A 57,671-nucleotide genomic window follows, 5' to 3' on the forward strand; every position below is an offset into this window, starting at 1 on the left:
GCGCGCCCGGGGGTTGTCGGGGCTTTTGGGTGGCAGAACTCGCGGCATCCCTTCGTGGGACGCCGCGTGTCGTGCCACCCGAGCGGCGGTGTCGGCGCTGAACGGGGATCAGCGCAGGGAGGTGACGGCGGTGATCGCGGCGCGCAGCTGCTGGATCCGGCGCTCGTAGCGCGCGGCGATGAAGATGAGCACGGCGCCGCCGATGCCCAGCCACAGCCACCACGGCACGGCCACGTACGAGGTCGAGATCCACGGCCACAGCTGCGCGACGCCGTGCACGAGCACCACCGCCGACCCGATGATGAGCGGCGCCTGCAGCCGGCGCACGGCGCCGACGACCACGAGTGCGACGGCGACGACCCCGAGCGCGACGACGCGCCACAGCTCGGTGCCGCCGACGAAGTCGTACAGCAGCGAGGGGAGCAGCAGGAGCACGAGCCACAGCCCGATCGTCGGCCAGGTGCGGGACTCGGGGCGGAGTCGCAGCGTGCGCACGCCGTAGGCGAGGCCGCCGAGGGCCGCAGGCACCGTCACGAGCTCGGCGGGATCGACGCCGAACCCGAAGAAGGCGAGCACGCCGAACACTGCGGCGGTCACGGCGGCGACGATCGCGAGTGCCGGACCCAGCCGGTCGCGTCGCACGGCACCCACGTACGCGGCGGCGCTCAGCAGCGCCATGGCGACCGCGGCCCGCAGGCCGTCGGCGTCCGACGCCGCGGAGAGCAGGTACGACTCGGCCGCGGCGAACAGCACGCACGCCACCGCGAGTCCCGCGCCCACCGCGAGCGAGACCACGCGCGCCGGCGTGGCGCGCAGCGCGGCGAGTGCGACGGCCGCGGTGATCGCGGCGCCGGCGATGACCCAGAGGTCGGCCTCGAAGCCCGGCTCGTGCGCGACGGCGACGAAGCGCAGGCCGCACGCGATCGCCACCAATGCGACGCCGCCCACCGAGAGCACCGCTCCGAGCCGTGCCCAGCGGCGAAGCCCGAGCACGGCGGCGCCCGACACGCCGCCGGCGCCGGCGAGCGCCACGGTCACCGCCGCGGAGGCGGTGTCGGCGGCGGCATCCTGCACGAGGGCGAGGGCGACCAACGCGATCCCCGCGGCGCTGACGGCGGCCGCGGCGCGAGCCTCCGGCAGCCTCACCGCGGTCGCGGTCAGGATCACCGCGACCACGACGGCTCCGGATGCCGCGACGATCGCCGCCGCGTCGGCGCCGGCGAACCCGGGACCGAGGAGGGCGCGCAGACCCATCGCGAGAGCCGCGGCCGACAGGATGATCGCCGAGGGCACGCGCACGCGCCACGCGTCGGGGATCGGGGTCGCGGCGATCGCCGCGGCGACGACCAGCGCGATGCCGATGAGCAGCCAGACGCGTGCGGGCTCAGGCGCCGCGAGCAGGCTCGGCAGGGTCGCGAGCACGAGGGCTCCCGCCCACACCCACTGCTCGCCCGCCGGCCAGGCCGCCCCGGTGCGGCGCCGGCGCAGCACGGCGAGCACGGCCCCCGCGCCCAGGGCGGCGGCGACCGGCAGCGTCGCGTACTCGATCTCTCGCGCGCCGCCCACGAGCACCGATACCGCGGCGACCAGCAGCGCGGCGCCGAACGCCGTCCAGCGGGTGGCGCGGCCGAAGGGCGCCCGGTCGAACGCGGCGGACGCCACGTGCGCGGCCAGCAGCAGCGCGAGAGCGACGGTGACGACGAGGCCGTCGTGGACGGATCCGAGCACGGCGACGGCGGCGAGACCGAGGGCGATCGGCGGGACGACCACCGCGTACCCGCGCGACGATGCGCGCGCGGGACGGGCGAGCGAGAGCCCCACGCCCGAGGCGTAGGCGACGGCCGCGAACAGGGCGAGCCACGTGACGCGCCAGGGGGAGGCATCCGGTTCCCATGTCGTGACGCGATCGACGGCGACGATTCCGACGGCGGCGACGGCGACGGCCGCCCCGACCACCGACGGCGGGCGGACGCCGCGCACCGGCGTGAGCGCGAGCACCAGGCACACGGCGGCCGCGACGGCGGCGGTGACCGCTTCGCGGAGCACCGTGTCGCCGTCCGCTGCCTCGCCGAACGTGAGGGGCAGGAGGCCGTCGTTCAGCACGGGCGCCACAAGACCGACCAGCAGACCCGCGCCGATCGCGATGCTCGCCTCGATGCGCCGGCGCAGCCGCACGAGCACCGCGGCGAACGCCACCAGGGCGACCGACACAGGGACGGTGTACGACTCTGGGGTGAAGGCCACAGCCGGCGTGCCGGCGTCGAGCCAGGTCCACCACGCCGCGCATGCCGCCACCGCAGCGGGCCACACGAGCAGGCGCCGCGGCGCGGCCATGGACGTGACCCCGGCGCGGCGGGTCGCGAACGCGTCGTCGGCCGGGTCCGCGGCGGCCGGCGCGATCCAGCCGCGGGTGAGGGATGCCGCACCCCACGCCACCGCCGCCAGCACGAGGAGCGCCCACACCAGGTCGGCGCCGATCCCCCACAGGACACAGATGCCCGTGAGGAGCGCGCCCACGTCGGCGGCCGTGCGCGATCGCAGCGGCCGGATCGGGGTCGGGGCCACGGACGAAGCCGTCTGGGCCAGAGCGGCCACGGACGCCGCTCCCCCGAGCGGAGCCGTCTCGACCGGCGCGGCCACGGACGCCGCGCCCACCGACGGCGCGGTGGAGGCCTCAGTCGCCTCGGCGTCCGCCGCGACCGGTGGCCTCAGCAGCGCGGTGAGCCCGCCGGCCACGACGACGAGCACCGGCCCCGCGACGAGGACGAGCGTCGCCCAGCCCTCGTCGCTCGCGCCCGCCATGTCGAGCGCGGCGTGGGCTATGGCGGCCAGTGCCGGCGCCGCGAAGAGCGCCGCCGCCGACACCGCGTGCCCGCGCAGGCGCGTGCGGCCGACCACGATGAGGGCGAGGAGCGCCATCAGCGCGACGCCGCGCACCAGCGCCAGCACGGGTTCGCCGATGGTCGCGACGAGGGCGGTGGTGGCGGCGTCCGTCGCGATGTCGTCGGCACCGGCGACGAGGATCCAGATCAGGGTCAGGGCGATCAGCGCGTAGCCGGCGACGGCGAGGCCCACACGGCTCGCACTGTCGAGCCGTGCGAAGGCGGCGACCGCGAGCGTCGCGAGCGCGAGCCACTGCAGCAGTGACAGGGCCACGGCCGGGCCCGAGCCCGAGAGGCCTGTCGCCGCACCCAGGGCGGCCGGCGCGATGACGGCGGCCACGACGCCGACGCCCACCGGGGCCAGGGCGAGCACGACCGCGAGAGGCCCGTCGGCGTGCCGGGCCACGCGCAGCGCGACCGGGTACGCGAGTGCGACCGCGACGCCGACGACCCAGAGCCATGGGACCGCCGTCCCGGCGGCGAACGCCGTGACGGCCGCGAGTGCGCCGGCGACGCTCCAGCCTTCGACGGCGCCCCGGCCGGAACCCGATCGGACGCCGCGCCCGGCCGCCACGACGGCCGCGGCGGCTGCGACGGCGGCGGTCCCGACGAGCGGCGCGGGCACGCTCGTGTACGCGGCCGCGACCAGCAGCAGCACGATGACCGCGATGGCGCGGACGTCGCGCAGCACCGGTCGCGCGAGCGTGGGTGCGGCGAACAGCAGACCGCCGAGGACCACGGCCGACGCCACCGGGAGGAAGGGCGCCTCGGTCGCCGGAGCGGCGAGGGCGAACGCATCCGTGCTCCACAGGATCCACGACGTCGACATCGCGGTGACAGCGGGCATGAGCCACAGGAGGAGGGCGGCGACGAGTGAGCCGCCCGCGGCGACATCGGCGACGACCGCCGCCGGGAGCAGAGCCCGTGACGTGCGCCGCGCGCGCACCAGATCGAGCGCCACGGCGACGACGACGGCGAGGACCGGCGCGATGAGCAGCGACAGGACCGGCTCCTCCACCCGCCAGGCGAGCTGCCACCCGGCCAGGGCGATCGCCGACGCCGCGACGCCCGACGAGACGCCCGAGACGATGCGCGCCCCCGGCAGCGGATCGACCCCGCGACGCGGGCGGGCGAACCAGGCGTGGGCGGCGCCCACCGCGCCCACCAGTGCGCTCGACCACACCACGACGGGTGCGGCGTCGCCGGTCGCCACGATGGTCGTCACGAAGGCGCCGATCAGGGATGCCACCCCTGCGAGCGCGAGCACCAGCCGCTCGGGGTCGCCCGCGGCGCCTCGGCGGGCCGACGAGAACGGCGCCGGGAGCGCGTGGGCGAGGCCCCCGATCGCGGCGCCGATCAGGCCCGCGGTGAGCGCCTCGCCGGCAGGTGCGTCCAAGAGGCCGCCGACGAGGAAGCCGACGCCCGCCGGCAGGGCGAGCGAGGCCGCCAGGTCCGGCCCCCGCAGTCCCGACACCCGCGCCCATGCGCGGCACACCACGGCCACCGCGAGCGCGGCGATCCCGGTGTACACGGCCGCGTCGGTCGCGGCCGTGCCGAACAGGTCGTTCGCACGCACCGCCCAGGCGTCCAGCGCGATCAGCCCGACCCCGAGCGCGCCGATCCCCTCGGCCGTCGCGCCGAGGTCGCGGCGACGCAGCCACGACGCGAGCACGATCGTCGCGAGGGTGATGCCACCGATGATGAGGGCCCGCACGGCGATGCCCGCGACGAACCACGCCAGCAGCAGGAAGAAGACCGCCGCGATCCCGACGAGCGAGACGCCGACGATCAGCAGGAGCACCGGCACGGTCAGCCGGCGTCGGCGGGGGGTGGCGACCATCGGCGCGGGCGCCGGAGGCAGGTCCGGCGCGAGCGGGGCGGACGCGGCCGGTGCGAGGGGCACCCCGGGCACGGGTGCAGCCGGAACCGCAGAGCCGGCCGGTTCCGTCGTGGTCGACGCAGTCACGAGGGCCGGTTCGGCAACGGCTGCCGCGACCGGGACCTCAGCCGGTGCGACGGCGACGGTCACCGCGGGGGCCGCAGCCGCGGCTGCGACGGCGACGGGGCCCGGCGCGGAGGTCGCGGCGAAACCCCGGGCCGCGGCATCCGTCTTCCCCGCAGGATCGGCCGACAGGCGGATCTCGTCGATCAGCCGCTGGCGCGAGAGCTCCGTGTCGAGCAGGCGGCGACCGAGCTCGAGCAGACGAGGCGCCCGCGAGTCCGTGAGGAAGAAGCCGCACGTGGGGCAGGTCGGGGCCGAGACGAGGGCGAAGCACGACGGGCAGCGGTGCGCGTCGGCGAGGTCGTACGGCGAAGACGGCCAGATCCGTGGCGTGGCCTGCGGTTCGCTCATGTCGTCGTCCCCTCTCGTGGGTTGACGAACATGTTCCCGCGTCGGGCGCCGCCGTGTGCGGACTTTGTATGTTGCCGCCACGATCGTGTCACGGCGGCGGGGTCGGATTGGATCTCTCGTCAGGATGAATTCCGCCCGCGGAATACGTCGCCGGATGGCGCGGCGATCGGGCGGCCGGGCGCCTCAGCCGCGCCCCCGGCGTCGACGGAAGACGTCGAACAGCACCCGCAGCGTGAGGACGCCGGATGTCACGACGAGCAGGTACCCGAACAGCTGGTAGAGGCTCAGGGTGTCGGTGATCTCAGGCCCGCCGGTGCTGGTCAGCAGCATCGCCGCCATGACCCCGAAGACGCCCGCGAGGAAGGTGATGGCGGCGAGATTGAAGAACTCGCGCAACAGCGCACGGTCGCGATGATCGGCGAGCATCCGCACGTTCACGCTCAGCCGACCGGACGCGAGCGCTCCGGAGATGCGGTCGACGCGCTGCGGGAGCCTGCGCAGCAGCGGCAGCAGACCCGCCAGCTCGTCGGCGGCCGTGCGGGCGAGGGACGCCGGCCGCTGCGCCTCGCTGATGCGCTCCTGCGCGTAGGCCGACGCCTCCGCGACGAGGTCGAAGTCCGGGCTGAGGACGCGCAGCGTCCCCTCGGCGGTCGCGATCGCACGGAAGGCGACCGTCAGCTGCGGCGGAGCCGTCAGCCCGTTGCTGCTGAGCACCTCCATCACCTCGGCGAACGCAGACGCGTCCAGGGTCGCCCCCGGCCCGAGCCGGCGTGACACGAAGTCGCCGATCTGCCGCCGCAGCGCGTACTCGTCGACGTCGTCGGGCAGCTCCACGAACGCGATCAGCGCATCGGCGAAGGCCACCGAGTCGCCGCGCGAGAAGGCGAGCAGCAGATCGGTGATCTGGCCGCGCACCTGCGAATCGATGCGTCCCACCGAGCCGAAGTCGAGCAGAGCGAGGGAGGCATCCGGCAGGACCAGGATGTTGCCGGGGTGCAGATCCGAGTGGAACACGCCGTCGTCCATGATCTGCGTCAGGATCGAGCGCAGCAGTCGCCCGGCGAGCATGGAGCGCTCTTCGGCCGACAGCGTGTCGAGAGAACCCGGATCGCTGAGCGTGCGGCCGTCGAGGAACTCCATCACGAGCACGCGCTTCGTGCTCAGGCCGGCGTGCAACTCGGGGACTCGGAGCCGACTGTCCGCCGGGTGCCGGGCGAGCGTCGACGCGAGCGCGGCCAGGTTGGACGCCTCGATGCGGTAGTCCAGTTCGTCCAGCAGGTTGTCGGTCAGGCTGCGGGCGAGGTCCTCCACCCCCACGCGACGCGCCCACGACGTGGACTCGGCGAGGCGCGTCGCGATGCGGCGGGTGATGTCGACGTCCCGCTCCACGAGCGGCACGATGCCGGGCCGCTGCACCTTCACCGCGACGCGTTCCCCCGTGTCCAGCGTCGCCACGTGGACCTGCCCGATCGATGCGGCCGCCACGGGAGTGTGGTCGATGTGCGAGAACACCTCGCCCGAGGGGCGCCCCAGCTCGGCGTCGAGCACCTCCGAGACCTCGTCCCACGGAGCGGCCGGCACCGTCTGCTGAAGACCCCGAAGCGTCTCGGTGAACTCGGGAGGCAGCATGTCGGTGCGCGTCGAGAGCAGCTGCCCCAGCTTCACGAACGCCCCGCCGGCGTCCTCCAGCGCGGCACGAAGGGCGAGCGCCTGCCGGGTGCGCTCCTCGACGCCGGCGCTCGTCTGCGCGGTGTTGAGCTTGAACGGCACGAGCTTGTTCCGCGTCGCGATCCGCACGAGCTCGGAGTACCGGCGTGCGCGTGCCATCGTGCTGCGCGTCTCTCGCACGACATGGCTCGGGCGTGGCACGGTTCCCTGCGGCACGAGCAGCTCCGCCGCCACGAGGAACGCGGTGGCGACGAGGAGGATGATGCCCACCTGCACCAGCAGCAGCGCGGGGTTGTACTCGCTCTCCGGCCAGACCGCCCGCGACTCGAAGCCGACCTCGGCGCCGAGCGCCAGCACGCCGGCGATGAGGATGCGCACGGTGCCGATGCGCACGCCGAGGACGCCGCGGGCGAACGCTCCGATCACGAGCATCGCCAGCACGGTGGCGACGGCCATGATCAGGATGTTGCCGATGATCTGCGCAAGGCCCACGGCCACAGCACACCAGATCCGCCGCCCTGCCGCATCCCCCGATCGATGGATGCCGGGCTCGGCGAAGCGGCTCCGTCAGGGCCGACACGCCGTGCGTGCTAGACTGACTCTTTGTCTGCGCGCACTCCAGCACGCAGTTCGCATCCCACCACAGATCCTGGCTTTCACCGGCCGGGTCGAACGCGGGGTGCAGACAAGGGATCTTGGGTGGGGCCGTCCGGCTCCACGGTACTAAGGAGACATCACTATGGCAGCAGTGTGCCAGGTGACTGGAGCAGTTCCCGGCTTCGGTCACAACATCTCGCACTCGCACCGCCGGACGAAGCGCCGCTTCGACCCGAACGTGCAGAAGAAGACCTACTTCGTTCCGTCGCTGGGTCGCAACATCAAGCTCAACGTCTCGGCCAAGGGCATCAAGGTCATCGACGCTCGCGGCATCGAGGCGGTCGTGCGTGACCTCCAGGCGAAGGGTGTGAAGCTCTAATGGCCAAGAAGGCACAGGACGTCCGTCCGATCATCAAGCTGCGTTCGACCGCCGGCACGGGTTACACCTACGTGACGCGCAAGAACCGCCGCAACAACCCCGACCGCATCGTGCTGAAGAAGTACGACCCGGTCATCCGCAAGCACGTCGATTTCCGAGAGGAGCGTTGATCCATGGCTAAGAAGAGCAAGATCGCGCGCAACAAGCAGCGCCAGGAGGTCGTCGACCGCTACGCCGCCAAGCGCCTTGAGCTGAAGAAGGCGCTCGTTTCGCCAACGTCGACCGACGAGGAGCGCGAAGCCGCTCGCGTGGGCCTGCAGAAGCTGCCCCGCAACGCGTCGCCGGTCCGCCTGCGTTCGCGCGACGTCATCGACGGCCGCCCCCGCGGTGTCCTCACGAAGTTCGGCATCTCGCGTGTCCGCTTCCGTGACATGGCGCACCGTGGCGAGCTGCCCGGCGTGACCAAGTCGAGCTGGTAAGCACCCTCGGTCGCTGAGCCTGTCGAAGCGTCACGGAAGGCCCGGAGTTCCTCGGAACTCCGGGCCTTCCGCATTTCCGGGGCGCAGGCGCGAGGATGGAGGCATGCCCTTGGACCCGTTCTTCGCCGAACGTCTGCGCCTGCACCGCAGGTACCTGTTCGACCAGGCTCTCGGGTCGATGCGCAAGCGGCTCTGGGCGCTCTGGCCCTTCGGGCGCACGAGTGTCCCTGAACCGCAGAAGCCGGCGAAGGGCCCGAAGCTCAGTCCGCGGGCGCGGCACCGGCGCGCGGCTCTGGCCTGGGATCGCACGGAGCTGCGAACGGTCGGCACGCCTGGGCCCGATGTCCGCACCACCGAGCACGACGTCCCCGTCCCCGGCGCTCCATCGGTGCGGGTGCGGCTCTACCACCCCCGTGGCGACGGTCCGGCGCCGGCCGTGCTCGCGTTCTACGGCGGGGCCTTCCGCATCGGGGGCATCGACTATCCGACGACGGATGCCGGCTTCCGTCGCCGCTGCACGGACGCCGGCGTCGTGATCGCCGCGGTCGACTACGCTCTCGCGCCCGAGCACCGCTATCCGGTTCAGGTGGAGCAGGCGTATGCGGCGCTGTCGTGGCTGTTCGCCGAGGCGGACGGACTCGGTGTGAACCCGTCACGGATCGGCGTCGCGGGGATCTCGGCCGGCGCGAACCTCGCCGCCGCGGTGACGCTCGTGAACCGTGATCGCGACGGGTACCCGCTGCGGCTGCAGGTGCTGGAAGTGCCGGTGACCGACCTCACGGGCGCGCACCTCGACCTGAGGGCGACGCGGGCGCTCGGCATCCCTCGGTTCATCGTCGCCCGTGAGCTGCGGTCGGTCGCCCGCACCTACCTGCCCGCGAAGCGCCTGGCCAGTGAGCCCTACGCCTCGCCGCTGCGGGCGGCGTCGCACGAGGACCTCCCGCCCGCGGTGATCCTCACCGCCGAGTTCGACCCGCTGCGCGGCGACGGCGAGGCATACGGCGCGGCGCTGCGGCTCGCCGGCGTCGACGCGAGCGTCGTGCGGTACCTGGGTGTGACGCACGACACCCCGATCTTCACCGGCGCCCTCCCCGCTGCCCGGCGCTGGCACGACGACGTCGTCAGCGCGCTGCGCCGCCTCCACGCCTGACGGTCGTCGAGTCTCGCTCGTCCCCCGCTCGCCCGACGGGTGGCAGCGGGAAGGCCCGGGCTCTCGCGAGACCCGGGCCCTGCGCCCCACCGCGGACACCGGCCGGGACACCACCCGACCGCCGAGCCACCAGACGGGCTGGGGGCTCGAGGGCCGGGTGCTGTCCCACCGGGCCGGGGTGAGGCGTCCGTTTACTGTGCTGCCTTCGTCTCCGGCGCTGCAGCCGTCTCGCGGACCTGGTGGGTCGTCGCCCAGTCGAGGGCGTAGTCGGCGATCTCCTCCCAGCCGTCCTGGCTGACCAGGCGGTGGGTGCGGCCCGCGTACTCCTTGTACTCTACGATCGCGGGGCTGCCCGTCGACGTGTACTTCTTCACGATGGCCTTGCCGATCGCCGGCGGCACGACGTGGTCGATCTCGCCGGTGATCACGAGGAACGGTGCGCGCTCGGGACGGCTGTAGTCGACGTGGGTGACGCCGTTCTTCTCGTTGAGCACCGACGTGACGCCTTCGAAGAAGACCCGGTTGTACGAGTTGACCGCGTACTCCTCCCACAGTTCGTCGGATGTGGCGCGGGGCAGGTCGTTGCCGAACGTGAAGTGGAAGTGGCGCTTGCTGAGCGGCTTGGCGCCGTTGCGGCCGAAGGGGTTCGAGAGGATGGGCGTGCCCGTCCACAGGGTCGACAGCGGCAGTGCGGTGACGCCGGCGGTCTGCCCCGGGGCGACGCCGACGTACGCGACGCCGAGCCCGCGGTCGGCGAGCATCTGCGTGATCACTCCGCCGAACGAGTGGCCGATGATGATCGGCTTCTGGGGAAGCGCACGGATGATGCGCTCGTAGTTGTCGGCGATCTGCTTGAGTCCCACTCCCTTGAGCGCCTCGGGGTTGCTCCGGATGTCTTCGACGGAGCGGTCGTCGATGCCGGGCCAGCCCGGGACGATGACGTCGTGGCCGGCGGCGCGGAAGCGCTCTGCCCAGGTGTCCCAGCTCTTGGGCGTCATCCACAGTCCGTGGATCAGGACGATCGGGGTCTTGGTCGAGGTGTTCATTTCGTTCTCCTTGAGTAGGTGGTGCTCGTGGGTGTCAGGGGCTCCGGATCCGGTGGGGTTCGGCTGATGTATCCTGATGGTAGACCGAACGTTCTATCTACGCAAGAGTATTCCGCAGAACCGGGAAATTCCTCGAGATGGCACGATGGAGAAGGAAGGAACGCTCATGACGAAGACGACGGATGCCCCGACCACCCGCCCCGGCACGGCCCGGGAGCGCCTGCTCGAGGCGGCGACCGCGCTCTTCTACAACGAGGGCATCCACTCGATCGGCGTCGACCGCATCATCGAGGAGGCGGGCGTCACGCGCGCCACGATGTACAAGCAGTTCGCCGGCAAGGAGGGGCTCGTCCTCGCCTACCTCGAAGGCGAGGACCAGGGGCTACGCGGCCTGTTCGCGCAGGCGGCCCAGGCCTCGGACGACCCCGCAGTGCTGCTCGACCTCGTCGTCGACGGCATCGAGCGCGACATCCGCGAGCGGCACACGCGCGGGTGCCCCTTCATCAACGCCGCCGCCGAGTACCCCGACGCGGGGCCGGTGCGCGAACTCATCGCCGACCACCGCGAGTGGTTCCGCGAGACGCTGCGGCAGCTGGCCGCGGGGGCAGGGCTGCGCGATCCGGACGGGGTGGCGGCATCCCTGGTCCTCCTCCGCGACGCCGCGCTCGTCGGCGGCTACCTCGACGGCCAGGACCGGGTCGGGCCCGCCTTCGCACGGACGGCCCGCGATCTCATCGCCGCATACCGCTGAGGCTCGAAGGCGTCCGAGCACGCCGAAGGGGCCGGAGCCTCGGGCTCCAGCCCCCTTCGTGGACCCCCGGTGGAGGGTGGATGCCGCGTGCCCGGCATCCACCCTCCACACGCTCAGCGGCGGGCGCCGGCCGTCCAGGCGGGGGCGCCGAACTGGAAGGCCCCCAGGCTCGGCACCGCGTCGGTGGAGCCGTCGTTGTAGCCGGGCAGCGGGGTCGCGACGCCGCGCGCGGGCGAGTTCGCCTGCAGGCGGTAGTCGTGGTTCGCCGCGTCGACGTACAGCGGGTCGCCGTCCATGAGGTTGTTCGACAGGGTGAGACCCCCATCGGTCGCCCCGGTGAGACCCCGGATCGGGCCGATGTTGTTCATCACGACGCTGCCCGTCGACTGCCCAGGACCCTTGACGTAGAACAGCGTCATGCCGCCGGTGTTGTTGTAGACGAGGTTGTCGCGGCTGCCCGAGCCGAGCCCGTTGAGCTCCACGGTGCCCTCGGGGTTGCCCCAGCCGACGTTGTTGTGGATGCGCAGGTCGCTCTGGCCGTTGTCGGCGTAGATGCCCGACATGCCGAACGGGTACACGCCGCCCAGGCGCGCGTTCGGGTCATGCAGCACGTTGTGGTCGATCTGGGTGCCCGCCATGCGCGACGAGCAGCAGGTGTAGATCGCCGCGGTGTCGACGCTGAGGCTCGCGTAGCCCGAGATGTCGTTGTACGCGATGCGGTCGGGGCCGGGGACGGTGCCCTCGACGCCGTTCCACTGCAGGTTGACGCCGCTGCGGCCGACACGGGCCATCGTGTTGTACATGACGGTCTGGCTGTGCCCCTGCACGGCCACGGGCGCCGCGTACGTGCCCGCGTAGTCGACGTCGGTGATCACGTTGTCGATCGCCGTGTTGCCGTAGCCGCGCAGCGCGATGCCGTTGCCGGCGCTGTACTGGATGTTGCTGTTCTTCACCGTGTTGCCGGTGCCGTTGAGCACGATGCCGGTGTCGCCGACGCCGCGCGTGACGTTCTCGCCGCAGTTGGTGGCGCCGCGCGTGACGTCCCAGTAGTGGCTGAGGTACTTCGCGTCGACGCCGTCGAGCACGACTCCCGTGCTGGACGTGCCGGTCTGCACGGATGATGCGAACAGTCCGAGACCTTCGAGGTGGATGCCGGAGGCCGCGCTCAGATCGAAGGCGAGCTGGCGCTTCTTCGCCGCGATGAAGTGACGGTTGGGGTTGTCGTCGCTGTACAGGTACAGCCGCTTGGCGGTGGCGTCGTAGTAGTGCGCGCCGCTGTAGCCGAGTTCGCCGATCTTGCCGGAGAGGCGGTACCACGTGTCGGTGGGGACGACCTTGTGCACGCACAGCGGTGCGGTCTGCAGCGTGATCGAGCCGACGTCCGAGCTCGCGACAGCGCCCGTGGTGGTGATGTACCAGTACGCGGTGAGGGCCCGGGCGCCGTCCCAGTATCCGGCGGGACGGGTCATCTGGGGGTCGACGATGGTGGCGTCGGCCGAGCCTGCGGCGGCGCGACGGATGTCGGGGTCGAGCAGATCGGTGCCGGGGTACGGGTACGACGCCTCGATCGACATCGTGCCGTCGATGAACACCTGCTCCTCGCCGCCCTTGTCGCCGAGGTCGACGGGCACGCTGTAGATCTTGCGCTGCGCGACGGCCGCGCTGAACAGCGAGTCCGCGGCATAGGGGTCGGCGGCCGCGATGGCGGCGAGGTCCTTCTGCAGCACCGGGGTGAACCCGGTGAGCCGCTCGGTGCCGTTCACCACGACGTCCGCGCCGGCCGCGGCGCGGTAGGTGATGGGCTGCTCGGCGGTGCCCGACGCCTGCGGCGTGACCGTCTCGCGGTAGGTGCCCGAGCCGATCTCGCAGGTGTCGCCGGCCACGAGGACGTCGGCGCACTGCTGGATGGTGCGGAAGGCCGAGGCCGGCGACGTGCCGTCCCCTCCTCCGCGGGCGTCGGCCGATACGTAGAACGTGCGCGGCCCCTCGGTCGGTGCGGCCGCCGCAGCTCCGGCGACGGTGAGTGCGGCCGCGATCCCGACGGCCGTTCCTGCCATGATCTTCCGCCGTGGGGACGGTTGCGTACGAAGCATCCTTGCTCCAATCGATGGTGAGTAATCGATAATCTATCGACGTGACTCGAGCGATGTCCACCGCCCCGGACGGGCTCATTCGCCACTTTCGTCACTCTGATCACGGGACACGCGGTCGTAATCGGCAGAAATCCGCAGAAATACGCGGAACTGTCGGCCGTGTCGGGTACATTCGGGACCGGTCGATCCGACCAGCCGGGGGGCGCCAGCCGTCCGGACCGAGCAATGACAGGACGGCAGTCGTCGTCTTTGGAGGACAACCACATGGCCGACAAGACCATCACCAAGACCGAGCTCGTCGCGAGCATCGCGAGCGCGACCGGCCAGAGCCAGTCCGCCGTCTCGGGCGTGCTCGACTCCCTCTTCGGCGCCGTGTCCGAGGCCGTCGCGGCCGGCAGCAAGGTCTCGATCCCGGGCTGGATCGCGTTCGAGCAGGTCGCCACGTCGGCTCGCACGGGCCGCAACCCCCAGACCGGCGAAGAGATCAAGATCCCCGCGGGCAAGCGCGTCAAGGTCACCGCGGGCTCGAAGCTCAAGGCTGCCGTCAAGTAATCCCGACGCAGACCTCCGGAGAGGGGATGCCGCCACCCGCGGCATCCCCTCTCTCGCTGTCTGGGGGCGCCGGGGCGCGACGTAGGCTGGTGGGGTGAATCCCCGCGCGCTGCGGGCCGTCGGGCCTGCGCTCCTCGTCGTGACCGCACTCGCGGCGATGGTGTGGGCACTGGCGTTCGGCGGCGGGGCGGCACCGCTCGCGCTCGCCGACCCCGGACCGTTCGTCCGCTGGGCGCTGCCCACCGTGACGCTCCTGGTCAACCTGTCGGCGGCCGGCATGGTCGGCGTCCTCGTGACCGCCCTGTTCGCGCTGCGCGCGGGCGAGCGCGAGTTCGACGTCGCGCTCGACGTCGCCTCGATCTCTGCGGCCGTGTTCACGCTCGCGGCCGCGGCCACCGGCATCCTCACGTTCATCGACGCCTTCAACCCGGTCGTCAACCTCGGTCCCGAGTTCGGCGCGCAGCTCGGCCGCTACATCGTCGAGACGGAGCCGGGCCGCACGTGGCTCATCACGACGATCGTCGGCGCGGCGCTCACCGTGCTGACCTTCGCCGTCCGGTCGTGGACGGCCACGTTCTTCGTGGCGCTGCTGGCGGCGGCATCCCTCGTCCCGATGGGCACGCAAGGGCACTCCGGCGAAGAGGCGTTCCACCACGAGGCCATGACGGCCCTGATCCTGCACATGATCGGCGCCGCCGCATGGCTCGGCGGACTCATGCTCATCGTGATCGTGCGACCGCTGCAGTCGCGCGAAGACAGCGCCGCCACCGTGGGCCGCTACTCGAGCATCGCGATCGCCGCGTTCGCCGTGGTCGCGGTGTCGGGCGTCGTCCGCGCGGCCATCGGCCTGCAGACGTGGTCGGCCCTCATCTCGCCGTACGGTGCGATCCTCGCCGTCAAGGTGGTCGCGCTCATCGCACTCGGCCTCTTCGGCGCCTGGTACCGCACGCGGCTCATCGGCAGGATGCGGACCAGGGATGCCGCCACCCGGTCGTTCTGGACCCTCATCGTCTTCGAGATCGTGCTCATGGGCATCGCGAGCGGCGCGGCGACCGCGCTCGCCCGCACGCCCCCGCCGGTGGCTCCGCTCATCCCGGCGACGCCGACGCCCGCCGAGCGTCTCACGGACGCGCCGCTGCCGCCGGCGCTGACGATCGACAAGTGGTTCACCGCGTGGAACGTCGACCTGCTGTGGGCGGTCGTCGCGGGCTTCGCGATCTTCTTCTACCTCGTGGGCGTGTGGCGCCTGCGCCGGCGCGGCGACGCCTGGCCGGTCTACCGCACGGTCATGTGGGTGCTCGGCTGGCTGCTGCTGGTGTGGGTCACCGGCGGCGTCATCAACGTGTACCAGGACTACCTGTTCAGCATGCACATGGTCGGGCACATGCTGCTGACCATGGCGATCCCGCTGCTGCTGGTGCCCGGTGCGCCGATCACGCTCGCCGCGCGCGCGATCCACAAGCGCGACGACGGCACGCGCGGCGGCCGCGAATGGATCCTGTGGGCCGTGCATTCGCCGGTCGCCCGCGTGCTCACGAACCCCTTCGTCGCTGCGGGGATCTTCATCGGGTCGCTGTGGGTGTTCTACTTCACCGACCTGTTCCGGTGGTCGCTGTACGACCACCTGGGCCACGAGTGGATGGTCGCGCACTTCCTCATCACGGGCTACCTGTTCGTCATGACCCTGATCGGCATCGACCCCGTGCCCTACCGGCTGCCGTACCCCGGCCGCCTGCTGCTGCTCATCGGCGTCATGGCGATGCACGCCTTCTTCGGCATCGCGATCATGATGCAGGAGGGCCTCATGGTGGCCGAGTGGTTCGGCTCCATGGGCCGCACGTGGGGCGGCACCCCCATGGAGGACCAGTACACCGGCGGCGGTGTCGCCTGGTCGATCGGCGAGATCCCGACGCTCATCGTCGCGATCACGGTGGCCATCCAGTGGAGCCGCAGCGACGACCGCGAGACCAAGCGCCGCGACCGTCACGCGGATCGCACCGGCGACGCCGAGCTCGAGGCGTACAACGCCCACCTCGCCGCCCTGGCCCAGCGCGACGCCCGCACCGGCGGCTGACGCTACTGCGTGTCGGGCCCGGTGACGACGATCGAGGCCGATCCGTCGGGCTGCACGGTGATCGTGCCCTTCACGATGAACGGCACATCCTCGTCGAGGGGGCGCACGCGGCCGTCGAAGATCGAGCGGATGTCGACCTGGAGGTGCGCGACGGCCTCGGCCGGCAGGATGCGCCACCCGGCGCCGTCGGGCTCGACCGCGACCTTCGGCTGCGTCACGATCGACCACGTGGGCAGGTCGTCGATGCGGTCCTGCACGAAGTAGCCGAACGGGCACGACGTCGGCTGCAGCACCTGCTGCGTGGCGCACTGCGTGAGGAACTCCTCGACCTTGTGCTGCACGACGTCCACGAACTCGTCGGTGGCGCGCGCCTCGACCGCGACGGGGATCGCGTGGAACGGGCTGTCCGACAGCACGGCGACGCCGGGTGTCGACGAGATCGCCGTGTCGACCGACACCGAGTACAGCCCGGGCGAGAAGACCAGCAGCGCGACGGGGGCCAGGGGGTCGGCATCCATGCCGTCCGGCGAGACCTGACGCTTGTCGATCTGGAACCCGTTGACGTCGAAGCCCATCGACCCGGTCACGGTGAGGTTCATGACCGCCAGCGGACTCTTGGCGAACCGCCACGTCGGAGCGAGCCCGATCGCGCCGTCGCGCTCGACGGAGAACGTCGTCGTGCCGTCATAGCCGCGGGCCGTGTAGGCGACGGTGACGCGCGTGATGTCGCCCTCGGTCACCGCGGACGTGACGTGCACGTCGTCGAGGGAGGCCAGCGCGTCGTTGCGCAGCAGCGCGTCGGAAGCCGTCGGGGGCAGGCCGGCGTCCTCGAGCTCCGCAGAGTTCACGGCCACGCCCGGCATCGCGAGGGCGTCGGCGGCGCGGCCGTCGGCGAGCAGGCCGACGTAGCGCTCCACGAACGCCGAGGGGCTGTAGAACTCGCGTTCGATCGCACCCCACGCGGCGAACACGGCCGCGACGAGCACGGCACCCACGGCGCCCAGGATCGTCAGGTCGAGGGCGAGGCGCCGGCGTCGGCGCGGCTTCGTCGGCGGCTGCACGAGCCGCGGTGCCGCGGTGGCGGCGGTGGCGCCGCGCTCAACGGCCGCGGGGGTCGCGTCGGAGGCCGGGGCGCTCGCACCGCCGGATGCCGCGTCCACTGCCGCCCGATCCACCCGACCAGTCTAGAAACCCCAGGCCGGGAGGCCACTGTATGAAAGGTGGGCACCTGTGGAGAGTCGGGATGCCGTCCACACGTTGCGGCCGGGCACGGCCGGGTGGCGGCATCCGGTCGTTAACATGAATCGGTGAGCACAACCCCTTCGTCGGCCGGCATCGCGCTGTCGACCGAGCAGGAGGCGCTGTTCCGGCTCATCGAAGACACCCGCGAGCACGTGTTCGTCACCGGCCGCGCCGGCACCGGGAAGTCGACGCTGCTGCAGCACCTCGCGTGGCACACGAACAAGCAGATCGCGGTGTGCGCGCCGACCGGCGTGGCGGCCCTCAACGTCGAGGGGCAGACGATCCACTCGCTGTTCAAGCTGCCGCTCGGCATCATCGGCGGGCACGACGAACCGCAGTCCGACGCGACGCGCAAGCTGCTGAACGCGATCGACACCCTCGTGATCGACGAGATCTCGATGGTCAACGCCGACCTCATGGACGCCATCGACCGCGCACTGCGGCAGGCGCGCGGACGCCGGTCCGAGCCGTTCGGCGGCACGCAGATCGTCATGTTCGGGGACCCGTACCAGCTGGCGCCGGTGCCGCCCCGCGGCGATGAGCTGCGTTACGTGCAGGACCACTACCGCTCGTTCTGGTTCTTCGACGCCAAGGTGTGGGTCGGCGAGACCGCCACCGACGGCATCCTCGACGTCGGCACGTACGGCACCGAGCTCAACATCCGCGAGCTCATCGACATCCACCGGCAGAACGATCCGGCCTTCAAGGCCATGCTCAACGCGGTGCGGTACGGGCGCGTCACCGCGGACATCGCGCAGGTGCTCAACGACACCGGCGCGCGGCGCCCGCCGGATCCGTCCGACGGCGAGCACCCGATCATCACGCTGGCGACCCGCAACGACATCGTCAACAACATCAACCGCCGGCACCTGAACGAGCTGATCGGCCGCGAGCAGACCGCGGTCGCCGAGGTGAACGGCGACTTCGGGCGAGGGGAAGCCGCCTACCCCGCCGACCTCGAGCTCAAGCTGAAGGTCGGTGCCCAGGTGATGTTCCTGCGCAACGACACCGCGTCGTTCGGTGAGCCGCCGCGCTGGGTGAACGGCACGATCGGCACGGTCACGCGCATCGCCGGCGAGTCGGTGCGCGTGGACGTCGAGGGCGAGGAGTTCGACGTCGAGCCGTCGGTGTGGGAGAAGTACCGCTATTCGTACAATCCCGGGTCCAAGACCCTCACGCGCGACATCGTCGCCGAGTTCACGCAGTTCCCGCTGCGCCTCGCGTGGGCCGTCACGATCCACAAGTCGCAGGGCAAGACGTACGACCGAGCGATCATCGACCTGGGCTCCGGCGCTTTCGCGCCGGGCCAGACGTACGTCGCGCTGTCGCGGCTGACCTCGCTCGACGGGCTGTACCTGTCGCGTCCGCTGCGCCCGCGGGACATCCAGGTGGATGCCGACGTCCAGCGCTTCATGCGCGACGCCGTGCGCGGCCCCGCGGTCTGAGCCCGAGGCCGTCCGTGCGGTCGAGGCGTTTCGTCGCGCTCGTTCCTCGCTCGCTCAACGACCGGGCGTTGAGCGGAGCGCGCTCTGGCGCGCGCAGACGAAACGCGCAGCCATTCAGGCGACCTGGGCGGCCTTGGCGGCGGCGAGGTCCTCGAAGAGCTCGGTGTTGAAGCGATAGGCGAGCAGCACCTCGTCGATGACGCGCTCCTGCTCGGCGGCATCCCACGGGGCGGCGTCGAGCTGCTCGCGGTAGACGTCCTTGAAGGCCTTGGGGTCGGCGATGTCCTCGAAGAGGTAGAAGCCGATGCCGTTGGTCTCGAACCCGAAGCGGCGGGCCATCAGGCGCCCGATGAACTGGCCGCCCGACAGGTCGCCGAGGTAGCGCGTGTAGTGGTGGGCGACGAAGCCGCCGGCCCATGTCGCACCGACCTCGTTGATGCGGTCGACGTAGCGCCGCGTGGTCGGCAGCGGCTCGATGCGCTCGCGCCAGTCGGGGCCGACGAGGAACTCGAGGTCGGCCTCGAGCGCGGGCAGTCGCGTCAGCTTGTCGGAGATGAAGACCGCCGCGACGGGGTCGTTGCGCATCTGGCCGGCCGTGCGCTCCAGCGCCTCGTAGATGAACCAGTGCTGCGCGACGAGGGCGACGTAGTCCTCGCGCGTGCCCTCCCCCTTCATGAGGTCGGCCATGAAGCCGGCGTGCTCGCTCGACGAGTGCGAACGGCTGGACCGCTCGCGGAGCGCGGTGGAGAACGGGATCGGGTCGCTCATACCTTCATGCTAACTGAAGATAAGGGCAACCTAACTACGAATTTCCTCAGAAGTCCTCAGGAGTCACGCGTGGGGGCGCGGCTCGATCCCCAGCCGGCGACACGCCTCGTCGTACAGTGCGACGATCTCTCGGCGCACCTCGGGGCGCTCCGAGATCATGCCCGACGGCCACGGGACGGGGACCTCCACCGTGGAGCCGTCGTCGAGCGTCGCGAGCCAGACCCCGCCTGCGCCGTCGAACCCGGTCATCGTCGAGGCCGTGACGACGGCATCCCCGTGTCCGCTGTCGGGGAGGAAAGCGCGGGCGATCAGCAGGTTGTCGTCGCCGTGGTCGCCGTTCATGTGGCCGAGCACGCCGGCGAGGGCGGCGTCGTCGAATCGGTGGATCATGCTCACACCCTACGGACCGCCGTACCGCACACACGACTCAGGTGTGTTTGAATGCATTGCACGATCATCGGGGGGTGAGAATGCGGACCCGCTCCAGAAATCGCCGCGCCATCGCGGTGATCGCGGGTGCCGTCATGTCGGCTCTGGTCTTCGCCGGGTGCTCGTTCGGCAGCACCGGCGCCGAACCGGACCTCCCCCCGCAGGTGGACGTCGCCTTCCCCGACGACACCGTCACGGAGCTGCAGGATGCCGTGACCAGCGCGATGGGAACCTCCGGCTCCTCGGGGGCGATCGTCGGCGTCTGGGCGCCTTGGAGCGGCAGCTGGATCGCCGGCCTGGGCACGCAGCGGCCCGACGGCGGCGGCGATGTGAAGGCCGATCAGACCTTCCGTGCCGGCAAGGTCACCCGCCCCATGACGTGCGACGCGCTCTACGGTGCGGCCTCGGCCGGCAAGGTGAAGCTCGACGATCCCGTGACCGAGTACGTGTCGGGGGTGCCCGACCTCTCGGAGATCACGCTGCTCGAGCTGTGCGACGGCACATCGGGCATCGGCTCGTACGCCGACCAGCTGTACGGCTCGTGGCTCAGCAACCCCGAGCGCGACTGGGACCCGAGGTACCTCGCGAGCTTCGGGCTCGGCGAGCCCCGCACGACCACGCCGGGCGACGCCTACAAGGACTCGGACGCCGGCTACGTGCTGCTGGGGCTCGCGCTGGAGCGCGCCACCGGGCTGTCGGCCGCCGATCTGCTGCGCACGTACGTGACGGGCCCCCTCGGGCTCGCGGCCACGTCGCTGAGCGACCTGCCCTCGTCGGGATCGCTGCACGGCGGTCAGTCGATGACGAACGCGGACGGCGTGCTCGACTGTGCGGCACCCCGCGACCTCACCGACGTGTCGTCCAGCAGCGGCTACACGGACGCCGGCGTCGTCACCGACATCCGTGACCTCGGCCGGTACGTCCAGGCGCTGGCGAGCGGATCGCTGGTCGACGACAAGAAGCGTTTCGCGCACGCGCTGCCGGTGTCGGCGGACGCGCCGTCCTGGTACACGGCCGACGGCGGCGCCCTGATCGCCGGCTCGCTCATCGGCCAGTTCGGCCGGGTGCCCGGCTACCTGACCGCCGCGTTCGCCGACCCCGAGACGGGCCTGACCGTCGCGGTCGTGCTCAACAACTCCGCGGGCGACGGCCATGTCGCCGAGTACCTCGCGTGGCAGCTGGCCGCGATCGCGTCGAAGGCCCCCGCGGCCAAGGGTGAGACCGCCCCCGAGGCGGGCCTCCCGTGGACGGCCGAGCAGTTCGGCGAGGCCATCGCGTCTCTGGCGGTGTGCACGCCGCCGGCCTCCGAGTGACGCGGGGCACGGGCGCCGCGTCGGTCTCGCACGGCGGTACGACACCCGCGATCCTGCTCGTGATCGCCGGGCTCGCGTGCCAGGAGGTGGGCGCATCCCTCGCGGTGCTGCTGTTCCCGCAGGTCGGGCCGCTCGGCATGGTGACGCTGCGGCTCGTGTTCTCGGCGCTCGTGCTGCTGCTCATCGCGCGCCCGCGCGTGCGCGGCCACTCGCGGCGGGATTGGACCTCGGTGGCGCTGTTCGGGCTCGTCCTCGCGCTCATGAACAGCCTGTTCTACCTCGCACTGGAGCGACTGCCCCTCGGCGTGACGGTCACGATCGAGGTGCTCGGCCCGCTCGTGCTGTCGATCGTGGCGGCCCGCCGGGCGTCGGCCTGGCTGTGGGCGCTGCTGGCGCTCGCCGGTGTCGTCGCGCTGGGTGGTGGCGGGTGGGACCGTCTCGACCCGCTGGGCGTGCTGTTCGCGCTCGGCGCCGCCGGCAGCTGGGCGTTCTACATCCTGGCGTCGGCGCGGGTGGGTCGGGCGTTCCCGAAACTCGACGGCCTCGCCCTGGCGATGACCGTCGGCGCGGTGCTGTCGCTGCCGTTCGGGATCGTGGATGCCGGCACCGCCCTGCTCCGCATCGAGATCGTGGCGCTCGGCGCGGCAGTGGCGGTGCTCTCGTCGACGATCCCGTACGCGTTCGAGCTGATCGCGCTGCGACGGCTCCCCGCCGCCGCGTTCGCGATCCTGATGAGCCTCGCACCGGCCACGGCGTCTCTCGCAGGCTTCATATTCCTCGGACAACATATGACGTGGCTCGAGATCGCCGGCATCGCCCTCGTCATCGCGGCGAGCATCGGCGCGGTGCGCTCGTCGGCGCGCGCCGCCCGTGAGGCCGCCGAGCCGATCGCGTGACGCCGGCGCCGGCGGGCGGCATCCCTCGGCCCGCCGGATCGGATGCCGGCGCGCGGCGGCTCGGTAGCATCGGCCCATGCCGCCGACGAGATGGGCCGTGCTGGGGCCGGGAGCGATCAGTGGGGACTTCGCCGTGGGCCTGCGGGCGTCGCAGCACGGCGTGCTGCACGCCGTGGGGAGCTCGTCGGCCGAACGCGCCGCCGCGTTCGCCCACGCGCACGGTGCCGACGCAGCGGGGACGTACGACGAGATCCTGGCCCGCGACGACGTCGACGCGGTGTACGTCGGCACCGTGCACACGACGCACGCCGACCTCGCGATCCGTGCGCTCGAGGCCGGCAAGGCGGTGCTGTGCGAGAAGCCGGCGAGCCCGACGATCGCCGACGTGGAGCGGATGCTCGAGGCCGCCGCCCGCATGCGGCGCCCCTTCCTCGAAGCGTTCAAGACGCGGTTCGGTCCGTTCGCCCAGACGCTGCGCGACCTTGCGGCGCGCGGCGAGCTCGGTGCCCTCGCGCGCTTCGAGGGCGCGCGGGGCTCGGCCGCCACGACGCGCACCGGACGCCTCTTCGATCCGGAACTGGCGGGCGGGGCGATCCTCGACATCGGCTGCTATCCGCTCGCGCTCGCGATCGATCTCGCCGCGGCAGCGGGCGAACCGATCGACGCGCCGGAGTATCGACGGTTCGAGGCCGAACCGGTGGGCGGTGTGGACGGGACCGCATCCGCCGAGCTCGCGTTCGGCCGCGTCACCGCGATGATCGCGACGTCGGTCGTCCAGGACCTTCCGCGGGTCGTCACCGTGAGGTTCGCCGAGGCGGAGGTCGTGCTCCCGAACGCCTGGGGAAACCGCACCGAGAGCGCCTCGCGGCTGATCGTGCGCCGTGACGGCCGGGAGCGGGTCATCGAGGTGCCCACGGTGCAGCCCATGGCGGCCGAGGCCGATGCCGTCTCACTCGCCCTCGCGGAGGGCAGGCTCGAGGTCCCGCAGATGCCGTGGTCGCACACGCGCGCGGCCGCCCGCGTGCTGACGGACTGGCGCGCGGCCGCGCTCGCCCGCTGAGCGCGTCAGGCGCCGCGGGGCGGGGCGGTCGAGCCGCGGACGTTGAGCGTGGGGTTCAGCACCACCCGGTGCACCGGGCGCGTCGGGTCCTCCAGGCGGCGGATGACGAGATCGATGGCGGCACGGCCGACCTCGGCGCGGGGCGGGGCGACGGCCGTGAGCGGGGGCGTGAAGATCTCGGCGACCTCGTCGTCGTAGGCGACCACCGACAGGTCGCCGGGCACCGAGATGCCGCGGTTGAGGGCGAGGTCGACGAACGCCATCGCCTCCGGGTCGGAGTGCACGAGGATCGCCGTCACGCCGTTGGAGAGAGCGGCGTCGAGCGTAGAGTCCACGACCGCCGAGAAGTCCGGGCTGGTGCGCGGCGGCAGGCTGGTCTCGAACTGGTCGGCCGGTGTCAGCCCGAGCTCGGCGCACGCGGCATGCCAGCCCGCGGCGATCTTGCGCGACGTGGGCGAGTCCCTGGCGATGATGAGCCCGACACGACGGTGACCGAGCGAGGCGAGGTGGCGCGCGGCCAGCACCGCGCCTAGCGCGTGATCGGTGGTGACGTTTTCGACCGGGCTGCCCTCGGGCAGCAGGACGGCATCCCGCTCGACGAGGACGTTCGGCACGCCGCAGTCGGCGAGCCACTGCACGACATCCTGCGCGTGCGGGGTGTCGGTGTTGGGGGCGAGCACGAGGCCGCGCACACCCTCCGTGTGCACGAGGCGCTCCAGGACGGGCCGCTCGTCCTGCAGCTCGTATGACGCGCCGCGCACGACGACCCGCAGGCCGTGGCGGGCGGCCTCGGCCTCGGCGCCGCGCACGACGGTGGGGTAGTAGAACGTCAGCGACGGCACGAGCATGGCGATCGAGCCCGCCCGCGTCGGGGATGCCACGGCCGGGGCGTCGAGGTCGTCGAGCGAGCCCGCGGCGGGCACGGCGCCGCCGTGCACGCGCACCAGCAGACCCTCGCGCTCCATCTGGGCGAGGTCGCGCCGGAGGGTCACCGGGGCGACGCCGAGCTCGTCCATCAGCTGAGCGACCCGCACGGCGCCGTCGCGCTCGAGCGAGGCCAGCACGTGGGCGCGCCGTTCGGCGGCCAGCAGTGCCGGTGTCTGGTCGGTCATCGGGCGTCCTCCGCGTTCGTCTGGTCCAGTTCTACCGTGACCGCGATCTCGTCGCGGGACGTGACGTCGAGATCCAGGCGCGTGAGCTTCGCGCCCCACACGCTCGACAGCACGGGATCGTCCAGCTCCCGCACGACGACGGACGCCTCGACGCCCGCGGGCCACGAGATGCGGACAGGCGTCGCACCCTCCAGGGGGGTGACCACGACGGAGGCGGAATCGAGTCGCACGTCGCCGGCGAGCAGCAGCCGCACCTCGGTGCGGCGCTCCGACGAGACGGGCGTCCAGGCGTCCGACACGACGACGCGCCCGGCGATGCGGTCCAGCTGCACGGAGCGCCGCCACGGAGCCGCGTCCGGGTACGCGCCCGACAGCTCGGCCGTGAACCCGGTGTCGTCGCCGATCGAGACCTCTACCCCGGATGCCGCGAACCCGGCGCCGGGCGGCTGCTCCTGGCCGCCGATCACGGGCACGTTGTGCCAGCCGCTCTGCATGGTCCAGATGTCGTAGCGGTCGGGACCGAACGTCTGCAGCGTGTAGGTCGGGCGCCCGGCATCCACCACCACCGGCACGCCGTCCGAGGCGACGATGAAGGATCCGACGTCGTTGTGGTTGTGGTGCTCGCCGTTGTGGCCGCCCTTGGCAGCGACGGTCAGGCCGCGGGCCGTGCCGCCGTGCGACCGGGCCACGAGCACCTCGGTCGAGGGCAGCCACACGTCGCGCGGGAACGGCGACGACTCCTGGGCGGCCGCGATCCACGCCGGGTCGGTGATTCCGCGCAGCAGGCGCCCGAAGCCCGGGTGCTCGATGGCCGCCGGCGAGCCGCCGAACTCCGATTCGGCCCAGCGGTGCGACGCGGCGTGGGCGGCGGCATCCCGATCCCCCGCGACGAGTGCCGCACGATGGAGGGCGTGCCACGGCTGGGCGGCGGAGACGCGCGCCTGGCCGTCGGCGAGGTTCAGGTACCAGTCGCCGCCGAGGTGCATCCGGTGGGGGAACGCGACGGTCTCCCGCAGCGGCGTGATGCCCGAGGCGTCGAGCACTCCCCCGGTGGCATGGCGGACGACGTCGAGCGCCTCCAGGGCGCGGCAGGCGCCGTTCCACCAGTACGCGTAGCCCTCGTCGATCGCGCCGTCCTCCGGCAGCACCGAGACGTAGCGGTCGATGCCCTCCAGCGCGAGCGCGACGATCGCGGCGCGCTCCTCGGCCTCGGCGGGGTCGTCGAGCAGGCGGAGCGCGGCCACGAGGACGTTGCCGTGGATCCACGGGTTCCAGTTGTGCACGTCGCCGTCCAGGCCCAGCCAGTGCCAGTCCCGTCGCTGCGTGAACGGCTCGAAGATGCGCACGCGCGTCTCGTGACGGACGCGGGAGCGGATGCCGGGGTACCGGGCTTCCAGACGGTCGCCGATCAGCTGGTCGACCCACGCGAGCAGGCTCACGACCTCCCCGGCGCCGAGGTCGAGGTAGGGGGCCGTCACGACGGGGAGGACCGATCCGCGCTCGCGGAACGCGTCGTCGTGCGCGGGCCAGCACCACGAGCTCTGCTCGCAGAACAGCCACACGCCGTCGAGCACCTCGGCGAGGAAGCGCCGCCCGCGCTCGGGGTCGTCGGCGTGCACGGCGGCGGCCACGGCGGCGCGGGACAGGCGGCGCTGGCGCTCGTAGAGCACGCTCTCCCAGCCGTCGCGGTTGCCGTCGTCGTGCAGCCGCGCGGCCGCGGACGCGAGGGGCACGGGCCAGGGCTGGTCGAGGTCGGCCTCGGCGCGCTCGAGGATCCCGCGGATCGAGACGGCGTCGGCCGAGCCGTCAGGACCCCAGACCGTCCGGTCGTCGGCTGAGGCCACCGGGAGGGCCTGCGCCGGCGGCGCGAGCAGCGCGGCCAGGGCGGTCGTGAAACCGGTCGCGTCGACACCGGCCTGGCGCTGGTAGACCTCGGCCAGGCGGCCCTGAAAAGTCCCCGTCGCGGCATCCGTTGCGGTCAAAAGGGGATCCTCCTCGTCGATTCACCGTACTCGCAAAGCGATCATAAACGATCATAACGAATCCAAAACAGTCTTGCAATGAACGAAATGGATTGCTACAGTCCAAAACGTTCGCCTTCCACGGAGGGCGGACAGCGACGAAATCTGATCAAGGGAGATCCCAGTGACGGTCCAGCAGCACGGCACATCCGCTCGCACCGCGGTGGACGTCGACTGGACCCGGGACGAATGGGTCGCCTTCGCGGACCGCCTGCTCGATACCGCCCGCTCGTACGCGTCGCCCGGCCACGGCCGCATCTTCTTCCCCGGCGCAGAGGGCGGCTACGGCCACGACGTCGACGGCCTCGAGGGCTTCGCCCGCACCTTCCTGCTCGCCGGCTTCCGCATCGCGGGCGCCCGCGGCGAAGGCACCGAGGAACTCGCGGACTTCTACCGGCAGGGCATCGTCACGGGCGTGGACCCGGATGCTGCCGACCGCTGGGTGCGGCTCGACGAGCACGCGCAGGCCAAGGTCGAGGCCGCGTCGCTCGCCCTCGTGCTCGACATGACCCGCCCGTGGATCTGGGACCGTCTGGATGCCCTCACGCAGCAGCGCGTCATCGACTACCTCGCGCCCGTCGTCGGCGACACCACCTACCCGAAGACGAACTGGCTGTGGTTCCGCGTCGTCGTGCAGACGTTCCTGCGGTCGGTCGGAGGCCCGTGGTCGGCGGCCGACATCGCCGACGACCTGGCGCTGCACGACTCCCTCGTGCGCGAGGACGGCTGGATCTCGGACGGCTTCGAGCGCTCGTACGACCACTACGTCGGCTGGGCGCTGCACACCTATCCCGTGCTGTGGTCGCGCATGCAGGGCGCCGACGAGCTGACCGGCGGCCGCACCGCCGGCGACATCGTGCGCCTGGACCGCTTCCTGCAGGACGCCGTCGCCCTCGTCGGCGCCGACGGCTCGCCCCTCATCCAGGGCCGCAGCCTCATCTACCGCTTCGCCGCCGCGGCCCCGTTCTGGGTCGGCGCGATCGCCGAGGTCCCCTCGGTGCCGCTCGGGCAGCTGCGTCGCGCCGCGAACGCCGTGGTCGCGCACTTCGTCGGCCACGACGCGCCCGGCGAGGACGGCGTGCTCACGATGGGCTGGCACCACGAGTGGCGCGAGCTCGCGCAGTCGTACTCGGGCCCCGGCTCGCCGTACTGGGCCGTCAAGGGCCTGCTCGGCATCTCGCTGCCGGCCGACCACCCGGTGTGGGCGGCCGCGACTGCACCGCTCCCCGTCGAGGCCGTCGACGACATCCGTGTCGTCCGCTCCGCCGGCTGGGCCGTGTCGGGCACCCCTGCCGACGGCATCGTGCGCATCGCGAACCACGGCAGCGACCACGCCGCCGACGGCGCCCTGGTCGGCGACTCGCCGCTGTACGCCCGCATCGGCTACTCCACAGCCACGAGCCCGCTCGCGAACCAGCACGCGTGGCACGAGCCGCTGGAGCAGTCCGTCGCGCTCGTCGACGGGACCGGTCGCGCCACCCACCGCGCCGCGATGGAGCTCATCGACACGCGGGTCGACGGCGAAGACAGCGCCCGCGTCGCGATCGCCGCCTCCGTCTCGCGCGCCCACTGGCTGGCTCCGCGCCCCGCGGCGCACCGTCACGGCTCCGGACTCGACGGCGACGTCGAGCTCGCGGGCGTCGTGACCGTCCACTCCCTGCTGCGCGGACCGTGGGAGGTGCGCCTCACGCGCGTCGACTCCCTCGAGCCCGGTGTCGACGCCGGTGCGCTGCGCCTGCGCGTCGGCGGCTGGGCACTCGCTGCCGACACGGTGTCGGGAGAGGCTCGGGATGCCTCGGCCTCGGCGATCGCCGACGGCCTGGCCTCCGGCATCCACTCGGTCCTCGGCGAGGGGGTCGCGACGCTCGAGGAGCGCGACGACGCCAGCCCGCTCGGACCCGTCGCGATCGTGCCGGTCGTGACGTACCCGGTCGAGCCGGGAGCGTGGATCGCCACGCTCGTCGAGCTCACCACCGCAGACCTCGCATCGTCCCGCGATGCGACCGTCGACGTCCGCACGGACGCCGGCGACACCACCGTCATGGTCTCGTGGCCGGACGGGACGGCGACCACCAGTCGCCTCGCGAACCCCGGAGACGCGTCCGACGCAGACCGGTGAACCCGATGGGCCCGAGGAAGGGTCCGCAATCACAAAGGAGTACCCCCAGTATGAAGCGCTCATACGCTGCCGCGGCCGGCATCGCCGTGGTCGCCACGCTCGCCCTCGCCGGCTGCAGCAGCAGCGGCGACGACGCCGCCGCGCCCGAGGAGTCGTCGGGTCCGGTCACGCTCACGATGTCGGGTTGGAGCCTCGACACCACGCCTGAGTTCCAGAAGCTCGCGGACGCGTACCACGAGGAGAACCCCGACGTCACGATCGAGCTCAAGGGCTACGACGCGGCCGAGTACAACACGCTCGTCACGGCCGACCTCGCCGCCGGCTCGGCTCCCGACATCATCACGCAGAAGGAGGTCAAGTACGTCCCGACCTTCGTGAACGGCGGCCAGCTGCTCGACGTGTCCGATGTGAAGCTGCCCGACGGCATCAGCGGCGCCAAGTCGTACGAGGTCGACGGCACCGCCTACGCGGTGCCCTACCGCAACGACTCGTGGGTGCTCTACTACAACAAGGCGCTCTTCGACCAGGCCGGCGTCGACTACCCCGACGGCACCTGGACGTGGGACGACTACGCCGACGCCGCCGACGCGCTGACCACGGGCCTGACCGCCGCCGGCAGCGCCGCCAAGGGCGCCTACCTGCACAACTGGCAGTCGACGGTCCAGGGCTTCGCCAACGCGCAGACCGACAGCGACATCCTCAAGGGCAAGTACGACTACATGGAGCCCTTCTACGAGCGTCAGCTCGCCATGCAGGCCGCCGGCGACCAGGTGGACTTCAACACGGGCAAGGCCAACCAGCTCACCTACCAGGGCGAGTTCGGCAAGCAGAACGCCGCCATGCTGCCCATGGGCACGTGGTTCGTCGCGACGCTGATCGCGCAGCAGGCGTCGGGCGACGCCGACACGTTCGACTGGGGCATCGCGCCCATCCCGCAGGAGTCGTCCAAGACCACCGGTCTCGACAACACCCCGGTGACCTTCGGCGACCCGACCGGTCTCGGCATCAACGCCGCGATCGACAAGTCCAAGGTCGCCGCCGCGAAGGACTTCCTGGCCTTCGCCGCCGGTGAAGAGGGCGCCCAGGTGCTCGCGGGCATCGGCATCACCCCGGCGCTGCTGACCGACGCCGTCGTCGACACGTACTTCTCCGTCGACGGCGCCCCCACCGACGACCTGTCGAAGTTCGCGTACTCGACGCACGAGGTCCACCCCGAGAACCCGACCTCTGACAAGGCCGCGGCGATCCAGGGCATCCTCGGCGACATGCACACCGCGATCATGTCGGGCTCGCAGTCGCCCGCCGACGCCATCAAGGAGGCGCAGGACCGCGTCGCCAACGAGGTCGGCACCGACTGATCCCGTCACCCTTCGGCAGGCTCAGGGCCTCTGAACCTCAGGCCCCCGGTTCCTGAGCCTGCCGAAGGACCCTGATACCCGGTGCCCGGCCCGCTCCCCGCGGGCGGGCCGGGCACCGCACCAGCAACCCACTCCCGACAGGCCCCTTCTGGAGGTCCGCCATGGCGACCATCACCGCCACCGAGGCCGGCACCGCACCGCCGCCCGCGCGCCGCCGGCGCTCGAAGCTGCGCCTGCGCAACACCCTCATCGGGTGGAGCTTCATCCTCCCCAACTTCATCGGCTTCGGCGTCCTCACGCTCGTGCCGATCGTCATCCTCTTCTACATGGCGTTCACGAACTGGAACGTCTTCGGCAAGGCCGACTTCGTCGGTCTCGCGAACTTCACCCGCCTCATGGGCGACGGCAGCTTCCGCACCTCGGTCGTCAACACCCTCTACTACTCGGTGATGCACATCCCGCTGACGATCGTCGTCTCGCTGGGTCTCGCGCTGCTGCTCAACAACAAGCTCCGCGGTGTCGCGTTCTTCCGAACCGCCGCGTTCTTCCCCTACATCACGTCGATCGTCGCGATCGCCGTCGTCTGGAACCTGCTCTTCAGCCCCGAGTACGGCCCGATCAACGAGTTCCTCAAGTTCATCGGCATCCAGAACCCGCCCGGATGGCTCACGTCGCCCGACTGGGCGATGCCGGCCGTCGTGATCGTCTCCACGTGGCGCGACATGGGCTACTACATGATCCTGTTCCTCGCGGGCCTGCAGACGGTGCCGCGCGAGCTGCACGAAGCGGCCCGCATGGACGGTGCGAACACGTGGCAGCGGTTCACGAACGTGACCCTTCCGTCGCTCCGGCCCACGATGTTCTTCGTCACCGTGATGCTCACGATCAACTCGTTCAAGATCTTCGACCTGATCCTCGTCATGACCGACGGCGGTCCCGGCCAGGCGACGCTCGTGATGTCGCAGTTCATCTACCGCAAGGGCTTCGAGGAGAGCCAGTTCGGCTACGCGTCGGCGGCCGCGGTGGTGCTGTTCTTCATGTGCATCATCGTCACCATCATCCAGTTCCTGTGGAACAAGAGGGGGAACAAGTGATGGCCGAGCAGCTCGAGAAGGATGCCGCCGACCGCCTGGTCTCGGACTTCACGCCTCCCACCGCCGCCGTGCGGAGCCTGCGGAAGCTCGCCGACGGCAAGGAGCCCAAGCGCGGCGCGGACGGCGAGAAGCTGACCCCCGGGCGCCGCATCGGACGCATCCTGATGTACGTCGCCCTGATCATCTTCGCGATCGGCCTGCTGACGCCGTTCGTGTGGATGGTGCTCAGCTCGTTCAAGTCCTCGAACGAGGTGTTCTCGGTGCCGATCAAGTGGCTGCCCGAGACGTGGGTGTGGCAGAACTACATCGACATCTGGACGCAGTCGAACATGCTGGTCTGGATCCGCAACACGCTGTTCCTCGCGGTGGTCGTGACCTTCCTGCAGGTGCTCACCGGCTCGTTCGCCGCGTACGGCTTCGCCCGCATGAAGTTCCGCGGCCGCGACATCCTGTTCCTGCTGTACGTCGGCACGATCGCCGTGCCGTGGCAGTCGTACATGATCCCGCAGTTCATCATGCTGTCGAACTTCAAGGTCTCGAACACCCTGTGGTCGATCATCCTGCTGCAGGCGTTCGGCGCGTTCGGCGTGTTCCTGATGAAGCAGTTCTACGAGACGATCCCCGAGGAGCTGTCGGAGGCCGCGCGCATCGACGGCCTGAGCGAGTACGCGATCTGGCGCAAGATCATGCTGCCGCTGTCGGTGCCCGCGCTCGCGTCCCTCACCCTGCTCACCTTCGTCAACACCTGGAACGACTACCTCGGGCCGCTCATCTACCTGCGCAACCCCGACCTGTGGACGATCCAGCTGGGTCTCAAGGGCTTCGTCTCGAACCTCTTCGACACGAACTACGCGCTGCTGTTCGCGGGCCTGACGATCTCGGTCATCCCGATCGCGATCATCTTCCTGCTCGGCCAGAAGTACTTCGTCGAGGGCATCGCGACGAGCGGGCTGAAGGGGTGAGGTCATGAAGAACTCCGGCGTCCTCGCCAAGCTCAACGGCCTGGTCTCGCACGACACGTGGGCATCCCTCATCGGGATGATCTACCTCGGCCTGATCGTGAACCTGCTGCTGGTGATCTCGTGCCTGCCGCTGGTGGCGCTGCTCGTGACGACCGACCCCGCCTACTCGTGGCCGCTCCTCGCGATCGCCGCGCCGCTGGCCGCCCCCGGTCTCGCCGCCGCGTTCCGCGCGTTCCGCGAGCACGGCGACGGCGGTCTCGGCCCGATCCGCGCGTTCGTCGCGGGCCTGCGCGACACGTGGTGGCGCGCGCTCGTGATTGGCGCGGCCGTCACCGCCGTGATCGTCGTGCTGCTGGCGGACATCCGGATGCTGGCGACCTCTCCGGCCGCCGTGTTCACGGTCCCGCTGCTCGGGGTCCTCGGCCTGCTCGCGATCGGCGTCGGGCTGCTGTCGCTCGTCGCGTTCGCCGAGGTGCCGACCGCCCGGTTCCGCGACGTGCTGCGCGCGAGCCTGCACCTGGGCCTGCGCCGGTGGTACCTGACGGCCGTGTCGCTCGTCGCGTTCGGCGTGCAGGCCGCGGTGTTCGCCACCGCGCCGGCGCTCGGCCTCGGGCTGACGGCATCCGCTGCGCTCTATCTCGCGTGGACCAACTCCCGGTTCACCCTCCGACCTGTGCTCGACCTCGACGACGCGGCGCCCGCGCGGGCCTGAGGCCCCGGCATCCCGCATCGCATACTCCGAAGGAACATCCCTCATGACGTCCACCTCGCCTGCTTCGGGCACGAAAGCCCCCCAGGTCGACGACGCCATCGCCGACGCCCTGTCGACGATCCGCCGCAACATCGCGAAGTTCGGCCCCGCGTACCCCGACGACACCACGGTCGACGACCGCTACGAGCTGCGCCCTGCGGAGGGCGGCATCCCGCTCGGCGGCAACCGCGGCTGGACCACGAGCTTCCGCACCGGCATGCTGTGGCTCGCGTGGGAGCTCAGCGGTGCCGAGGACTACCGCGAGGCCGCCCTCGTCGACGTCGCCGATTTCGAGCGTCGCGTCCGCGCCGAGGAGGACCTCGACACCCACGACCTCGGCTTCCTGTACACGCTCTCGACGGTCGCGTCGTGGCGTCTCGGCGCCGACCAGGCGGCGCGCGACGCGTCGCTGCTGGCAGCCGACCACCTGATGCGCCGCTTCCTGGAGCCGGCGGGCATCATCCAGGCGTGGGGCGACCTGTCGGACCCTGCCCAGCGCGGCCGCACCATCATCGACAGCCTCATGAACATGCCGCTGCTCACGTGGGCCGGCGAGCAGACCGGCGAGCCCCGCTTCGACGACGCCGTGCGCCGCCACACCGCGCAGCTGCGCGAGCACATCCTGCGCGAGGACGACTCGACGTTCCACACGTTCTACTGGGATGCCGAGACCGGCGAGCCGCTGCGCGGCGGCACCGAGCAGGGCGCGGCAGACGAGTCCTGCTGGGCGCGCGGCCAGGCGTGGGGCATCTACGGCTTCGCGATGAACTACGCGGTGACCGGCGACGAGCGCCTGCTGGAGGCATCCCGCCGCTGCGCCGAGTACTTCCTGCGCCACCTCCCCGCCGACGACGTGCCCTTCTGGGACCTCGTCTACACCGACGGCAGCGACGCCCCGCGCGACAGCTCGGCCGCCGCGATCGCGGTGTGCGGACTCCTCGAGCTCGCCTCGGTGGAGGTGGATGCCGGCCGCGCCGCGGAGTGGACGGCCCGGGCCCACGCGATCCTGGCCTCGCTCATCGCGAACTACGCGCCGGCGTCGGCCGACGAGTCGGACGCCTTGATCCTCCACTCCGTCTACGACCTCCCGAAGGACAACGGCGTCGACGAGGGCACGCTGTGGGGCGACTACTTCTACCTCGAGGCGCTCATGCGCATCGCGCGCCCCGAGTGGAAGAAGTACTGGTGAGACTCGTCACGTACGCCGGCGCGTCCGGGCCGCGGCCCGGCGCCGTCGTCGGCGACCGGCTGCTCGACCTGGGCGGTTTCGCCGGATCGGTCGCCGGGCTGCTGGCGGATGCCGCGGCCCTGAGCGCCGCGGAGGCGGCGGTGGCGGCATCCGATCCGTCGTCCCTCCCGGTGCTGGACGAATCGGTGCTCCTGGCGCCGGTGACGCCCGGCAAGATCCTGTGCCTCGGGTACAACTACCGAGGGCACGTGCCGGACGGCGTCGACCCGACCGCGAACGACCCCGAGTACCCGGACGTGTTCGTCAAGACCCCGAACACCCTCGCCGGGCCGAACGAGCCTGTCGCGATCCCGCGTGGGGCGACCGACGTCGACTACGAGGGCGAGGTCGCGGTGGTCATCGGCCGCCGCGCGCAGCGCGTGGCGCTGGAGGACGCCCTCGACCACGTCGGCGGGTACACGATCCTCAACGACGTGTCGGACCGCGCCTGGCAGCGGCGGCAGAGCCAGTGGGCGCTGGGCAAGTGCTCCGACGGATTCGCGCCGCTCGGGCCGTGGGTCGTCACGCCCGATGAGCTCGGCGACCCGCAGGACCTCCTCGTCGAGGTCGTGCGCGACGGCGTCGTGACCGTGTCGCAGTCGACCTCGACCACGATCTTCAGCGTCGCGTACGTCATCCACCACCTGAGCCAGGTGCTCACCCTCGAGCCGGGCGACATCGTCTCGACCGGCACCCCGCAGAAGCTCCCCGCCGCGCAGGATGTGCACCGCCCACTCGCCCCCGGCGACGCGGTGACCGTGCGCATCTCCGGCATCGGCGAGCTCACCACCACGTTCGTCGGCTCGTCCGACGCCGGCCAGGAGGCCTCCGCATGATCCTCGACTCCTTCCGCCTCGACGGCAAGGTCGCCCTCGTCACCGGCTCCAGCCGTGGACTCGGCCAGGGCGCCGCACTGGCCCTCGCCGAGGCCGGCGCCGACGTCGCGCTGCTCGACCGCGGCGACGCGTCGGCGACCGCCGCGCTGATCGAGCAGACCGGCCGCCGTGTGCACCGCGTGCAGCGCGACCTCGTGTCGGCGACGCCCGACGAGCTGACCTCGGCCGTCGACGAGGTCATCGCCGAGCTCGGCGGCCTCGACATCCTCGTCAACAACGCGGGCACCATCCGCCGCTCCCCCGCGGTCGACTACCCGGCCTCGGACTGGGACGACGTGCTGTCGATCAACCTCGACGCCGTGTTCCACCTGTCGCAGGCCGCAGGCCGTCACATGATCGCCCAGGGCGGCGGGCGCATCATCAACGTGGCTTCGATGCTGTCGTTCCAGGGCGGCATCCTCGTCCCGGCATACACCGCCTCGAAGCACGCCGTCGCCGGCCTCACCAAGGCGCTCGCGAACGAGTGGGCCGCGGCCGGCGTCACCGTCAACGCAGTGGCCCCCGGCTACATGGCGACCGACAACACCGCGCCGCTGCGCGCCGACGAGGACCGTGCGGCCTCGATCCTGTCGCGCATCCCGGCCGGGCGCTGGGGCGACGCGTCCGACCTGCAGGGGGTCTTCGTGTTCCTCGCGTCGGACGCCGCCGCCTACGTCACCGGCGCCGTGATCCCCGTCGACGGCGGCTGGCTGGTCCGCTAGGCCGCCGGCATCCACTCACCCGAACAGAACACGCAGAACCAGGAGAGAACTCGTGACCGAGCAGCACATCCCGCAGCGCTACGCGACCAACCCCGCCCAGATCCCGGGCATGACGACGCAGGACCTGCGCGACACCTACCTGATCCCCGACGTGTTCGTGCCGGGCGAGATCCGCCTCACCTACACCCACCACGACCGCATCGTGCTGGGCGGCGCCGTGCCCGCCGGCGGCGTGCTCGAGCTCGGCGGCTACCCCGAGATCCGCAGCGACTACTTCCTCGAGCACCGCGAGGTCGGCATCATCAACGTCGGCGGCACCGGCACGGTCACCGCCGACGGCGAGGTCTACACGCTCGTCAAGGGCGCCTGCCTGTACCTCGGCCGCGGCATCCAGGCGGTGTCGTTCGCGGACGCCGCCGATGCCGAGTCCGGCGCGCAGTTCTACCTCTTCTCGGCCCCCGCGCACACCGCGTACCCGGCCGCGCTCGTCTCGCCCGGCGAGGGCACCGTGCGCGAGCTCGGCGACCAGCTCACCTCGAACCGCCGCACGCTCAACCAGTACATCCACGAGAACGGCGTCAAGAGCTGCCAGATCGTCATGGGCGTCACCGAGCTGCACCCGGGCTCGATGTGGAACACGATGCCGGCCCACACGCACGACCGCCGCACCGAGTGCTACCTGTACTTCGACCTGCCCGACGAGGCCCGCGTCATCCACCTGATGGGTGAGCGCGAAGAGACCCGCCACCTCGTGATCGCCGACCGGCAGGCCGTCATCTCGCCGTCGTGGTCGCTGCACTCGGGGGTCGGCACGTCGGCGTACACGTTCATCTGGGCGATGGCCGGCGAGAACCAGGCCTTCGACGACATGGATGCGGCGCCCGTCACCGACCTGCGGTGACACGCGCGCGTCGCGCCACGCTCGGAGAACCCGCGAGACGCGGAGGAATCGGCCCGATTCCTCCGAATTTCGCGGGATCTCCGACTTATCCACGGATCGGGAGGTGAGGGATGCCGCACCCTGACTACGCTGGCGGAATGCCCCGCACCCTGCTCGCCATCGGCGAGACCATGGCCATGGTCGCGCCCGTGGTCGCCGCGCCCGTCGCCGACGCCGAGGACTTCCTGCTGGATGCCGGCGGTGCCGAGTCGAACGTCGCCGCCCACGTCGCCGCCCTCGGGCACCGGGCGGTGTGGTTCAGCCGCCTGGGTGCCGACGCGCTCGGCCGCCGCATCGCACGTCAGCTCACCGCGCGCGGCGTGGACGTGTCGCGCGTCGTCTACGACGACGCCCGCCGCACGGGCCTGTACGTGAAGGACCCCGGCAAGGGCGTGCTGTACTACCGCGACGGCTCGGCCGCCTCGGCCCTGAGCGAGCCCGACGCCGACGCGGTCTCGTTCGAGGGCGTCGACCTGCTGCACGTCTCGGGCATCACCGCCGCCATCTCGTCGTCCGCCGCGGCGTTCCTCGCGCGGGTCATCGACCGCGCGCACGCGCACGGCGTGCGCGTCTCGTTCGACGTCAACCACCGCGCTCCCCTGTGGGATGCCGCCACCGCCGCCCCCGCGCTGCTCGAGCTCGCCCGCCGCGCCGACATCGTGCTCGTCGGCCGCGACGAGGCCGAGACCCTGTGGGGAACCGTCGAGGCCGACGACGTGCGGGCGCTCCTGCCCCAGGTCGCCGAGCTCGTCGTGAAGGACGGATCGGTGGGCGCCACCGTGTACACCGACGCAGACGCGGTGTTCGAGCCCGCGCTGGTCGTCGAGGTCGTCGAGGCCGTGGGCGCCGGCGACGCGTTCGCCGGCGGCTACCTCGCCGGGCGTCTGTCGGGCGACTCGCTCGCCGACAGCCTGCGCGCCGGCCACGCCCGTGCCGCGCGCACCCTGCAGACCACGACGGACTCGATCGACGAGCCGTCCGCGCACTGACTCCGTGGGCCGCCGAGCGCGGTTCCGGTTGCGATTCACGAGAGGAACTCCCGATGACTGAGACGACCCCTGACTGGTTCGACACCGCCTTCGCTGGGGCGCCGCTGATGGCGATCCTGCGGGGCATGGGCGTCGAGCGCTCGGTGCGGCTGTCCGAGACGGCGTGGGACCTGGGCATCGACTCCGTCGAGGTGCCGTTGCAGACCGAGGAGGACGAGCGTGCGCTGCGCGCGGTCGTCGCCGCGGCCCGCGAGCGCGGCAAGATCGTCGGCGCCGGCACCATCATCACGCCCGCGCAGGTGGCGCTCGCCGCCGACGCCGGCGCGGAGTACCTCGTGTCGCCGGGCCTCGACCCGGTCGTGGTCCGCGCGGCGCAGGAGGCCGGCATCCCGATCCTCCCCGGCGTCGCGACGCCCAGCGAGGTGCAGCTGGCCGTGTCGCTCGGCCTGACGTGGCTCAAGGCGTTTCCCGCCACGTGGCTGGGCAGCGGCTGGTTCAAGCACATCCGCGGGCCCTTCCCGCAGGTGCGGTTCGTCGCGACCGGCGGACTCGACGCGTCGAACGTCGAGGAGTACCTCGCCGCCGGCGTGCGCGTCGCGGCCGTCGGCTCGGCGCTCGAAGACGCGTCGCAGCTGGAGCGCCTCGCCGCCGTGCTGCAGGCCCGCACGGGCTCCGCGCAGTGACCGCCTCCCCCGCAGCGCGCACGTTCGCGATCGGCGACACCGACTTCCTGCTGGACGGCGAACCGTTCCGCGTGCTGGCGGGGGCGCTGCACTACTTCCGCGTGCACCCCGGCCAGTGGGCCGACCGCATCCGCAAGGCCCGTCTCATGGGGCTCAACACCATCGAGACATATGTCGCGTGGAACGCCCACGAGCCGGTGCACGGCGAGTGGGACGCGACCGGCTGGAACGACCTCGGCGCCTTCCTCGACCTCGTCGCGGCCGAGGGGATGCACGCGATCGTGCGCCCCGGGCCGTACATATGCGCCGAATGGCATAACGGCGGATTGCCGGTGTGGCTGACCGGGATGCCGGGCATCGGGCTGCGCCGCTCCGAGCCCTCGTACCTCGCCGAGGTCACGGCCTACCTGCAGCGCGTGTACGACATCGTCGCGCCGCGGCAGATCGACCGGGGCGGTCCGGTCGTCCTCGTGCAGATCGAGAACGAGTACGGCGCGTACGGCTCGGACACCGCCTACCTCGAGCACCTCGTGCAGGTGACGAGGGATGCCGGCATCACGGTGCCGCTGACGACCATCGACCAGCCGACGGACCAGATGCTCAGCGACGGCAGCGTCGACGGCGTGCACCTCACGGGGTCGTTCGGGTCCCGCGCGGCGGAACGCCTCGCCACCCTGCGTCGTCACCAGCCGACCGGGCCGCTCATGTGCGCCGAGTTCTGGGACGGCTGGTTCGACTGGTGGGGCGCCACGCACCACACCACGTCGGCCGCCGACTCCGCCGCCGAACTCGACGCGCTGCTGTCGGCCGGGGCGTCGGTCAACTTCTACATGTTCCACGGCGGTACCAACTTCGGCCTGACCAACGGGGCGAACCACAAGGGCCGCTACCTCCCGATCGTCACGTCGTACGACTACGACGCTCCGCTGGACGAAGCCGGGCGCCCGACGGAGAAGTTCTTCGCGTTCCGCGACGTGATCGCCAAGTACGCGCCGGTGCCGCACGAGGTGCCCGATGCCGGGGCCGCAGCTCCCGTGTTCGAGGTGGCGATGCAGTCGGTGGCGGCGGATGTCGAGGCATTCACGGTGCGCTACGACGTGCCGCCGACCTTCGAGGAGCTCGGCCACCTGAGCGCGCTGGTCGCGTACGAGACCGACCTGCCGGCCGGGGGAGTGCTGCGCTTCGGCGAGGTGCGCGACCACGCGTGGGTGTCGGTCGACGGTGCGCCGGTCGGCACACTGTCGCGCACCCGCGGCGAGGACGCCCTGATCGTGCCCACCGGCGGACGCCTGCGCGTGCTCGTCGAGGAGCAGGGCCGTGTCAACTACGACGTGCGCCTGGGAGAGGCGAAAGGCCTGGTCGAAGGGGTGTTCCTGGACGGTGCCCCGATGACCGGCTGGACCGCGACGCCGATCGACGTGGCTGCACTGGGAGAGGTGGCCGAGACCGCCCCGGTCGGCACGGCGGGCGTCACGGGCCCCTTCGCCCTGCGCGGCGGTTTCGTGCTCGATGAACCGACGGACCTGTTCCTCGACACGGCGGGCTGGGGCAAGGGCTACGCCGTCGTCGACGGCTTCGTGCTGGGGCGGTACTGGTCCAACGGCCCCCAGCGCACGCTCTACGTGCCCGCGGCGGCGCTGCGTGCAGGCGACAACGTCGTCGTGATCATCGAGCTCGACCGCGTCGCCGACCCGGTCGTGCGCTTCGTCGCCGAGCCGGACCTGGGGCCGCGGGAGGAGTAGGGCGGCGCGGGCTCAGATGTCGGAGTAGTCGTTGGCCGGAGACGTCAACGCGGTCACCACGCCGTTCTGCGTCGTGATGTCGACGTAGGCGTGACCGACCTCGCCGGGCGTGCTGAGCGATTGCGTACCCTCCACCGGGTGCGGATCGATGCCGTAGTAGTACGAGGTGCCGTCGTTCCACGTCTCCCAGCCGCCTGCGGCGACCACGGCGTCACTGGTTGAGCCCACGGCGATGCCCGGCGTGGTGGTCACCGGAACACCGTTGACCTCGGCGGCGGTGACGCGGATCCCGGCTCCGCCGTCGGTCATCGACGACACGATGATGCCGTCCCATGTGTACTTCGTGCCCCATACCTCGCCGTTGCCCCACGGGTCTTCGATGTCCTCGCTCTGAGGGGCGGCGCCGGTGAGTTCTTCGACGAAGGCGAGCAGCGGCTCCGGGTCGCTGTAGGGGTACGTGGCCTCCTCGCCGTCGTAGACCGTCGCCAGAGCGTCGACGCCGACCGTGATGGAGTCGGCAGGCGTGGGGGTCGGAGCCGAATCGGCAGGCGCCGACGTGGCTGAAGAGCCGGCGCCTCCGTCGTTCGCCGACGTGGGGCCCGCGGAAGCGCATCCGGTCAGGGCGAGCCCGAACAGAAGTATGAGCGCGGTGGCATGTCTCTTCACGCGCACCACCCTACGCCGCGCGATCACTGTCGAGCGTCACGATCCTGCATCGGCCTACCGATCCTGCAAGCGCTTACATTCGTCGTCGGAAGGTGGTTTACTGAGCGGATGCCTCCCGCCCCTTCTTCGCAGACCGCCGCTGCCCGCGTCGCCGTGTGCGGCCCCGCCTCGTGGAACCACCTGATCCTGCTCGATCGGCTGCCCGAGCCTGTTCCCCACATGCAGTTCGCCCTCGGTGACCAGCACACGCTGGGGGGAACCTCCGCCGGCAAGGTGCTTCACCTCGCCGATCAGGGGGTCGAGGCGACACTGCATGCACTGGTCGGCGACGACGAGGACGGTCGACGGGTCGTGGCTGCGCTGACGGCAGGGAATGTGCCCGTCGAGGCATATGCCTCGCTGCGCACCGAGCGGCACGCCAACCTCATGACGCCGGCGGGGGAGCGGGTGAGTCTCTACCTCTCCACTCCGTCTGCACCCACGGCGCCGGACCTCGACCTCATCGAGGCCGCGCTGGGCGAGGCGGAGGTCGCCGTCGTCGACCTCAGCGAGACGGGTGCGGCGCTCGTCCAGCGCCGCCTCGCCGGTGCGGAGGGGGCACCGATCTGGACCGACCTGCACGATTACGACGGGGCCTCGTCGTTCCACGAGCCGTTCGTTCGCGCCGCCGACGTGGTGTTCATGAACGACGACGGCACCGACGATCCATGGGCGCTCATGCAGAGCTGTCTCGATCGAGGCCCGCGCCTGGCCGTCTGCACGCGGGGTGCGGCGGGCGCGATCGCCCTCGCGGCGACGGGGGAGCGGGCGCAGGTGCCCGCGGTGCCGGTCGAGGTCGTCGACACGAACGGCGCGGGCGATGCGTTCTTCGCGGGCTTCCTCGCCGCCTCGCTCGCCGGCGAGGATCTGACGGGATGCCTCACCGCCGGTGCGCGCCAGGCGACCGTCGCCCTGGCCTCCGACCACCTGCACCCCGCAGTGGCGCCCGCCGTGCTCCGCTGAGGTGTCAGGACGGCCGGCGTTTCCGCGCCCCGCTTCGTCTCGCTGGCGCTCGCTCAGCGCCCGGGTGGCTGTGTGGGTGCCGCGCTTCGTCTCGCCGGCGCTCGCTCAGGGCCCGTGGGCCTACGCGGGTGGACGCCACCGGTCGTTGAGCGAGCGAGGAACGAGCGAGACGAAGCGCCCCGCCCGCACGGGATCCTCGTGTCGGACCGCGTCTCGGCTGACGGCACCGGAGGGGCTACGCGGGTGGACGCCGCCGGTCGTTGAGCGAGCGAGGAACGAGCGAGACGAAACGCCCCGCCCGCACGGACGGCTCACGTGCCGGTGTTCAGCCGGAAGATTGTGTCCTTCTCCTCGGCGGTGAGGTCGGATTCGGCGAGCACAATCTGCAGCACGGGGGACTTGCCGGCGAGGTACGCGTCGATGTCGAGGTCGGGCTGCTGGGCGAGCGCGGTCTTGACCGCGCCGTAGCGGTCCCGCAGGTCCGGTCGCCGGCGCAGGACGTCGCGCACCGCGAGGTGATTGCGCACGTGCAGGGTCCCCGCGACGCACACGTACACGTTGCGGCGCGGCGCGTCGGGTTCGGCGAGCGACTCGCGGTCCGTGACTCCGAGGTCGCCGCGGTGCGTGTAGCCGGAGGCGACGAGTGCCGCGATCGCGGCATCCACGTCTTCTCGCTCTACGATGACATCGATGTCGATCACGGGCTTCGCCGCGAGCCCGGGCACCGAGGTCGACCCGACATGCTCGATCGCCACGACCCGAACGCCGGACAGCGACCGTGCCAGATCGGACGCCACCTCCGCGAAGACCGCCGGCCACTCGTTGGAGTAGGGGACGACGGTGATGGCCATGCCCTCCAGCATCCCAGGCTGTTCACACCTCGCGAGCGCGCCGACGTGCTGTTCGCAGGAACCTAGGCCGCCGCCGCTCCCGGGACCTCGTCGATCGAGTAGTACACCGGGATGCCGCGGCCCTGTGCGATCGCGACGTCCTGGTCGGCGCCGCGCGACTCGCCGGGGAGGCGCAGCACGGCGTCGCAGTGCTGCAGCAGCCGCTCGGCCGTGGGGTACATGACTTCCGCCGCGAGCGGGTCGGACGGGCCGTCGGCGCCGGCGCTGGAGAGCACCGGCAGCGCGACCCACTCGCCGATCATCGGCACGTGACCCGCCTGGAAGATCGGCCACGCCGCCTCTTCGAGTCGCGTGAGGTTGCGCGCCATCAGCTCGGGGGCGCCTCCGGTGCCCGAGGCGTACGGTCCGGCGATCAGAATCAGCATAGGCTTGCTCATAACAGGCAAGATACAGCACAAACGTGCATGAATAGGAAGGCACCGCATGCTCGCCGCCGCACGCAAGGACCTGATCCTCGACCGCCTCCGCCGGGAGGGACGCATCGTCGCCAAGGAGCTCGCGATCGAACTCGGCCTCTCCGAGGACAGCATCCGGCGCGACCTCCGCGAGCTCGACGCCCAGGGGCTCGCCGTCCGCGTCTACGGCGGCGCGCTGCCGGCCTCGCCGGCGATCGTCGACTACGCGAGCCGCGCCGCGGTCGCCCCCGACAGCAAGCGCCGGGTCGCCGCCGCCGCCGTGGCGCTGATCGCGCCGGGTGCCACGGTGATCCTCGACGGCGGCACCACCACGCTCGCCATGGTCGACGCGCTGCCGAAGAGCTTTCCGTGCACGATCATCACGCACAGCCCCACGGTCGCCGCCGCTCTGCTCGATCACGCCGCCGAGGTCTTCGTGATCGGCGGGCAGCTCTTCAAGCACTCGGCCGTCGCATGCGGCGCTGCGGCCGTCGAGGCGGCGAACAGCGTCAGCGCCGACGCCTTCTTCCTCGGGGTCACCGGTGTGCATCCGACCGCCGGGCTCACGACCGGGCACCCCGACGAAGCGGCGATGAAGCGTGCGCTGGCCTCCCGCGCCGCCGACACGTACGTCCTGGCCAGCACCGACAAGGTCGGCACCGCATCCCGCTTCGGTGTCCTCCCGTTCGACGAGACCGCGGGGATCATCACCGACACCCCTGCGGAGGATCCGATCTCGCGAGAGCTCGCGGCGGCGGGGGCGGTGCTCATCCACGCGGCGGAACGCGCCGGATGACGGCATCCACTCTTCGCACCCGCGGCGCCGCACACCATACTCGACACATGCGAAGACGCCGGGTGCTCAATGGTCTCGTGGTCGGGGTGCTCGTCGTCGCCGCGCTCACCGGGTGCACAGCCGGGCCGTTCGAGTCCCACACGTGCGTCGACTGGGTGTCGTTCGACAGCCCCGCGGATGCGGCGGAGGGCGCGGATGCCGTCGTCGCGGGGCGCCTCGTCGAACAGTCGGGCAGCACGACGATGTACGGCGAAGCCGCTCCGAGGTGGACGATCGCCGTCGACGAGTGGGTCGAAGGTGACGGCGACGAGGAGATCGAGGTCGTTTCGACGCCGGCCACCTGCGAGGCGTCCCCTCCGCCCGACCCGTTCGCGGCGCTGCAGGACGCAGATCGAGTGATCGTCTTCCTGCACGACGACCCGGACGTGGGCTGGCGCTCGATCACGCCCTGGCAGGGCATCGTTCCCGCCGGTCCGGACGGTGGATTGCCCGAGGTGTGGTCGTCGACTCCGACGGGGGAGTGACGTCCGCTACGGGAGAGTGAGCGCAGGTTCGGGCCGGTGCACGCCGCGCGGGCGGTAGCCGAGCGCATCCGAGACCCCCGCGAGGTCGGCGAGGTACCAGAGGATCGCGAGCCACATCTCTGTGCCCTGCAAGCCCGGCTCCGTCTCGGCGAGTCCGCGGGTCGCCGGCGACGGCTCGCGGAACGAGAAGCCGGCACCGGGCGTCCAGGTCGCCAGCGCGTCCGAGAGCAGCCGGGCAGCGAGCGCCTGCACCTCGTCGCCGCGGTATCCCGTCGCCCGCGTGAGCCACAGCGGATGGGCGATGTCGAGCACGTTGCACGCGTTGCGCGTGCCGGGGGCGAACCATCGTGGCGACCGCGCGTGACGAAGGACCGTGTCGATGACGCGCTCCGGCCGGGGCAGCGGCACGCCGAACTGCGCGAACGTGCCGCGTGACGCGCGGTAGAAGCCGTTCACGACGGGGAGCAGGTCGCCGTCCGCCGCGGGGGAGCCCCACATGCCGGTGTGCGGGTCGGTGTGGAGCAGCAGCCAGCCGAACAGCGCCTCCTCCACACCCGCCGGTATCTCGTGCCCTGCGCGCTTGGTCCACAGGATCGCCGTGCCGAAGCCGTCGATGTGGTGCCCGGCGCCCCACGCGTCGGTGCCCCACGGCAGACTCTCGCAGAGCGCGACGACCCGGTCGGCGGTCGCCTCCGTCACCCACGTGAGGGGGGACGCCATCGATGAGCCCAGGAGGTCCAGTGCGTACCCCACGCTCAGCACGTGGTACGCCACATCGGGATGCGAGAAGCCGAGGCCCGCCTGCGGCCGCCCGTCCGCATCGAGGGGTGCGATGGCGCCCGTCGTGGCATCCTGCCAGTCCTGCAGCCGCCGGATCTGCGCGGCCGCCGTCGCCTGCGCCGGCGCAGTGCCGAGCAGCAGGTCCGCGATCTCGATCGCGTCGCACTGCGCCCGCACGGTGGGCGCGGCGCCGGGTTTGTCGGCGAAGAGCCCGAGGTCGTCGCGCCACGCGCGCTGAAGAACCGTGGATGCCTCGTCCCTGACCCGCGCGGCCAGCCCGGCGACGCGCTCGGCGAGGCCGTCCAGGTCGGCTGCGGCGTATGCGCCAGGCGCGAGGGTCGGCTGCGGAACGTTCGAACGCGGGGCGGCGTCGGGCGTGACGGGCCCGAGTGCCGCGGGCGCTCCGGGCACGGCGTCCGGTGCCGCGGCGTCCAGCGTCGGGGCCGATCCTTTGCGCGAGGTCGCGTCGGTCAGGGGTGAGCTCGCGGCGCCCTCCGTCGCACCGACGGAGTCCGCAGCGGCCGCAGCATCGCTCGGCCGGCCGCCGTGTGCTGGCTCGTCCGCCTCGGAGGACGCCGCCGTGAGCGTGCGCCCGGGGTGGCCTCCGGCGAGGGCGGGCATGAGGCCCAGGGCCGGGGTATCCACTTCTTCGATGAGCGGCGGGGTGTCGTCGTCCGCGCGCGCGGCGGCTCCCGCGGCGGCATCGGGCGCGATGCCGGTGTCTTCGGGCTCCACGCGCCAGCGGATGAAACGGGCGGGGTTGCCGCCGACGACAGCCCCCTCGGGCACGTCCTTCGTGACGACCGCGCTCGCCGCCAGCACCGAGTGCGACCCGACGCGCACGCCGTCGAGGATCACGACGTGCGAGCCGATCCAGACGTCGTCGCCGATCTCGATGCCCTTCGATGTCAGTGGCTGGCGGAACACGGGCGTGCCCGACTCCATCGAGTGGTTGAACCCGAGGATCGACGTGTGCGCACCGATGCGCACGCCGTCGCCCATCGTGACGCGCCCCCGGATCACGGTGTACGGATTGACGCTGCAGTCCGCGCCGGTGACGAGGTCGCCGGTCAGGTAAGCGCCCGCCGCGACGTATGTGCGGTCGCCGAGCCGCAGCGAGTCGTTGTCGACGGAGGCGAGCCCCGAGACGAAGCACTCATCGCCGAGCACGTGGTCGGGACGCCCGTCGACGAGCGCGCGCTGCAGTGCGAGCTGTGCTTCACGGTCGTCGACGGAGGCTTCGCGCCAGAAGTCCCAGGGCGAGTATTCGTGGGCGGCGATGGCGGGCATATGTCCCAGTATGGTTCGCGCCGGCCGGCTCCGAGGAGCCGAACCCCCGTCGCGGGCCGGATCGGCGCCGCGTCGACCGCGCCCGGGTCGCCCGGGTCGGTAGGTTCGGTGCGTGACGTCTGATCCGCGGTACGAGGCCCTTGTCGGCAACTGGACGGGCGAGGAGGAGCTCTTCGCGACCGCTTGGACGGCGGCCGGGACCGCGCGCGGTTCGATCGCGGTGAGGCCGGGGCCTGACGGCATCCATCTCGACTACGTCGAGACCCACGACGGCGGGCGGCTCGACGCGCACGCCGTCGTGGCCGGCGGCGGGTTCTGGTGGTTCGACTCGTACGGCTTCGTGCCGCAGACCCCGGGAACGGCTGCCTGGGAAGACGACACCCTCGTCCTCGACCGCCGCTCGGACCGCGGACGCACCGTCATGCGCCTCCGCGCCGCCGACGGCCGCCTCGCCGTCGAGCTCGACACCGCCGTGCCGGCTGACGCGGAGCCCGCTCCGCTCGTCCGCGGCTCCTACGAGCGCACGGACTGACCGGCCGCAGGGCGGCGCCTCACTGGCCCCCGGACGCGAACACCCCCTCCGAAGAGGGGGTTTCGTGGAGGGGCTGACGGGAATCGAACCCGCGCTGTCTGCTTGGGAAGCAGAAGTTCTGCCATTGAACTACAGCCCCGAGGCCCGGAACGACGGGGAAGGATGCCCCTCGATCACGGCCAGGTGTACAGCTTACTCAATAAGCGCGACCGTGCAGCTTCGGGATCGGCCGACAGGCTCGTCGCCGACGATCTTGGTCCGGACCCGCAGGGCGGGTCACGCGCCTCGGGCAGCGCCGGACGCGCGCACGAACACCCACCCCACCCCGGCGACGGCGATGACGATCGTGGCCCAGTAGGCCGCCGGCGCGAAGAGGCCCAGGATGCTGGCCGCCAGGGCGAGGAAGAACGTCACGGCGGAACGCAGGCCGTGCCCGACACCGCGCGGCAACAGGCGAGGGCTATCGTGTGGCCATGACAGCGCACGCGGGCCGTACCAGGACGATCAGCTGGGAGGACCCGGCGCCGCCGTTGGAGGCGTCCCGCGGTCTCGATGGCCTGAGCTACCTCCGCGCGATCGTCGAGGAGGAGTTCCCGCCCCCGCCGATCGCCCGCCTGATGGGCTTCTGGCTGGCTTCGGCGGATCCCGGTGAGGCCGTCTTCGAGTGCGACCCGCACGAGTTCCACTACAACCCGTTGGGGCTCGTGCATGGCGGGCTGGCGTGCACGATGCTCGATTCGGCGGTGGGGTGTGCGGGGCACACGACGCTCCCGGCCGGCGTCGGGTACACCTCCATAGACCTCGACGTGTCGTACCTGCGCCCGATCCTCGCCACGTCGGGGCGACTCCGTGCCCGCGGGTGGGTGGTCAAGGGCGGCCGGCGGGTGATCTTCACGCAGGGAGAGCTGACGGATGCCGGCGGCCAGGTCCTCGCGACGGCCACGAGTTCGCTGCTCGTGCTGCAGCAGTGAGCGTCCCGTCCGTCCCGTCAGGTCGCACGTCGTGATCCACAGCGCCTCGCGCTGAGCGGGCCGGGCCGAGTCAGCGTCGCAGCGGCCGCGTCAGCGAGTCGATCGTGGTGCGGGCCACCATCAGCGCGTCGATGATGTCGGCACGATGCTGCTCGGTCATGCGGCTCGCGGGCACGGAGCAGCTGATCGCGCTGTACGACCCGCGGGTCGGCTGCAGGGCGACCGCCACGCAGCGGATGCCCTGCGCGTTCTCGCCGTTGTCGGACGCGTAGGTCTTGCGACGGGCGTCGGCGAGCTCGGCGTGCAAGGCGGCCGGATCGGTGATGGTCTGCGGTGTCAGGGCCTCCAGCGGCCACGACAGGCGCCGGTCGACCTCGTCGTCGTCGAACGTCGCGAGGATCGATTTGCCCAGGGCGGTCGCGTGCGCGGGGAGCCGCCGGCCGACCGCGGAGAACAGGCGCAGCGCGTGGCGCGACTCGCGCTTGGAGAGGTACACGACGTCGCCGCCTTCGAGGCGACCGAGGTGCACGGTCTCGCCCGTGCGCTCCGCGATGAGGTCGAGCGCGGGCTGGGCGAGCGTCACGAGGTCGTCGCTCTCGACGAACGCCGCACCGGTGAGGAACGCCCGGACGCCGAGGCTGTAGAGGGTCCCGGTCTGGTCCGTTTCGAGCCAGCCGCGGCCCACCATGGTGTGCAGCAGGCCGTGGAGGCTCGACTTCGGGATCCCCAGCTCGCGCGACATGGACGCGATCGTCTGACGGGGGCTGCCGCTCAGCAGCTCGAGGATCTCCAGCGTGCGCAGTGAGGACTTCACCGCTCCGGACGGCGTCCCCTCGGTGTCGTCGGCGGTCGTCGGTGCCATGCGTCCCCTTCCGTGCGCGCGTCGTGCAGCCTCCGTCTGAAGGTGAGGCGTTCCCGGCTGCGGCTGTCGTTCATCCCCATGAACGATGCTCCGATGTGCCGAGCATACTGCGGCGTCATCCATGCCCGAGACCCTTGACACCGCGGCGGGTTGCCCTCATAGACTCGATCATATTCTAGAACGTTGTTCATACTCTTGAACGCTTCCCCACTCCAACGACGGAGGAACGATGGACCAGATCTCCCCGCCGCGACGATGGAGGGCGATCGCCGCCGGCACCGTGTCGGCGCTCGTGGCCGCCCTCCTCGCCTTCGTGGCCGCACCCGCCTTCGGCGCCTCGGCGCTCTATCCGAAGGGCGTCGGCATCGACCTCGGCGCCCAGCCCACGTCCTACGGACTCGCCGCCCACGTGGGCGACGTCGGCACGGAGCCCGTCGTCGGCGAGGCCGACGGCCGCGGCTACTGGCAGACCGACAAGTCGACCGGCGCCGTGTACTTCTACTTCGACGTCGCCGACGACTTCGTGGTGGATGCCGGCACCGAGATGGTCATCTCGCTCGATCACCTCGCCCCGGCCGCGGGCAGCATCGTGCTGCAGTACGACGGGGCCGACGGCGGCTTCGTCGACGCCCCGCGCTACGACTACCAGGCCGCGGAGGGGTGGCAGGCGGCATCCTTCCTCCTCGAAGACGCGCGGTTCACCGACCGCACGAACGGCGCCGACTTCCGGATCGGGATCGAGGGCGCGGGCATCTCCGCGGCCGACAACATCGACCTCGCGATCGCGTCCGTGCGCGTGCTGGCGGTCGGCACCAGCGTCGACCTGGGGGCCAACGTCGTGGCGGACGGGATCACGGTGCGCCCGGGCGACGACACGGCGATCGTCACCGGCGAGACGGCCGGCGAGGACTACTGGCAGACGAACCGGGCCAGCACGCCCAACGGCACCCTCTACGTCTACGCGAACGTGTCGGACACGTACGCGAACGCGGTCGACGGCGACCGGGTGCTCGTGAGCGTCGACTACCTCGACGAGGGCGGGGCGTTCAACCTCCAGTACGACTCGCCGGGCACGACGATCCCCGACATGTTCAAGAACTCGGCCACGTTCCAGACCGGGACCTCGGGTGAATGGCGCCGCCACACGTTCGTGCTCGATGACGCCGTGATGACCAATCGTGCCAACGGATCGGACTTCCGCCTGGCTGTGCAGGGCAACACCGAGGTGAAGATCTCGAAGCTGCGCGTCACCGTCGTTCCGACGGCGCTCGAGCCCAAGAGCGGACTGCAGGCGCTCCTCGCGCAGTCGTCGCTGGCGCTCGATTCGGCGCGCGTCGGCGACCGCGACGGCCAGTACCCGCAGGCCGCGGTCGACACGCTGTCAGACGCCGTGACCGCCGGCGAAGCGGTCGCGGACGACGACGACGCCACCGGCCAGCAGATCGCCGACGCCACATCGGTGCTCACCGACGCACTGGCGCAGTTCCGCGCCGCGCGCATCTCGACGAGCTTCGCCGACGAGGCGACCGCCACCGCATCGAGCACCGAGATCGGCCGCAGTCCCGCCGATGCGATCGACGGGGATGACACCTCCACGCGGTGGGCGAGCGGCATCGGCGGAGTCGGGGAGTGGTTCCGCCTCGACTTCGGACACCCGCGCACCTTCGACGACGTGCGGATCGTGTGGGAGGCCGCCTACTCCAAGGAGTACGCGATCAGCGTCTCGGACGACGGCGAGACCTGGACGCGCGTCGCGCAGGCGACCGCGAGCGGCGCCGGCGCGGTCAAGACCCGCTTCGCGGAAGCGACGGCGCGGTACCTCCAGGTGGAGCTGACCGGCTACGCGCCCGAGATCGTCAACTTCTCGTTCTTCGAGCTGGAGGTGCGCGACCGGGCGCTGCCCGAGACCGAGCCCTTCATCGCGGAGACGGTGTACCCGACGCGCGACCTCGTGGTCGCCGACGTCGACGCCGTGCGCGACTTCGGCGCCGACGCGACCGGCGAGCACGACGCGACCGCGGCCATCCAGGACGCCCTCGACGCCTGCACCGACCTCGGCGGCGGCACCGTGTGGCTGCCCGCGGGCGAGTACCTCGTCACCGACACGATCGAGGTGGGAGCATTCTGCTCGCTGCGCGGCGACCGTCGCGACCCCGACACGGCCGGCGACGACTACGGCACGCTGATCGTGGCTGACCTCCCGAGCGGCGACGCGTCCCCGTCGCTGTTCCGCATCGGCGGCAGCGCCGGCGTGAGCGGCGTGACCACGTGGTACCCGGAGCAGGACGCCGCCGACCCCGTGGCGTTCGGCTACACGTTCGAGATCCCGGGCCGAGCCTGGATCGGCGAGGAGAACTACATGGTCTCCACCGTCGAGGACGTCACGATGCTCAACAGCTACCGCGGCATCGGCGTGAGCACGATGCGCAGCGACCGGGGCACTCCCGCGCGCGACGGCCAGGTGCACGAGGTGACGACGGTCCGCGGCATCCGGGGCACCGTCCTCGCCGAAGGCGCGGCGGCCTTCAACGGCGCCGATGTCGGCACGTGGGAGGACGTCCGGTTCGACAACGGATACTGGGCCGGCGCGGGTTCGGCGTTCGGGGCGCCCGATCGGGCGGTGCTGGATGCCTGGACCCGGACCAACGGCACCGGTCTCACCCTGGGCGACCTGGAGTGGGAGCAGTTCACGAACGTCGTCGCGAACGACTACGCCGTCGGCATCCACATCGTGAAGGGCCAGCGCGCGTCGTTCACCGGCTCGTTCCTGGACGCCTGGATCGAGCGTGCGGGCACGGCGGTGCTCGTCGACGACATCGACACCCGCTGGGGCGTCGGCTTCGCCGGCGGCGTGCTCGACGGCGACCACGCGGTCCGCAACCTCACCGGCGGGTACGTGAAGCTGACGGATGTCGAGGTGCACGGCGACACCGAGGGCACCGTGCACGTGCTCGACGGAGAGGTGGGCTCGTACGAGCCGCAGCCGGATCCCCAGCCGGTCGACGCGCGCCTGTTCGTCGCGACGGACGCGCCTTTCGACGCTCCCCGCGGGCTCGAGTACATCCCCGAACAGGATGCGACGCCCGCGCTGCAGGCGGCGATCGACGCGGCCGCGGCCGCCGGCGGAGGCGTGGTGTACGTGCCCGCCGGGTGGTACCGCGTCTCGGGCCGGCTCGACGTCCCGGCGGGCGTGGAGCTGCGCGGCTCGTCGTCGGTGCCGACGCGCGACCAGAACGGCGCCAGCCGCGGCACCGTGCTGCTCGCGTACGAGGGTCGCGACAGCGCGACCGCCGACACCGATCCCGCCTTCCTCACACTGAGCGGCAAGGGGGCTGCCGTCGCCGGCATCCGGGTCTTCTATCCGGAGAACAACCCGGCCACCGGGCTCGTGGCGTACCCCGCGACCATCCGCGGCACGGCGCCGAACCTGGCGATCCGCAACATGGGGCTGTCGAACTCGTGGAACGCGGTGGACCTGTCGTCCGACGCGGCAGACGGCTTCCTCGTGCGCAAGGTGCTGGGCCTGTACCTCGACCGCGGAGTGACGGTCGGCGCGAACGAGGGCGGCCGCATCGAGGGGCTGCTCTCGAACGGCAACGCGATCCTGCGCACCGGGTTCGCTCTGCCGGGCTGGGACGGCATCGACCTGTTCGCGCAGGTGATCGACCCCGTGTCGCGCGTGCGCGAGGAGCTCGTGCAGGTCGACGGCGCCACGGACCTGCAGCTGCACGACGTGTTCGCGTACGGAACCCGCTCGGGCCTCGTGGTGTCGTCGGGCGACGTGCGCGCCTTCAACCTCGGCACCGACAACCTCGGCACGGACGGCTACACCGTCGACCTCGCCGGCGGCACCGTGGAGGCGGTGAACGTCATGCGCTACAACGGCGCCACGGCGCGCGGCATCCCGACGCTGTGGAACGTCATGGCGATCGGCATGTCCTCGCACGCGGTGTCGGCGACGGCCCCCGCCGAGGCGCCGACCGGGACCGTGAAGATCGTCGGGAACGAGGTCGAGCCGGGCCGCTACGAGCTCGGCAGCACGATCGCGCTCACGGTCGAACCCGCAACCGGGTCGCGGTTCACGGGCTGGGTCGAGAACGGCGAAGTCGTCGGCACGGACCCGCGGCTCGAGGTCGCGGTGACGGCGGACCGGGCGTTCACGGCGACCTTCGCGGTCGACGACGGCGCCACCGCGGCCCCCGCCGCGGGCGTGCTCACCGCGCTCAACGCGAAGGACCGCGGCAAGCACGCGGGCGACTTCGAGATCCGCATGGATCTGCGTCGTGGCGAGAACGCGTCCGAGTTCCGGCTGTACCAGAACGGCACTCTCGTGAAGACGGTGCCGCTCACGATGAACACGCCCAAGGCGCAGTCCGCGCTGGTGAAGTTCCGTGACCTGCCGGCCGGGACGTACGCGTACACGGGCGTGCTCGTGAACTCGCAGGGCGAGACGGCCGTCAAGCCGGTGACCGTGAAGGTCGCCAGGTAGGCGCCGATCGGGAGGGCGGGCTCCGCGCCCGCCCCTCCCGATAGGCTGGCACCGTGCTGCTCAGTGACCGCGACATCCGGCTCGAGATCGAGGCGGGGCGCATCGGGCTCGACCCGTGGGATCCCGCGATGGTGCAGCCGTCGAGTGTCGACGTGCGGCTCGACCGCTACTTCCGGCTGTTCGACAACCACAAGTACCCGTTCATCGATCCTGCCGAGGACCAGCCCGAGCTGACGCGCCTCATCGAGGTCGATCCGGACGAGCCGTTCATCCTGCACCCGGGCGAGTTCGCGCTCGGCTCGACCTTCGAGCAGATCACGCTTCCCGACGACGTCGCCGCCCGTCTGGAGGGCAAGTCCTCCCTCGGTCGCCTGGGCCTGCTCACCCACTCCACCGCGGGCTTCATCGACCCCGGATTCACCGGTCACGTCACGCTCGAGCTGTCGAACGTCGCGACGCTGCCGATCAAGCTGTGGCCGGGCATGAAGATCGGCCAGGTCTGCTACTTCCGTCTCTCGTCTCCGGCCGAGAACCCCTACGGCTCCGGCCCCTACGGCAACCGGTATCAGGGTCAGCGCGGCCCTACGGCATCCCGATCGTTCCAGAACTTCCACCGCACCGACGTGGGAGTCCTGGATGCCGGCAGCCGCGGCGCCTGAATCCCCGGGCCGTCCGGCCCGCCGCTGACACGCTCGCCGCGCCCGCGCGGAGAGCGGTTCCCCCGCTGACGTCCGAACGTCGCCTCGTGCTCGCACAGCGTTCACATAGCCCGTCCACAGTCGGCTGCGGGCGTGCTCTCCCCATGATCCGTGCGCCCTCCTGTCGAAGACGAGGAAGGACGCCATCCCCATGCGGCCGATCGGTCAACGCCCCCGCGACCAGAGAACCGGACACTCCAGAGGAAGGGGCACGGCGCTCGCCGTCGCGGCGACCGTCGCCGGCGCGCTCGTGCTCACGACCGTGACCGCGCCCGCGGCCTCCGCGGCGCCCCCCGACCGGCCGCAACCCGCGCCTCCGGCGGCCCCCACGCTCACGCCGGCAGACGGCGTCTATCTGCAGGGCGCCGTCACGGTCGCCTCCGACGCCACGACGGCCGGTGACGCCGTGTCGGGCCTCACGATCGACGGCGTGCCGATCGGTGCGACGCCGACGCCGGGCGTCGCCCACCTGAGCTTCGAGGTCGGCAGCAACTCTGCGGCGCTCAGCTTCCACAACTACCTCGTCGTCAACGGCCACCGCATCGATCAGGACCGCACATGGGTGTCTGAACGCGTCGACATCCCGGTACCGAACGACTGGCTCGTCACCGGCGAGAACACCGTCGAGTTCTTCGCGGGCACGGCCGACGCCGCCTGCGGTGTGAACTACGACGACTTCGCGGTCACCGACGTCGGGCTCGAGCTGCTCGGCGAGGTCGCCGACGGCGAGGAGAACCCGTTCACCCTGTCGTTCGGCGACGGTGACTGCGGCACCCAGACCGGCGACATCGTCCACGCCGAGCTCTCGTTCTTCGTGCTCGGCGACCCGCTCGCCTCGCCGGGACTGTCGGCCGAGGTCGACACCACGACGCTCGCCAACGGCCGGCACGAGATCGTCGCGACGACCGCCGCAGGCGGCCGCGTCGCGCACGCCGTGACGGTCAACAACGCCCCGGTCGGCGCCCCGGCGGTGGCGCCGGAGGACGGCACTCTCGCGCAGGGCACGCAGACCGTCTCGGCGGCGCGGTCCGCCGCCGGCGCCGGCGGTGTGGCATCCCTCACCGTCGACGGCGCCGAGCCGGCGGCCGCGCAGAGCCTCGGCGCGGGCTCGTCGACGTTCAGCTTCGACGTCGGGTCGAACTCGATCGAGCACCGGTATCAGAACCACCTGCTCGTGAACGGCCACAAGGTCGACATCCTCGGCGACTGGGTGAACCAGCGTGTCGACGTCCCGGTGCCCAACCGCTACCTCGTGCCCGGCGACAACGTCATCGAGATCGTCGCCGGCGACATCAGCTCCACGTGCGGGGCGAACCTCGACGACTTCACGCTGTCGAATCTCGGCCTGGCGGTCAGCAGCGGCACCGCGACGGGTGTCGCGATCGCCGGGAGCTATGTCATGGGCGACGGCAACTGCGGGTCGTCGACGACGGCGCTGCGCACCGCCGAGACCCACTGGACGGTCGAGGCGCCTGCCGTCGCCGTGCTGCCGACGCTCGGTTCGGGTGAGGCGACCCTGAGCTTCACCGTGGGCGCGAACTCGATCGACGCGACCTTCGCCAACCTGCTGTTCGTCAACGGCGTGCGGTACACGCTCGGCGGCGACTTCGTGAACGAGCGCGCGGACGTGATCATCCCCAACGAGTGGCTGCTGCCCGGCTGGAACACGGTCGAGTTCGTCACGGGCACCACGGCCACCGGCTGCAACCGCGATGACTTCACGATCTCCGACGTCGCGCTGACCCCGGCGTCGGGCACCGCGACCCCGCAGCGCGCGAAGGCGTCGTACGCGCTCGGCGACGGCACCTGCGGGTCGAACATCAACCTGTTCCGCGAGGTCGACCTGCACTTCCTCGTGACGGATGCCACGGCCCAGGGGCTGCGCGCAGACGTCGACACCACCGCGCTCGCAGACGGACCGCACGCGGTGGCGGCGGCATCCACCACCGGCGAGGTCGCGACGCGCACCCTCTTCACCGACAACTCGGCGCCCGCCGTGGCGTCGAGCCTGCCGGCAGCGGGCGCGACGATCACCCAGGCGGTGGCCCTGGACGTCGAGCTCGAAGACGCGACGGGCCTGGTCGGAACCCCCGAGCTGACGCTCGACGGGCAGCCGATCTCGCTCGGCGCGGCCGTCGGCCCCGGCCTCGGGGCGGGGCCGCACACCATCGCGGTGAGTGCCGCGGACTCGCTCGGCAACGCGGCGACGCGCGAGATCGTCTTCACCTCTGCGGGCATCCCCGACGCTCCGACCGAGCTGGCCCCGGCCGGCGGCGCGACGGGTGTCTCGGGTACGGTCACGCTCAAGGCGAAGGTGTCGGAGCCCGACGGCGGCGACGTGACCGCGACCTTCCAGCAGGCCGAGATCCTCACGCCCAACCAGGGCTGGCAGGGGTCGGCTCCGGAGGTCCCGACGACGCTGACGGTCGCCGGCGAGAGCAACGTGGGCGGCACGAAGGCGCTCGCGCCCGGCGACGGGCTGACGCTCGACTCGCCGGCGAGCGGCGACGTGTCGTTCCAGCGCTTCGACGTGCAGATCAAGGGCCGCGTAGCCGACCCGGTGCTGCGCTGGGAGGGCGTCATCGACCCGACCCGCGTCGTGTCGCTGCGGGCCTGGAACCTCCAGACCTCGGCCTGGGACGTGCTGGCCAGCTCGCGCGGTGCGCTCGAGGGCGACACGCAGCTGTCCGCCATCGTGGATGCGCGGTACATCGACCGTCAGCAGGTGCACGTGATGATCACCGGCGAGGACCCCTTCGCCGACGAGATCGACGCGGGCGCCGAGGGCTTCGCCGACCCGGCCTCGTACGACTTCTCGATCGCCCACTTCACCGACACGCAGTACCTGTCGGAGGGAGCCACGGAGCAGGAGACCGAGGCGGAGCGCGCCATCTGGGAGAAGGCGTACGGCGACATCACGCGCTGGATCGCGTCCAACGCCGACGACCGCAGGATCGAGTACGTCGCGCACACCGGCGACATCATCGAGAACAACATCCGCACACCCGCCGACGAGGCGATGATGCGCGAGGTGACCGGTGAGTTCGAGGTGTCGTCGCGCCAGCAGGAGATCCTGGATGCCGCCGGCGTGCCCAACCAGGTCATCGCGGGCAACCACGACAACAGGTCGGGCACCGAGGACGGCCCGGGGGCGATGTACAACCAGTACTTCGGCCCGGACCGGTACGCGGCGCTCGACGACACGTGGGAGAACGCGGAGTACGGCGGTCCGTGGCGCGAGGGCGACAACCAGAACAACTACACGCTGTTCTCGGCGGGCGGGCTCGACTTCGTCTCGGTCGGCCTCTCGTACGGCGTGACCTGGGAGGAGGCCGCGTGGGCGAACTCGATCTTCCAGCGGTACCCCGAGCGCAACGGCATCCTGCTGTCGCACGACTACCTCGCCGCGAGCACGCAGCGCGACGGTCGTGATGCGCCGTACGCGGCGCCCGACGGCTCGATGCTGTTCAAGACGGTCGTCGAGAAGAACCCCAACGTGTTCCTCATCCTCGCCGGGCACGTGCACGGCGTCGGCACGAACGTGAAGCCGCAGGTGGGTCAGGTCGGTCACGGTGTGGTCGAGCTGCTCGCGGACTACCAGAACTACACGGTGTCGGCGGCCGATCTCGGCCTCACCGACATCGGCGGCTACGCGCCGGGCGATCAGCTGCGGTTCGGCGCGAGCTACCTGCGGCTGCTGCAGTTCGACGTGGACCGCGGCGAGATGATCGTCGACACGTACTCGCCGTTCCTCGACGACTTCGGGTCCGACGAGCACGATCCGGCGCTGCGCTACGACCCGTCCTCCGACAACATGGTGCTGCCGGTCGACCTCTCCTCGCGCACCACGGGCTTCCGCACGGACTCGCTGGCGCTGTACGACCCGGTCGCGGTGGTCGGCACGTCGACGGTCGCCTCGGGCGAGGTGGCGTCGGTGACGTGGCCGGGGCTCAAGCGGGGCACGGCGTACGCGTGGCTCGTT

Annotated in this window: 46 protein-coding genes and 1 tRNA gene (1 of these 47 running past the window's edge); 31 read left to right on the forward strand and 16 right to left on the reverse strand. The window is 71.6% G+C overall.

Features of this window, described 5'->3' with window-relative positions; translation table 11 throughout:
* Nucleotides 1–108: 108 nt before the first annotated feature.
* Nucleotides 109–5,235: an SCO7613 C-terminal domain-containing membrane protein gene (locus tag ACFWJ8_RS05255; protein WP_378809626.1), complete on the reverse strand. Its 5,127-nt coding sequence runs from the start codon at nt 5,233–5,235 to the stop codon at nt 109–111.
* Between the two features lie 183 nt (nt 5,236–5,418).
* Nucleotides 5,419–7,395 carry an ABC1 kinase family protein gene (locus tag ACFWJ8_RS05260; protein WP_378809627.1) on the reverse strand — a complete coding sequence of 659 codons (1,977 nt, stop codon included), beginning with the start codon at nt 7,393–7,395 and terminating at the stop codon, nt 5,419–5,421.
* Between the two features lie 247 nt (nt 7,396–7,642).
* Between ACFWJ8_RS05260 and rpmB the strand changes: the two genes are divergently transcribed.
* The 4 genes from rpmB (at nt 7,643) to ACFWJ8_RS05280 (ending at nt 9,508) form a co-directional block, all read left to right on the forward strand.
* Complete coding sequence (gene rpmB / locus ACFWJ8_RS05265; RefSeq protein WP_013584774.1) at nt 7,643–7,879, forward strand: 50S ribosomal protein L28; 237 nt, start codon at nt 7,643–7,645, stop codon at nt 7,877–7,879.
* On the forward strand, nt 7,879–8,049 hold the full coding sequence (gene rpmG / locus ACFWJ8_RS05270) for a 50S ribosomal protein L33 (RefSeq protein ID WP_018173550.1): 171 nt from the start codon (nt 7,879–7,881) through the stop codon (nt 8,047–8,049). The genes rpmB and rpmG overlap by 1 nt, the downstream gene beginning before the upstream one ends.
* 3 nt (nt 8,050–8,052) lie before the next feature.
* Nucleotides 8,053–8,358, forward strand: coding sequence for a 30S ribosomal protein S14 (gene rpsN, locus ACFWJ8_RS05275; RefSeq protein WP_018173549.1), 306 nt, complete (start codon nt 8,053–8,055; stop codon nt 8,356–8,358).
* A 103-nt stretch (nt 8,359–8,461) separates the two neighbouring features.
* Nucleotides 8,462–9,508, forward strand: coding sequence for an alpha/beta hydrolase (locus ACFWJ8_RS05280; RefSeq protein ID WP_378809628.1), 1,047 nt, complete (start codon nt 8,462–8,464; stop codon nt 9,506–9,508).
* Nucleotides 9,509–9,699: 191 nt separating this feature from the next.
* Here ACFWJ8_RS05280 and ACFWJ8_RS05285 read toward each other — a convergent pair whose 3' ends face one another.
* The gene (locus ACFWJ8_RS05285; RefSeq protein ID WP_378809630.1) at nt 9,700–10,554 is read right to left on the reverse strand and encodes an alpha/beta hydrolase; all 855 of its coding nucleotides are present in this window, start codon (nt 10,552–10,554) and stop codon (nt 9,700–9,702) included.
* A gap of 166 nt (nt 10,555–10,720) precedes the next feature.
* Here ACFWJ8_RS05285 and ACFWJ8_RS05290 point away from each other — a divergent pair, with 166 nt between their 5' ends.
* Nucleotides 10,721–11,305, forward strand: coding sequence for a TetR/AcrR family transcriptional regulator (locus ACFWJ8_RS05290; protein ID WP_378809632.1), 585 nt, complete (start codon nt 10,721–10,723; stop codon nt 11,303–11,305).
* Between the two features lie 113 nt (nt 11,306–11,418).
* Here the strand turns inward: ACFWJ8_RS05290 and ACFWJ8_RS05295 are convergent, their stop codons facing one another.
* Nucleotides 11,419–13,362 (reverse strand): right-handed parallel beta-helix repeat-containing protein, encoded by a 1,944-nt coding sequence (locus ACFWJ8_RS05295; protein WP_378809634.1) that lies wholly within the window; start codon nt 13,360–13,362, stop codon nt 11,419–11,421.
* Nucleotides 13,363–13,662: 300 nt separating this feature from the next.
* Between ACFWJ8_RS05295 and ACFWJ8_RS05300 the strand changes: the two genes are divergently transcribed.
* Entirely contained in the window at nt 13,663–13,950 is a 288-nt protein-coding gene (locus ACFWJ8_RS05300; protein ID WP_378809636.1) for an HU family DNA-binding protein, read from the forward strand.
* Nucleotides 13,951–14,044: 94 nt separating this feature from the next.
* Nucleotides 14,045–16,024, forward strand: a complete 1,980-nt coding sequence (locus ACFWJ8_RS05305; protein ID WP_378809637.1) for a cytochrome c oxidase assembly protein — start codon at nt 14,045–14,047, stop codon at nt 16,022–16,024.
* A gap of 2 nt (nt 16,025–16,026) precedes the next feature.
* Here ACFWJ8_RS05305 and ACFWJ8_RS05310 read toward each other — a convergent pair whose 3' ends face one another.
* Entirely contained in the window at nt 16,027–17,085 is a 1,059-nt protein-coding gene (locus ACFWJ8_RS05310; protein WP_378810082.1) for a hypothetical protein, read from the reverse strand.
* Between the two features lie 246 nt (nt 17,086–17,331).
* Between ACFWJ8_RS05310 and ACFWJ8_RS05315 the strand changes: the two genes are divergently transcribed.
* Nucleotides 17,332–18,711, forward strand: coding sequence for an ATP-dependent RecD-like DNA helicase (locus ACFWJ8_RS05315; RefSeq protein ID WP_378809639.1), 1,380 nt, complete (start codon nt 17,332–17,334; stop codon nt 18,709–18,711).
* 114 nt (nt 18,712–18,825) lie between these two features.
* Here the strand turns inward: ACFWJ8_RS05315 and ACFWJ8_RS05320 are convergent, their stop codons facing one another.
* Together ACFWJ8_RS05320 and ACFWJ8_RS05325 are read right to left on the reverse strand one after the other, a co-directional pair.
* Complete coding sequence (locus ACFWJ8_RS05320) at nt 18,826–19,479, reverse strand: heme oxygenase (biliverdin-producing) (protein ID WP_378809640.1); 654 nt, start codon at nt 19,477–19,479, stop codon at nt 18,826–18,828.
* Between the two features lie 63 nt (nt 19,480–19,542).
* Nucleotides 19,543–19,869 (reverse strand): DUF2470 domain-containing protein, encoded by a 327-nt coding sequence (locus ACFWJ8_RS05325; protein ID WP_378809641.1) that lies wholly within the window; start codon nt 19,867–19,869, stop codon nt 19,543–19,545.
* 134 nt (nt 19,870–20,003) lie between these two features.
* Here ACFWJ8_RS05325 and ACFWJ8_RS05330 point away from each other — a divergent pair, with 134 nt between their 5' ends.
* From ACFWJ8_RS05330 to ACFWJ8_RS05340, 3 genes are all read left to right on the forward strand, one after another.
* Nucleotides 20,004–21,221 (forward strand): serine hydrolase domain-containing protein, encoded by a 1,218-nt coding sequence (locus ACFWJ8_RS05330; protein WP_378809643.1) that lies wholly within the window; start codon nt 20,004–20,006, stop codon nt 21,219–21,221.
* Nucleotides 21,218–22,117, forward strand: coding sequence for a DMT family transporter (locus ACFWJ8_RS05335; protein WP_378809644.1), 900 nt, complete (start codon nt 21,218–21,220; stop codon nt 22,115–22,117). Before ACFWJ8_RS05330 ends, ACFWJ8_RS05335 begins: the two co-directional genes overlap by 4 nt.
* A 76-nt stretch (nt 22,118–22,193) precedes the next feature.
* Nucleotides 22,194–23,177, forward strand: coding sequence for a Gfo/Idh/MocA family protein (locus ACFWJ8_RS05340; RefSeq protein ID WP_378809646.1), 984 nt, complete (start codon nt 22,194–22,196; stop codon nt 23,175–23,177).
* A 5-nt stretch (nt 23,178–23,182) separates the two neighbouring features.
* On the opposite strand, the gene ACFWJ8_RS05345 is transcribed toward ACFWJ8_RS05340, so the two are convergent.
* Nucleotides 23,183–24,289, reverse strand: a complete 1,107-nt coding sequence (locus ACFWJ8_RS05345; protein WP_378809648.1) for a substrate-binding domain-containing protein — start codon at nt 24,287–24,289, stop codon at nt 23,183–23,185.
* The gene (locus ACFWJ8_RS05350; RefSeq protein WP_378809649.1) at nt 24,286–26,271 is read right to left on the reverse strand and encodes a heparinase II/III family protein; all 1,986 of its coding nucleotides are present in this window, start codon (nt 26,269–26,271) and stop codon (nt 24,286–24,288) included. Before ACFWJ8_RS05350 ends, ACFWJ8_RS05345 begins: the two co-directional genes overlap by 4 nt.
* A gap of 163 nt (nt 26,272–26,434) precedes the next feature.
* Between ACFWJ8_RS05350 and ACFWJ8_RS05355 the strand changes: the two genes are divergently transcribed.
* The 12 genes from ACFWJ8_RS05355 (at nt 26,435) to ACFWJ8_RS05410 (ending at nt 39,773) form a co-directional block, all read left to right on the forward strand.
* Nucleotides 26,435–28,429 (forward strand): DUF2264 domain-containing protein, encoded by a 1,995-nt coding sequence (locus ACFWJ8_RS05355; RefSeq protein WP_378809651.1) that lies wholly within the window; start codon nt 26,435–26,437, stop codon nt 28,427–28,429.
* A gap of 50 nt (nt 28,430–28,479) precedes the next feature.
* Nucleotides 28,480–29,787 (forward strand): ABC transporter substrate-binding protein, encoded by a 1,308-nt coding sequence (locus ACFWJ8_RS05360; protein ID WP_378809653.1) that lies wholly within the window; start codon nt 28,480–28,482, stop codon nt 29,785–29,787.
* A 161-nt stretch (nt 29,788–29,948) separates the two neighbouring features.
* Complete coding sequence (locus ACFWJ8_RS05365) at nt 29,949–30,881, forward strand: carbohydrate ABC transporter permease (protein ID WP_378809655.1); 933 nt, start codon at nt 29,949–29,951, stop codon at nt 30,879–30,881.
* Complete coding sequence (locus tag ACFWJ8_RS05370) at nt 30,881–31,843, forward strand: carbohydrate ABC transporter permease (RefSeq protein ID WP_378809657.1); 963 nt, start codon at nt 30,881–30,883, stop codon at nt 31,841–31,843. Before ACFWJ8_RS05365 ends, ACFWJ8_RS05370 begins: the two co-directional genes overlap by 1 nt.
* A 4-nt stretch (nt 31,844–31,847) precedes the next feature.
* Nucleotides 31,848–32,555, forward strand: coding sequence for a ferredoxin-NADPH reductase (locus tag ACFWJ8_RS05375; RefSeq protein WP_378809658.1), 708 nt, complete (start codon nt 31,848–31,850; stop codon nt 32,553–32,555).
* A 43-nt stretch (nt 32,556–32,598) separates the two neighbouring features.
* Nucleotides 32,599–33,783 (forward strand): glycoside hydrolase family 88 protein, encoded by a 1,185-nt coding sequence (locus tag ACFWJ8_RS05380; RefSeq protein WP_378809660.1) that lies wholly within the window; start codon nt 32,599–32,601, stop codon nt 33,781–33,783.
* Nucleotides 33,780–34,658: a fumarylacetoacetate hydrolase family protein gene (locus ACFWJ8_RS05385; protein WP_378809662.1), complete on the forward strand. Its 879-nt coding sequence runs from the start codon at nt 33,780–33,782 to the stop codon at nt 34,656–34,658. Before ACFWJ8_RS05380 ends, ACFWJ8_RS05385 begins: the two co-directional genes overlap by 4 nt.
* Nucleotides 34,655–35,419: a 2-dehydro-3-deoxy-D-gluconate 5-dehydrogenase KduD gene (gene kduD / locus ACFWJ8_RS05390; RefSeq protein ID WP_378809664.1), complete on the forward strand. Its 765-nt coding sequence runs from the start codon at nt 34,655–34,657 to the stop codon at nt 35,417–35,419. Before ACFWJ8_RS05385 ends, kduD begins: the two co-directional genes overlap by 4 nt.
* A gap of 52 nt (nt 35,420–35,471) precedes the next feature.
* Entirely contained in the window at nt 35,472–36,320 is an 849-nt protein-coding gene (gene kduI / locus ACFWJ8_RS05395) for a 5-dehydro-4-deoxy-D-glucuronate isomerase (protein ID WP_378809665.1), read from the forward strand.
* Between the two features lie 137 nt (nt 36,321–36,457).
* Nucleotides 36,458–37,348 (forward strand): sugar kinase, encoded by an 891-nt coding sequence (locus tag ACFWJ8_RS05400; RefSeq protein WP_378809666.1) that lies wholly within the window; start codon nt 36,458–36,460, stop codon nt 37,346–37,348.
* Between the two features lie 53 nt (nt 37,349–37,401).
* On the forward strand, nt 37,402–38,031 hold the full coding sequence (locus ACFWJ8_RS05405) for a bifunctional 4-hydroxy-2-oxoglutarate aldolase/2-dehydro-3-deoxy-phosphogluconate aldolase (RefSeq protein ID WP_378809668.1): 630 nt from the start codon (nt 37,402–37,404) through the stop codon (nt 38,029–38,031).
* Nucleotides 38,028–39,773 (forward strand): beta-galactosidase family protein, encoded by a 1,746-nt coding sequence (locus ACFWJ8_RS05410; protein WP_378809670.1) that lies wholly within the window; start codon nt 38,028–38,030, stop codon nt 39,771–39,773. The genes ACFWJ8_RS05405 and ACFWJ8_RS05410 overlap by 4 nt, the downstream gene beginning before the upstream one ends.
* A gap of 12 nt (nt 39,774–39,785) precedes the next feature.
* Here ACFWJ8_RS05410 and ACFWJ8_RS05415 read toward each other — a convergent pair whose 3' ends face one another.
* Nucleotides 39,786–40,439, reverse strand: a complete 654-nt coding sequence (locus ACFWJ8_RS05415; protein WP_378809671.1) for a hypothetical protein — start codon at nt 40,437–40,439, stop codon at nt 39,786–39,788.
* 108 nt (nt 40,440–40,547) lie between these two features.
* Here ACFWJ8_RS05415 and ACFWJ8_RS05420 point away from each other — a divergent pair, with 108 nt between their 5' ends.
* Nucleotides 40,548–41,441, forward strand: a complete 894-nt coding sequence (locus ACFWJ8_RS05420) for a carbohydrate kinase family protein (protein ID WP_378809672.1) — start codon at nt 40,548–40,550, stop codon at nt 41,439–41,441.
* Nucleotides 41,442–41,752: 311 nt separating this feature from the next.
* Here ACFWJ8_RS05420 and ACFWJ8_RS05425 read toward each other — a convergent pair whose 3' ends face one another.
* Both ACFWJ8_RS05425 and ACFWJ8_RS05430 read right to left on the reverse strand, forming a co-directional pair.
* On the reverse strand, nt 41,753–42,292 hold the full coding sequence (locus ACFWJ8_RS05425; protein ID WP_378809674.1) for a GrpB family protein: 540 nt from the start codon (nt 42,290–42,292) through the stop codon (nt 41,753–41,755).
* Between the two features lie 62 nt (nt 42,293–42,354).
* Nucleotides 42,355–42,717, reverse strand: coding sequence for a DUF4406 domain-containing protein (locus ACFWJ8_RS05430; protein WP_378809676.1), 363 nt, complete (start codon nt 42,715–42,717; stop codon nt 42,355–42,357).
* 58 nt (nt 42,718–42,775) lie between these two features.
* Between ACFWJ8_RS05430 and ACFWJ8_RS05435 the strand changes: the two genes are divergently transcribed.
* Together ACFWJ8_RS05435 and ACFWJ8_RS05440 are read left to right on the forward strand one after the other, a co-directional pair.
* Nucleotides 42,776–43,543, forward strand: coding sequence for a DeoR/GlpR family DNA-binding transcription regulator (locus tag ACFWJ8_RS05435; protein ID WP_378809677.1), 768 nt, complete (start codon nt 42,776–42,778; stop codon nt 43,541–43,543).
* 47 nt (nt 43,544–43,590) lie between these two features.
* Entirely contained in the window at nt 43,591–44,067 is a 477-nt protein-coding gene (locus ACFWJ8_RS05440) for a hypothetical protein (protein WP_378809679.1), read from the forward strand.
* A 6-nt stretch (nt 44,068–44,073) separates the two neighbouring features.
* Here ACFWJ8_RS05440 and ACFWJ8_RS05445 read toward each other — a convergent pair whose 3' ends face one another.
* A complete protein-coding gene (locus ACFWJ8_RS05445; RefSeq protein ID WP_378809680.1) occupies nt 44,074–46,137 on the reverse strand; it encodes an acyltransferase in 2,064 nt (687 codons plus the stop codon).
* Between the two features lie 112 nt (nt 46,138–46,249).
* Here ACFWJ8_RS05445 and ACFWJ8_RS05450 point away from each other — a divergent pair, with 112 nt between their 5' ends.
* Nucleotides 46,250–46,669: a hypothetical protein gene (locus ACFWJ8_RS05450; RefSeq protein ID WP_378809682.1), complete on the forward strand. Its 420-nt coding sequence runs from the start codon at nt 46,250–46,252 to the stop codon at nt 46,667–46,669.
* A 65-nt stretch (nt 46,670–46,734) separates the two neighbouring features.
* On the opposite strand, the gene ACFWJ8_RS05455 is transcribed toward ACFWJ8_RS05450, so the two are convergent.
* Both ACFWJ8_RS05455 and ACFWJ8_RS05460 read right to left on the reverse strand, forming a co-directional pair.
* Nucleotides 46,735–46,808 (reverse strand) — tRNA-Gly (locus tag ACFWJ8_RS05455).
* 137 nt (nt 46,809–46,945) lie between these two features.
* Nucleotides 46,946–47,083 (reverse strand): hypothetical protein, encoded by a 138-nt coding sequence (locus tag ACFWJ8_RS05460; protein WP_378809684.1) that lies wholly within the window; start codon nt 47,081–47,083, stop codon nt 46,946–46,948.
* 59 nt (nt 47,084–47,142) lie between these two features.
* Between ACFWJ8_RS05460 and ACFWJ8_RS05465 the strand changes: the two genes are divergently transcribed.
* Nucleotides 47,143–47,640 carry a PaaI family thioesterase gene (locus ACFWJ8_RS05465; protein ID WP_378809685.1) on the forward strand — a complete coding sequence of 166 codons (498 nt, stop codon included), beginning with the start codon at nt 47,143–47,145 and terminating at the stop codon, nt 47,638–47,640.
* A 70-nt stretch (nt 47,641–47,710) separates the two neighbouring features.
* Here ACFWJ8_RS05465 and ACFWJ8_RS05470 read toward each other — a convergent pair whose 3' ends face one another.
* Nucleotides 47,711–48,502, reverse strand: a complete 792-nt coding sequence (locus ACFWJ8_RS05470) for an IclR family transcriptional regulator (RefSeq protein WP_378809686.1) — start codon at nt 48,500–48,502, stop codon at nt 47,711–47,713.
* 229 nt (nt 48,503–48,731) lie between these two features.
* Between ACFWJ8_RS05470 and ACFWJ8_RS05475 the strand changes: the two genes are divergently transcribed.
* The 3 genes from ACFWJ8_RS05475 to ACFWJ8_RS05485 form a co-directional block, all read left to right on the forward strand.
* Nucleotides 48,732–52,991 carry a glycosyl hydrolase family 28-related protein gene (locus ACFWJ8_RS05475; protein WP_378809688.1) on the forward strand — a complete coding sequence of 1,420 codons (4,260 nt, stop codon included), beginning with the start codon at nt 48,732–48,734 and terminating at the stop codon, nt 52,989–52,991.
* A 53-nt stretch (nt 52,992–53,044) separates the two neighbouring features.
* Nucleotides 53,045–53,650 (forward strand): dCTP deaminase, encoded by a 606-nt coding sequence (dcd, locus tag ACFWJ8_RS05480; RefSeq protein WP_378809690.1) that lies wholly within the window; start codon nt 53,045–53,047, stop codon nt 53,648–53,650.
* A gap of 289 nt (nt 53,651–53,939) precedes the next feature.
* Nucleotides 53,940–57,671 carry the 5' portion of a metallophosphoesterase gene (locus tag ACFWJ8_RS05485; protein ID WP_378809692.1) on the forward strand. It continues 201 nt past the right edge of the window, so only the first 3,732 of its 3,933 coding nucleotides appear in the window; its start codon is at nt 53,940–53,942; the stop codon falls past the right edge of the window.

The sequence above is a fragment of the Microbacterium sp. NPDC058389 genome, from assembly GCF_042722305.1.
Lineage (GTDB): Bacteria > Actinomycetota > Actinomycetes > Actinomycetales > Microbacteriaceae > Microbacterium.

Coding starts and splice junctions, on each gene's coding strand:
- ACFWJ8_RS05255 (WP_378809626.1), bottom strand. CDS start 5,235: ATGAGCGAACCGCAGGCCACGCCACGGATCTGGCCGTCTTCGCCGTAC.
- rpmB (WP_013584774.1), top strand. CDS start 7,643: ATGGCAGCAGTGTGCCAGGTGACTGGAGCAGTTCCCGGCTTCGGTCAC.
- rpmG (WP_018173550.1), top strand. CDS start 7,879: ATGGCCAAGAAGGCACAGGACGTCCGTCCGATCATCAAGCTGCGTTCG.
- rpsN (WP_018173549.1), top strand. CDS start 8,053: ATGGCTAAGAAGAGCAAGATCGCGCGCAACAAGCAGCGCCAGGAGGTC.
- ACFWJ8_RS05280 (WP_378809628.1), top strand. CDS start 8,462: ATGCCCTTGGACCCGTTCTTCGCCGAACGTCTGCGCCTGCACCGCAGG.
- ACFWJ8_RS05285 (WP_378809630.1), bottom strand. CDS start 10,554: ATGAACACCTCGACCAAGACCCCGATCGTCCTGATCCACGGACTGTGG.
- ACFWJ8_RS05290 (WP_378809632.1), top strand. CDS start 10,721: ATGACGAAGACGACGGATGCCCCGACCACCCGCCCCGGCACGGCCCGG.
- ACFWJ8_RS05295 (WP_378809634.1), bottom strand. CDS start 13,362: ATGGCAGGAACGGCCGTCGGGATCGCGGCCGCACTCACCGTCGCCGGA.
- ACFWJ8_RS05300 (WP_378809636.1), top strand. CDS start 13,663: ATGGCCGACAAGACCATCACCAAGACCGAGCTCGTCGCGAGCATCGCG.
- ACFWJ8_RS05320 (WP_378809640.1), bottom strand. CDS start 19,479: ATGAGCGACCCGATCCCGTTCTCCACCGCGCTCCGCGAGCGGTCCAGC.
- ACFWJ8_RS05325 (WP_378809641.1), bottom strand. CDS start 19,869: ATGATCCACCGATTCGACGACGCCGCCCTCGCCGGCGTGCTCGGCCAC.
- ACFWJ8_RS05330 (WP_378809643.1), top strand. CDS start 20,004: ATGTCGGCTCTGGTCTTCGCCGGGTGCTCGTTCGGCAGCACCGGCGCC.
- ACFWJ8_RS05340 (WP_378809646.1), top strand. CDS start 22,194: ATGCCGCCGACGAGATGGGCCGTGCTGGGGCCGGGAGCGATCAGTGGG.
- ACFWJ8_RS05345 (WP_378809648.1), bottom strand. CDS start 24,289: ATGACCGACCAGACACCGGCACTGCTGGCCGCCGAACGGCGCGCCCAC.
- ACFWJ8_RS05360 (WP_378809653.1), top strand. CDS start 28,480: ATGAAGCGCTCATACGCTGCCGCGGCCGGCATCGCCGTGGTCGCCACG.
- ACFWJ8_RS05365 (WP_378809655.1), top strand. CDS start 29,949: ATGGCGACCATCACCGCCACCGAGGCCGGCACCGCACCGCCGCCCGCG.
- ACFWJ8_RS05370 (WP_378809657.1), top strand. CDS start 30,881: ATGGCCGAGCAGCTCGAGAAGGATGCCGCCGACCGCCTGGTCTCGGAC.
- ACFWJ8_RS05375 (WP_378809658.1), top strand. CDS start 31,848: ATGAAGAACTCCGGCGTCCTCGCCAAGCTCAACGGCCTGGTCTCGCAC.
- ACFWJ8_RS05380 (WP_378809660.1), top strand. CDS start 32,599: ATGACGTCCACCTCGCCTGCTTCGGGCACGAAAGCCCCCCAGGTCGAC.
- kduD (WP_378809664.1), top strand. CDS start 34,655: ATGATCCTCGACTCCTTCCGCCTCGACGGCAAGGTCGCCCTCGTCACC.
- ACFWJ8_RS05400 (WP_378809666.1), top strand. CDS start 36,458: ATGCCCCGCACCCTGCTCGCCATCGGCGAGACCATGGCCATGGTCGCG.
- ACFWJ8_RS05405 (WP_378809668.1), top strand. CDS start 37,402: ATGACTGAGACGACCCCTGACTGGTTCGACACCGCCTTCGCTGGGGCG.
- ACFWJ8_RS05420 (WP_378809672.1), top strand. CDS start 40,548: ATGCCTCCCGCCCCTTCTTCGCAGACCGCCGCTGCCCGCGTCGCCGTG.
- ACFWJ8_RS05425 (WP_378809674.1), bottom strand. CDS start 42,292: ATGGCCATCACCGTCGTCCCCTACTCCAACGAGTGGCCGGCGGTCTTC.
- ACFWJ8_RS05430 (WP_378809676.1), bottom strand. CDS start 42,717: ATGCTGATTCTGATCGCCGGACCGTACGCCTCGGGCACCGGAGGCGCC.
- ACFWJ8_RS05435 (WP_378809677.1), top strand. CDS start 42,776: ATGCTCGCCGCCGCACGCAAGGACCTGATCCTCGACCGCCTCCGCCGG.
- ACFWJ8_RS05440 (WP_378809679.1), top strand. CDS start 43,591: ATGCGAAGACGCCGGGTGCTCAATGGTCTCGTGGTCGGGGTGCTCGTC.
- ACFWJ8_RS05445 (WP_378809680.1), bottom strand. CDS start 46,137: ATGCCCGCCATCGCCGCCCACGAATACTCGCCCTGGGACTTCTGGCGC.
- ACFWJ8_RS05465 (WP_378809685.1), top strand. CDS start 47,143: ATGACAGCGCACGCGGGCCGTACCAGGACGATCAGCTGGGAGGACCCG.
- ACFWJ8_RS05470 (WP_378809686.1), bottom strand. CDS start 48,502: ATGGCACCGACGACCGCCGACGACACCGAGGGGACGCCGTCCGGAGCG.
- ACFWJ8_RS05475 (WP_378809688.1), top strand. CDS start 48,732: ATGGACCAGATCTCCCCGCCGCGACGATGGAGGGCGATCGCCGCCGGC.